Source organism: Saccharopolyspora sp. NFXS83, assembly GCF_026241095.1.
Classification (GTDB): Bacteria; Actinomycetota; Actinomycetes; order Mycobacteriales; family Pseudonocardiaceae; genus Saccharopolyspora_C.
In genome coordinates, this window is the sequence record NZ_JAPFGB010000021.1 from 56,648 (window position 1) to 97,962 (window position 41,315).

Annotated in this window: 31 protein-coding genes and 1 tRNA gene; 25 read left to right on the top strand and 7 right to left on the bottom strand. The window is 72.0% G+C overall.

Annotation, left to right across the window (positions count from 1 at the left end):
* The first annotated feature begins 86 nt into the window (after positions 1–86).
* The 4 genes from OOZ19_RS21725 (at position 87) to OOZ19_RS21740 (ending at position 2,188) form a co-directional block, all read left to right on the top strand.
* Positions 87–290: a DUF4244 domain-containing protein gene (locus OOZ19_RS21725; protein ID WP_266092012.1), complete on the top strand. Its 204-nt coding sequence runs from the start codon at positions 87–89 to the stop codon at positions 288–290.
* A gap of 107 nt (positions 291–397) precedes the next feature.
* Positions 398–757, top strand: a complete 360-nt coding sequence (locus OOZ19_RS21730; protein ID WP_266091987.1) for a TadE family type IV pilus minor pilin — start codon at positions 398–400, stop codon at positions 755–757.
* Positions 754–1,179 carry an Rv3654c family TadE-like protein gene (locus OOZ19_RS21735; protein ID WP_266091988.1) on the top strand — a complete coding sequence of 142 codons (426 nt, stop codon included), beginning with the start codon at positions 754–756 and terminating at the stop codon, positions 1,177–1,179. The genes OOZ19_RS21730 and OOZ19_RS21735 overlap by 4 nt, the downstream gene beginning before the upstream one ends.
* Positions 1,180–1,543: 364 nt before the next feature.
* Positions 1,544–2,188 (top strand): bifunctional DNA primase/polymerase, encoded by a 645-nt coding sequence (locus OOZ19_RS21740; RefSeq protein ID WP_266091989.1) that lies wholly within the window; start codon positions 1,544–1,546, stop codon positions 2,186–2,188.
* 134 nt (positions 2,189–2,322) lie between these two features.
* Here the strand turns inward: OOZ19_RS21740 and sftH are convergent, their stop codons facing one another.
* Positions 2,323–4,686 (bottom strand): DEAD/DEAH box helicase, encoded by a 2,364-nt coding sequence (gene sftH / locus OOZ19_RS21745; protein WP_266091990.1) that lies wholly within the window; start codon positions 4,684–4,686, stop codon positions 2,323–2,325.
* A gap of 599 nt (positions 4,687–5,285) precedes the next feature.
* Between sftH and OOZ19_RS21750 the strand changes: the two genes are divergently transcribed.
* The 5 genes from OOZ19_RS21750 (at position 5,286) to OOZ19_RS21770 (ending at position 13,802) form a co-directional block, all read left to right on the top strand.
* The gene (locus OOZ19_RS21750; protein WP_266092013.1) at positions 5,286–7,595 is read left to right on the top strand and encodes a sodium-translocating pyrophosphatase; all 2,310 of its coding nucleotides are present in this window, start codon (positions 5,286–5,288) and stop codon (positions 7,593–7,595) included.
* Positions 7,596–7,807: 212 nt separating this feature from the next.
* A complete protein-coding gene (locus OOZ19_RS21755; protein WP_266091991.1) occupies positions 7,808–8,503 on the top strand; it encodes a hypothetical protein in 696 nt (231 codons plus the stop codon).
* Between the two features lie 169 nt (positions 8,504–8,672).
* Positions 8,673–9,257, top strand: coding sequence for a hypothetical protein (locus OOZ19_RS21760; protein ID WP_266091992.1), 585 nt, complete (start codon positions 8,673–8,675; stop codon positions 9,255–9,257).
* Positions 9,258–9,447: 190 nt separating this feature from the next.
* The gene (gene topA / locus OOZ19_RS21765; RefSeq protein ID WP_323055167.1) at positions 9,448–12,402 is read left to right on the top strand and encodes a type I DNA topoisomerase; all 2,955 of its coding nucleotides are present in this window, start codon (positions 9,448–9,450) and stop codon (positions 12,400–12,402) included.
* A gap of 158 nt (positions 12,403–12,560) precedes the next feature.
* Positions 12,561–13,802, top strand: a complete 1,242-nt coding sequence (locus OOZ19_RS21770) for a DNA polymerase III subunit delta' (protein WP_266091993.1) — start codon at positions 12,561–12,563, stop codon at positions 13,800–13,802.
* Positions 13,803–13,886: 84 nt separating this feature from the next.
* On the opposite strand, the gene OOZ19_RS21775 is transcribed toward OOZ19_RS21770, so the two are convergent.
* The 3 genes from OOZ19_RS21775 to OOZ19_RS21785 all read right to left on the bottom strand — a co-directional run bounded on the left by OOZ19_RS21775 (position 13,887) and on the right by OOZ19_RS21785 (position 16,531).
* A complete protein-coding gene (locus OOZ19_RS21775; RefSeq protein ID WP_266091994.1) occupies positions 13,887–14,642 on the bottom strand; it encodes a hypothetical protein in 756 nt (251 codons plus the stop codon).
* Positions 14,643–14,808: 166 nt separating this feature from the next.
* On the bottom strand, positions 14,809–15,642 hold the full coding sequence (locus tag OOZ19_RS21780; RefSeq protein ID WP_266091995.1) for a DUF4231 domain-containing protein: 834 nt from the start codon (positions 15,640–15,642) through the stop codon (positions 14,809–14,811).
* An 815-nt stretch (positions 15,643–16,457) separates the two neighbouring features.
* Positions 16,458–16,531: transfer RNA gene (locus tag OOZ19_RS21785), tRNA-Thr, on the bottom strand.
* A 163-nt stretch (positions 16,532–16,694) separates the two neighbouring features.
* Between OOZ19_RS21785 and OOZ19_RS21790 the strand changes: the two genes are divergently transcribed.
* Positions 16,695–18,218, top strand: a complete 1,524-nt coding sequence (locus OOZ19_RS21790; RefSeq protein ID WP_266091996.1) for a hypothetical protein — start codon at positions 16,695–16,697, stop codon at positions 18,216–18,218.
* Between the two features lie 172 nt (positions 18,219–18,390).
* Here OOZ19_RS21790 and OOZ19_RS21795 read toward each other — a convergent pair whose 3' ends face one another.
* Positions 18,391–20,079, bottom strand: a complete 1,689-nt coding sequence (locus tag OOZ19_RS21795) for an L-lactate permease (RefSeq protein ID WP_266091997.1) — start codon at positions 20,077–20,079, stop codon at positions 18,391–18,393.
* Positions 20,080–20,248: 169 nt separating this feature from the next.
* Between OOZ19_RS21795 and kduI the strand changes: the two genes are divergently transcribed.
* Genes kduI through OOZ19_RS21810 form a run of 3 tightly spaced genes read left to right on the top strand, consistent with a single transcriptional unit; the run spans position 20,249 to position 22,592 of the window.
* Positions 20,249–21,070 (top strand): 5-dehydro-4-deoxy-D-glucuronate isomerase, encoded by an 822-nt coding sequence (gene kduI, locus OOZ19_RS21800; protein WP_266091998.1) that lies wholly within the window; start codon positions 20,249–20,251, stop codon positions 21,068–21,070.
* A gap of 8 nt (positions 21,071–21,078) precedes the next feature.
* Positions 21,079–21,837, top strand: a complete 759-nt coding sequence (locus tag OOZ19_RS21805) for an SDR family oxidoreductase (RefSeq protein WP_266091999.1) — start codon at positions 21,079–21,081, stop codon at positions 21,835–21,837.
* A complete protein-coding gene (locus OOZ19_RS21810) occupies positions 21,834–22,592 on the top strand; it encodes an IclR family transcriptional regulator (protein WP_266092000.1) in 759 nt (252 codons plus the stop codon). Before OOZ19_RS21805 ends, OOZ19_RS21810 begins: the two co-directional genes overlap by 4 nt.
* A 157-nt stretch (positions 22,593–22,749) precedes the next feature.
* On the opposite strand, the gene OOZ19_RS21815 is transcribed toward OOZ19_RS21810, so the two are convergent.
* Positions 22,750–23,238 (bottom strand): inorganic diphosphatase, encoded by a 489-nt coding sequence (locus tag OOZ19_RS21815; protein ID WP_184483541.1) that lies wholly within the window; start codon positions 23,236–23,238, stop codon positions 22,750–22,752.
* A gap of 297 nt (positions 23,239–23,535) precedes the next feature.
* On the opposite strand from OOZ19_RS21815, the gene dacB reads away from it, so the two are divergent.
* The 9 genes from dacB (at position 23,536) to folK (ending at position 36,609) form a co-directional block, all read left to right on the top strand.
* Positions 23,536–28,548, top strand: coding sequence for a D-alanyl-D-alanine carboxypeptidase/D-alanyl-D-alanine endopeptidase (gene dacB / locus OOZ19_RS21820; protein ID WP_266092001.1), 5,013 nt, complete (start codon positions 23,536–23,538; stop codon positions 28,546–28,548).
* A gap of 79 nt (positions 28,549–28,627) precedes the next feature.
* On the top strand, positions 28,628–29,719 hold the full coding sequence (locus OOZ19_RS21825; protein WP_416309478.1) for an Rv3626c family coenzyme F420 biosynthesis-associated protein: 1,092 nt from the start codon (positions 28,628–28,630) through the stop codon (positions 29,717–29,719).
* A gap of 145 nt (positions 29,720–29,864) precedes the next feature.
* Positions 29,865–30,842 carry a tRNA lysidine(34) synthetase TilS gene (gene tilS, locus OOZ19_RS21830; protein ID WP_266092015.1) on the top strand — a complete coding sequence of 326 codons (978 nt, stop codon included), beginning with the start codon at positions 29,865–29,867 and terminating at the stop codon, positions 30,840–30,842.
* 34 nt (positions 30,843–30,876) lie between these two features.
* Complete coding sequence (gene hpt, locus OOZ19_RS21835) at positions 30,877–31,434, top strand: hypoxanthine phosphoribosyltransferase (protein ID WP_184483535.1); 558 nt, start codon at positions 30,877–30,879, stop codon at positions 31,432–31,434.
* 216 nt (positions 31,435–31,650) lie between these two features.
* Positions 31,651–34,155, top strand: coding sequence for an ATP-dependent zinc metalloprotease FtsH (gene ftsH, locus OOZ19_RS21840; protein WP_266092003.1), 2,505 nt, complete (start codon positions 31,651–31,653; stop codon positions 34,153–34,155).
* 100 nt (positions 34,156–34,255) lie between these two features.
* A complete protein-coding gene (gene folE, locus OOZ19_RS21845) occupies positions 34,256–34,891 on the top strand; it encodes a GTP cyclohydrolase I FolE (protein WP_266092016.1) in 636 nt (211 codons plus the stop codon).
* On the top strand, positions 34,891–35,736 hold the full coding sequence (gene folP / locus OOZ19_RS21850; protein ID WP_266092004.1) for a dihydropteroate synthase: 846 nt from the start codon (positions 34,891–34,893) through the stop codon (positions 35,734–35,736). Before folE ends, folP begins: the two co-directional genes overlap by 1 nt.
* A complete protein-coding gene (gene folB / locus OOZ19_RS21855; protein WP_266092005.1) occupies positions 35,729–36,106 on the top strand; it encodes a dihydroneopterin aldolase in 378 nt (125 codons plus the stop codon). Before folP ends, folB begins: the two co-directional genes overlap by 8 nt.
* An 8-nt stretch (positions 36,107–36,114) precedes the next feature.
* A complete protein-coding gene (gene folK / locus OOZ19_RS21860) occupies positions 36,115–36,609 on the top strand; it encodes a 2-amino-4-hydroxy-6-hydroxymethyldihydropteridine diphosphokinase (RefSeq protein WP_266092006.1) in 495 nt (164 codons plus the stop codon).
* Positions 36,610–36,719: 110 nt separating this feature from the next.
* Here the strand turns inward: folK and OOZ19_RS21865 are convergent, their stop codons facing one another.
* On the bottom strand, positions 36,720–37,667 hold the full coding sequence (locus OOZ19_RS21865) for a helix-turn-helix domain-containing protein (RefSeq protein ID WP_266092007.1): 948 nt from the start codon (positions 37,665–37,667) through the stop codon (positions 36,720–36,722).
* 132 nt (positions 37,668–37,799) lie between these two features.
* Here OOZ19_RS21865 and OOZ19_RS21870 point away from each other — a divergent pair, with 132 nt between their 5' ends.
* The 3 genes from OOZ19_RS21870 to OOZ19_RS21880 all read left to right on the top strand — a co-directional run.
* Positions 37,800–38,261, top strand: coding sequence for a DUF3180 domain-containing protein (locus OOZ19_RS21870; protein ID WP_266092008.1), 462 nt, complete (start codon positions 37,800–37,802; stop codon positions 38,259–38,261).
* 367 nt (positions 38,262–38,628) lie between these two features.
* Positions 38,629–39,732 carry a DUF6779 domain-containing protein gene (locus OOZ19_RS21875; protein ID WP_266092009.1) on the top strand — a complete coding sequence of 368 codons (1,104 nt, stop codon included), beginning with the start codon at positions 38,629–38,631 and terminating at the stop codon, positions 39,730–39,732.
* Between the two features lie 76 nt (positions 39,733–39,808).
* A partial coding sequence (locus tag OOZ19_RS21880) for a PrsW family glutamic-type intramembrane protease (protein WP_266092010.1) occupies positions 39,809–41,315 on the top strand: 1,507 nt, incomplete at its 3' end.

Consider the following 41,315-nt stretch of genomic DNA (forward strand, 5'->3'; position numbering starts at 1 on the left):
GACGAAAGGAGATGACCATGGCCATTCGATCGGCCGAGTCGACGGTGGGGACGATCCGCGCGTGCGGCGGCGGGCCGCTGTCCTGGGTGGCGTTCGGCAACGAGCTCGCCCGACGGCGCTGGCGGGCGCTGCTGCGTGGCGACGGTGGGATGAGCACGGCCGAATACGCGATCGGGACCGTCGCCGCAGCCGCGTTCGCCGGATTGCTCTACACCGTGGTGACCGGGGATTCCGTGACCGCGGCGCTCACCTCGCTCGTCGAGCGCGCACTGCAGAGCGGTGTCGAGTGAGCGCCCCGCCGACCTCACCCCGAAGCTCGCGCGGTCCGACGGCCGTCCCTGATCACCCCGCCGGAACGGTCCGCGGATCAGCGGCGGTCGCTCGGGACGGTGGTGCGGTGACCGTCGAAGCGGCGCTGGGCATCGGTGCGGTGGTCGCGGTGTTCCTGCTCGCGGTGTCCGCGATGAGCGCGTTGCTGGGCCAGTTGCGCTGCATCGACGCCTCCGTCGAAGCCGCCCGGCTGGCTGCGCGGGGCGACCGGGCCGGAGCTCGCGCCGCGGTGGCGCGACTCGCCCCGGCGGGCACGACGCTGACGATCTCCATCGGGACCGAGCTGGCCACGGCGGAGGTCACGGCGCCGCCCGGCACAGGACTGCTTCCGGAGAGCTGGCGCCGCAGCCGCGCCTCGGCGGTCGTCGAACCGGGGGTGGAGGTGCCCGGGAGCGTGGAACCGGGGCGGCCGGAGGCGGTGCCGTGAGCAGCGGTGCGGCGGGCGCGATTCGGCACGCGCCCGCCGTCCACCGCCGGGACGAGCGGACCGAACGGCGAGAGCGCCGGGAGTGCGGGGTCGCCACCGTGGTCGCGGCGGTGCTCACCATCGGGCTGGTCGTGATCGCAGGTTTCGGTCTGGCGCTCGGATCAGCCATGCTGGCACGGCATCGGGCCGAAGGAGCCGCGGATCTCGCGGCGCTCGGGGCGGCGGCGCGTGCTCCGCGAGGTCCGGCGTCGGCGTGCTCGGCGGCGGGTGAGGTCGCCGACGCGATGCGGGTGCGGCTGCTCGACTGCGCGCTCGACGGGCCGGACGCCCGGATCGTGGTCGAAACCCGCGTGCCGGTCGGGCTGGGGGCGCTATCAGCGCAGGTCACGGCGCGATCGAGGGCGGGTCCGGTACGCCGCTGACGGTCGCGGGACGGCGCTGAGCGGTCACGCTTCCCGGTCCAGCGACCGATGATCGCGAGCGAGCGGCCGGGAACCGACACTCCGGCATATCAGCGCCCCTCTCGGCACCCGCACGCTCGTCGCCGCTGAGCGACCGGTCGTCGACATGGGGGGTGTACGGGGGTGGGGGGGATGACGTTGATTGATGGTGCGGAAGCGAGCAGGAGATCCCGACATCGTGGTCGGTCTCAGGTGCAGTCGCGGGGCAGTGACCCACCGGTGCGAAAGCATCCGCCACGTCAGGTGAGGAGAGGTAATGGACTGGTCAGCGGACAGGCGGCCCAGTGCTTCCGGAGCGAACGCTTCCGGAGGGGCCGGTGTTGCTGTGGAGGCCAGTGTCTCCGGATGGGCGAGCGCCTTCCGGATCGAGTTGCGGGTGCAGGCCATCGAGCTGGCATCCCGCGGCTGGTCGGTGCTGCCCGGCACGTACCCGACCGGATACGAGGCGGGTGTTCCCGTCTGGTCCGGTTCCGAGGCTGCGCGGCCGAGCGGATCGACCCACCCCGTTCCCGTCCACGCGGACTGGCAGGAGCGGCTCGGCGCCGACGTGCGCCAGGTCGCGAACTGGTGGTCCGACGAGCCGTACAGCCTGCTCGTCGCCACCGGTGAGCAGGTCGAAGCGCTGGAAACCGGCCCCGAGCTGGGTAGGCGCGCCGCGCGGGCACTGCGCTCGCTGGGCGTTCCGGTCCCGATCGTGGCCACCCCCGACGCCCGCTGGTACTTCCTCGCCGCCGGTGGATCCGCTACCGCGGCGTGCCCCGAGCTCGTGGCGGCGGGAGCAGTCCGCAGGCACAGCACCGGCAGCTGGCTGCCGGTTCCCCCGAGCACTTTCCACCACGGTGTCGTGCACTGGCGGGTCAAGCCGGAGGTCTGCGGGTGGCGGCTGCCGTCGCCCGAGATCATCGGTGACGCCCTGCGCATCGGTGCGGACGCCGTCCCAGACGTGGCAGAACTCGTCGTGGCGGGTTAATTCCCGCGACGACCGCGAACCGAGTCGCAAGGCACTGGACGCCCGACCCGTCCAGGGGCACCCCCGATAGGGGCCGGCGGCGGGAGCGAGTGGGACCGGCGAACCCCCTCGCTCACCCGATCCGCCGTCGGCCCTCAGCCCTGCCCGGCGACTCCCCCGTGCGCGGTCGAGAGCACGTCGAGAACAGCCACCGCCCCCGCCTTGTCCAATGGTTCGTTGCCGTTCCCGCACTTCGGCGATTGAACACAGGACGGGCAACCCGCCGGGCAGTCGCAGGAGACGATCGCCTCCCGCGTCGCGGCCAACCAGGGGAACAACGCGGCGAAGCCGCGGTCGGCGAAGCCGGCTCCTCCTGGGTGACCGTCGTGCACGAACACCGTGGCTTGGCCCGTGTGTTCGTGCAGGGCAGTGGAGACGCCACCGATGTCCCACCGGTCACAGGTCGCGAACAGCGGCAGCAGGCCGATCGCCGCGTGCTCGGCGGCGTGCAGCGCGCCGGGGATGCGCGCCGGGTCCAGCCCGGCGCCCCCCGGCGCGCTGTCGGTCAACAACTCGTCGGAGATCGTGTACCAGACCGCGCGGGTCACCAGCTTGCGCGCGGGAAGCTCCAGCGGAACCTGGTCGAGGACTTGGCCGGACGGCAGCGTGCGGAGGTAGCCGACGACCTGCGAGGTGACCTCGACGTCGCCGAGGCAGACCGTCACCCCCGGCGCCGGACGCCGCTCCTGCACCGTGGTGAGCACCGAGATGTCCACCAGATCGCGCGGCGAGGTCGTCCAGTCCGGGTTCTCCCCGTGCACCAGCGCCAGCCCGTCGTCCAGGTCGAGCTCGTCGACCACGAACGACTGCCCTTGGTGCAGGTACACCGCTCCGGGATGCACCGTCGCGCACGCCGACTCCGGGTCGACGGTGCCGAGCATCCGCCCGGAGTCGCCTTCGACCACGGCGATCTGCTGACCGCCGGACCCGCGCAGCTCCACCTCCCGGTGCGGCCGTTCCCGCGAGGTCCAGTACCAGCCGTGCGGTCGGCGCCGCAGCACGCCCGCGTCGGTCAGCGCCTCGGTCGCGGTGCGCGCGGGGGCGCCGCCGAAGACCTCGAACGCCGCCTCGTCCAGCGGTAACTCCGCCGCCGCGCACGCCAGGTGCGGTTCGAGGACGTAAGGGTTGGCCGGGTCCAGCACCGTCGACTCCACCGGCCGATCCAGCACGGCGGGCGGGTGGTGCACCAGGTAGGTGTCCAGCGGATCGTCGCGGGCCACGAAGATGACCAGCGCATCGTCGCCGTCCCGCCCGGCCCGGCCTGCCTGCTGCCAGAACGAGGCGAGCGTGCCCGGATAACCGGCGACTACCACCGCGTCGAGCCCCGCGATGTCCACGCCGAGCTCCAGCGCGTTCGTCGCGGCGACCGCGAGCAGCTCCCCGGTCAGCAGCGACCGCTCCAGCTTCCGCCGGTCCTCCGGGAGGTACCCGCCCCGGTAGGCGGCGACCTTGTCCACCAGCTCGTCGTCCACTTCGGCCAGCGCGCGCCTCGCCGCCAGCGCGGCCAGTTCGGTACCGCGCCGGGACCGGATGAACGCCAGCGTGCGGGCGCCCTCGACGACCAGCTCGGTCAAGATCCGGGCCGTCTCCGCGCCCGCCGACCGCCGCACCGGGGCGTCGTTCTCGCCCGCGACGTGCTCCAACAGCGGCGGTTCCCACAGCACGACGGTCCGGGCGCCGCGTGGCGATCCGTCCTCGGTGACCGCCCGGCACGCGCTGCCGATCAGCCGCTCCCCGAGCGACGCCGGATCGGACACCGTCGCGGAGGCGAGCACGAACACCGGATCCGCCCCGTAGTACCGGGCGATCCGCCGCAACCGCCGCAGCAGCAGCGCCACGTGCGAGCCGAACACGCCCCGGTAGGTGTGGCATTCGTCGATGACCACGTACGCGAGGTTCCGGAAGAACCGAGCCCAGCGGGAATGCCGGGCGAGCACCCCGTGGTGCAGCATGTCCGGGTTCGTGAACACCCAGCGCGCGTGGGCCCGCACCCAGTCCCGCTCAACGCGCGGGGTGTCGCCGTCGTAGGAGGCGGCGCGGATCCCGTCCACGCCGAGTTCGGTGATGGTCCGGAGCTGATCGGCGCCCAGCGCCTTCGTCGGAGACAGGTAGAGCGCGGTGGCCCTCGTGTCGGTGAGCAGCCGGGACAGCACCGGCAGCTGGTAGACCATCGATTTGCCGGAGGCGGTGCCGGTCGCGACCACCAGGTGCTCGCCGGCCCACGCCGCTTCGGCGCCGTCGGCCTGGTGCGTCCAGGGGCGCTCGGCACCGCGGGCGCGCAGCGCGCCGATCAGCTCGTCCGGAGCCCAACCGGGCCAGTCCGCGTGCCGCGCGGGGCGGTCGGGGAGCTGTTCGACGTGCCGCAGCGGTGACTCGTCCGCGGGCACTCCGGCCAGCACCCGGTCCAGCAGCCGCTTCCCGCTGCTCGTCCTGCCCGCGTTCCGGTGCGCCGAGTTCACACCGTCGAGCGTCGCACAACGCTGTTCCCGCACGGCACGCGCTCGGTGCGGAGCGCGCTCGATGATCTCGTTCGGGTGGACACGGCCGCCGAGGCACTGGCATTGGGCTCGTGCGGGGGCCGTTCGGGTGTGAGGTGGCCATCGGACGCGCAGAGCCCGCCCGTGCGCGCGGACGGGCTCCGCGCTGATCGCTCGCTCCGGAACCGCCGAAGAGGCGACACGCCGAATCGATCCGGCCAGCGACACGCGATACACGAAGTAACCCGTTCGGTCCACATAGAAGTGTGGCTGAACGGGTGATCAAGTCCAAACTGGATCGATTCGCAGATAACAAAGCAGCACGTCGTGGAGAGGCGCGTATCACATCGTGAAGTAAGACACGTCAGGCCTGAATAGACTTCGCGGCCACGACAACGCTCGCGGACGGCTCCTGGCGGACCGCGCCGCGGGCGAGGCCGTACCGAGCGTCGGAGTGGACGCACCACCGCCCCTCCGGCGTGCCACCGAGCCACACCCGAGGAGGACGGATGTCCCTGCTGTCCCCGGTCCAGCCCGGCTGGGTCGCCCAGGGCACTGCACCACCGAGCTCGACGCACCGGATGGACCTCGCTCAGAACGCCCCCGGCGCACTCGAACTCAGCGGCTCCGACTACGCCATCGTCGGCGTGGTCATGATCATCGCTTTGGCGGCGCTCGCCTTCGGCTACGTGCTGATCAAGGAGGTGCTGGCGGCCGGCCAGGGTTCGGCCAAGATGCAGCAGATCTCGCAGGCGGTGCAGGAAGGTGCCGCCGCGTACCTCAACCGGCAGTTCCGGACGCTGAGCGGCTTCGCCGTGATCGTGTTCCTGGTGCTGTTCGTACTACCCGCCAACAGCACCGGCGAACGCATCGGGCGTTCGATCTTCTTCCTGTTCGGCGCGGCGTTCTCCGCGGCCATCGGCTACCTCGGCATGTGGTTGTCCACCCGCGCGAACGTGCGGGTCGCGGCGGCGTCCAACGATCCCGGCGAGGGCCGGGAGAAGGCGATGCGCGTCGCGTTCCGCACCGGTGGCGTCGTCGGCATGACGACGGTCGGCCTCGGTCTGTTCGGCGCATCCCTGGTGGTGCTGGTCTACGCCGGTGAGGCGCCCAGGGTGCTGGAGGGCTTCGGCTTCGGCGCCGCGCTACTCGCGATGTTCATGCGAGTCGGCGGCGGCATCTTCACCAAGGCGGCCGACGTGGGCGCCGACCTCGTCGGCAAGGTCGAGCAGGACATCCCGGAGGACGATCCGCGCAACGCGGCGACCATCGCCGACAACGTGGGCGACAACGTCGGGGACTGCGCGGGGATGGCGGCCGACCTGTTCGAGTCCTACGCGGTGACCCTGGTGGCCTCGCTGATCCTGGGCACCGCCGCGTTCGGGTTGAAGGGCCTGCTGTTCCCGCTGATCGTGCCCGCGATCGGCGTGGTCACCGCGGTGATAGGCGTGTACATCACGAAGGCGAAGGCGACGGAGAGCGCGCTGACCGCGATCAACCGGTCCTTCTTCATCTCGGCCGGGATCTCGGCGGTGCTGTGCGCCGCGGCGGCGCTGCTGTACCTGCCGTCCTCGTTCTCGGCCCTGACCGGCGTGTCCGAGGAGGTCCGCGCCAGCTCCGGGAGCCCGGCGCTGATCGCGCTCGTGGCGGTGCTCATCGGCATCCTGCTCGCCGCGGTGATCCTGAAGCTGACCGGCTACTTCACCGCCACCGAGCACCGCCCGGTGCAGGACGTCGGCAAGTCCTCGATGACCGGTGCGGCCACGGTGATCCTCACCGGCCTGTCGGTCGGTTTCGAGTCCGCCGTCTACACGGCGCTGGTGATCGGGGTCGCCGTGTTCGGCGCCTTCCTGCTCTCCAGCACGCTGACGGTCGCGTTGTTCGCGATCGCGCTGGCCGGGTGCGGTCTGCTGACCACGGTCGGCGTGATCGTCGCGATGGACACCTTCGGTCCGGTGGCCGACAACGCGCAGGGCATCGCGGAGATGTCCGGCGAGTTCGAGGGCGACGGCGCGAAGATCCTGACCGAGCTGGACGCGGTCGGGAACACGACGAAGGCCATCACCAAGGGCATCGCCATCGCCACGGCGGTGCTGGCGGCGACCGCGCTGTTCGGCTCCTACCAGGACGCGATCACGCAGGCCGCCCGCGAGGTCGGTGCGGAGATCACGGCGGCCTCCTACCAGGTGTTCGCGCCGAACATCCTGGTCGGCATCCTGATCGGGGCGTCGGTGGTGTTCCTGTTCTCCGGCTTGGCTATCAACGCCGTGTCCCGGGCCGCGGGCGCCGTGGTCTACGAGGTTCGGCGGCAGTTCAAGCAGAACCCGGGGATCATGGACGGTTCGACCCGGCCGGAGTACCACCGCGTCGTCGACATCTGCACCCGCGATTCGCTGCGCGAACTGGCGACGCCGGGCCTGCTGGCGGTGCTGGCGCCGATCGCGGTGGGCTTCGGCCTCGGGGTCGGGCCGCTGGCCGGGTACCTGGCCGGTGCGATCGCCACGGGCACCCTGATGGCGGTCTTCCTGGCCAACTCCGGCGGTGCCTGGGACAACTCGAAGAAGCTGGTCGAGGACGGGCATCACGGTGGCAAGGGGTCCGATGCGCACGCGGCGACGGTCATCGGTGACACCGTCGGCGACCCGTTCAAGGACACCGCCGGTCCGGCGATCAACCCGCTGCTGAAGGTGATGAACCTGGTGTCGGTGCTGATCGCGCCGGCGGTGGTCACGCTGACCGTGGGCGATTCGGCCTCGGTCCCGGTGCGGATCACCATCGCGGTCCTGGCGACCGCAGTGATCGTGGGCGCCATCGTGGTGTCCAAGCGCCGCAGCACGGCGATCTCGGATGCTCCCGCGGACGACGACAAGATCGTCAACGGCGCGGCCTAGGCGCGAGCCTGCCAATGGGGCGCCCGGCGAATCGCCGGGCGCCCCATTTCGGTTCCCGCGACCGTTTTCCCGCATTCCGGAAAATTCTGCGGAATACGAATTCATCCCGGTTACGCAGCACGAACGGGAGCCGGAGGGCCCCCGGTTCGGGACGTGGCCCCGCGGATGCGGGACAGTCGGGGAGCACGGTGAAACAACCTGAGGGAATGCGCATGAATATCCGTTCGACGTCCGTCGCGGTGCTCGCCGCCGTCCCGCTGGCGCTGGCCGGCTGCTCCAACGAGCAGCCGCAGCAGCCCGCCCAGCAGCCCCCGTCGCAGCAGGAGCAACAGCAGCAGCAGCAGCAGCCCCAGGGGGCGCAGGCCGGTGCGGACGGAGTGGCCTGGACCGGCAAGCTGTGCGGTCTCGTCGGTGGTTTCTCCGCGTCGCAGCAGCAGGCGCCGCAGGTGGACAAGACCAACACCGACACCTTCAAGACCACGTCGGTCGCGCAGATGACCGCCGCGCACGACGCCGCGGACAAGACGGTGACCGGCCTGGAGCAGATCGGCCCTTCGCCCATCGAGGGCGCCGACCAGGTGGCGGGCACCTTCAAGGACGGGTTCACCCAGGTGCGCGACATCCTGACGACGGCGAAGGGCAAGGCCGAGCAGGTCGACACCTCGAACCAGCAGGCGTTCACCGCCGGGATGACCGGGGTGCAGGACGAGCTGAAGAAGGGCCAGCAGCTCGACTTCAGCGCCCAGTTCGCCGAGTTCTCCAAGAACCAGCAGCTCAACGATGCCGCCATGAAGGCTCCGGAGTGCCAGGAGCTGACGAAGTCGGCGGTCGAGCAGCAGCAGATGCAGCAACAGCAGATGCAGCAGCAACAACAGCAGCAACAGCCCCAGCAGCAGCCTCCGGGCTGATCGGCCGGGCGGTGCGGGGCCAGTGCTGAGCACCGGTGATCCGCTCCGGCCGGGTGCCGGTCGAGCGGTGGACGTCGAGTTCCGGAGATCGCCCGGACGAGGTCGATCGATCGCTCGACCGGGCGGAGGCCCTGGTCAAGCTCGAACGGACGTTCTACGATCACGGATCGTGGACCAGCTGTCCTTCTACTCCGCCGAGGCTCGCCACCCTCGGGTGGCCGATCTCGCGGGGTTGCTGTGCGGCCCGGGACAAGCGGTCGGTTTCGGGCGGGGCACCGCCGCCCGGTTGTCCGCCGTCGTCGACGACGACTGGCGGGCCCGGTCGCTGGTGCGCGCCTGCGGTGAGCGCGGGGTGGCCGCCGAGCTCGGTCGTTCGGAGGAGGGGCACCCGCTGGTCCGCACCGCGTTCCGCTCCGACCTGACCGGCCTCGCCGGGCAGTGGCTGCGCGGGGCGGTGAAATCGGTGCCCGCCGACTTCGCCCCGGACGGCGCCGCGCTGCGGCTGTGGGCGCTGACCGCCGGCCGGCCGGTGCCGGGGGGCTACCTGCTGGGGTTGGACCCGCACGCCCCGGAGACGTACGAGCCGCTGGCGGCAGCGCTGGCCAAGGCCGGACTGCCCGCGCGGTGCATGGGGCCGCGAGCGGGCGGGCCGGCGTTGCGGGTCACCGGCAGGCGGCGGATCGAACGCCTCGCCGAACTCGTCGGCCCGACACCCGATGGTGCGATCGAGCGAACGTGGCCGCTGGTGTCCTGAGGATCACGCCACAGGTCACGGCAGGTCACGCAACGGAACACGAGCGCTACCCGATACGTTCGTACGGGACGGAAGACGCGAGTGCAGGCGTGTTGTGTGCCACGCTGTGCGTCCCTGGGTGCGGTACCCGGGACGGCATGCGGTGCACACTGGCGGATCGGACGCCTCCGCGAGAAGAGAGCAGGTAAGCGTGGCTGGGTCGACACGGGCGAAGCAGAGCGGCGACAACGGCCGGGCTTCGGGGTCCTCCGGTGGGGCGGACTCCGGACGTCGGCGGTTGGTCATCGTCGAGTCCCCGGCCAAGGCTCGCAAGATCGCCTCCTACCTGGGGTCGAACTTCGTGGTGGAGTCGTCCCGCGGCCACATCCGGGACCTCCCCCGCGGCGCGGCCGACGTGCCCGCCAAGTACAAGGGCCAGTCCTGGGCGCGGCTGGGCGTGGACGTCGAGAACGACTTCGAACCGCTGTACCTGGTCACCGCGGACAAGAAGTCCACGGTCAGCGAGCTCAAGGACGCCCTCAAGGACGTCGACGAGCTCTACCTCGCCACGGACGGCGACCGCGAGGGCGAAGCGATCGCCTGGCACCTGATGGAGACGCTGAAGCCGAAGGTGCCGGTGCGCCGGATGGTGTTCCACGAGATCACCGAATCGGCCATCCAGGCCGCCGCCGCGAACCCGCGCGATCTGGACCAGGACTTGGTCGATGCGCAGGAGACCCGCCGCATCCTGGACCGGCTGTACGGCTACGAAGTCAGCCCGGTGCTGTGGAAGAAGGTCATGCCGAAGCTCTCGGCGGGCCGCGTGCAGTCCGTGGCGACCCGGATCGTGGTGGAGCGGGAGCGGGAGCGCATCAAGTTCGTGCCCGCCTCGTACTGGGACATCTCGGCCACCATGGACGCGGGCTCCGCCGCCGAGCCGCCGCGGTTCGGCGCGCGGCTGGTCACGGTGAACGGCGCGAAGGTCGCCACCGGCCGGGACTTCGGCCCGGACGGGCAGCTCAAGAACGCCGATGCCCGGCCGCTCGACGAGCAGGAGGCCCGGCGCCTCGCGGACGCGTTGACCGATGCCCGGCTCAGCGTCTCCAGCGTCGAGGAGAAGCCGTACACCCGGAAGCCGTACGCGCCGTTCATGACCTCCACGCTGCAGCAGGAGGCGAGCCGGAAGCTGCGCTACTCGGCGGACCGCACGATGCGCACGGCGCAGCGGCTGTACGAGAACGGGTACATCACCTACATGCGTACCGACTCGACGACGCTGTCGGAGACGGCGATCAGCGCGGCGCGCAACCAGGCCCGGGAGCTCTACGGCGACAGCCACCTGTCCCCGCAGCCCCGCCAGTACAACCGCAAGGTCAAGAACGCCCAGGAGGCGCACGAGGCGATCCGTCCGGCGGGGGAGAGCTTCCGCACGCCGGGCCAGGTCGCCAAGGAGCTCGACACCGACGGCTACAAGCTCTACGAGCTGATCTGGCAGCGCACCATCGCCTCGCAGATGGCGGACGCGAAGGGCACCACGCTGTCGGTGCGCATCACCGGCACCGCCAGCAGCGGTGAGGAGTGCACGTTCGCCGCGTCCGGCCGCACCATCACCTTCGCCGGGTTCCTCAAGGCCTACGTCGAGTCGGTGGACTCCGAGGCGGGCGGTGTCGCCGACGACGCCGAGTCGCGGTTGCCGCAGCTCACGAAGGACCAGCCGATCACCGCCGCCGAGCTGGAACCGGACGGGCACAGCACGAACCCGCCCGCCCGCTACACCGAGGCGAGCCTGGTGAAGGCGCTGGAGGAGTTGGGCATCGGCCGTCCCTCCACCTACGCGTCGATCATCAGCACCGTGCAGGAGCGCGGCTACGTGTGGAAGAAGGGTTCCGCGCTGGTCCCGTCCTGGGTGGCGTTCGCCGTGGTCGGTCTGATGGAGCAGCACTTCGGCAGGCTGGTGGACTACGACTTCACCGCCGCGCTGGAGGACGAGCTGGACCGCATCGCGGAGGGACGCCAGCAGCGCACGAAGTGGCTGTCCGGCTTCTACTTCGGCGGCGAGGTCGGCCCGGGCGACTCGATCGGCCGCGCCGGGGGCTTGAAGAAGCTGGTCGGCTCCAGCGTCGAGCAGATCGACGCGCGCGAGGTGAACTCGATCCCGATGTTCACCGACGACGAGGGCCGCACGGTCTACGTCCGGGTGGGCCGATACGGGCCGTACCTGGAGCGCCCGTTGAGCTCGGAGGAGTCGCAGCGGGCGAACCTGCCCGACGACCTGCCGCCGGACGAGCTCAGCTCCGAGGTCGCGGAGAAGCTGTTCGCCACGCCGATGGAGGGCCGCAGCCTGGGCACCGACCCGGAGTCGGGCCACGAGGTGATGGCGAAGGAAGGCCGGTTCGGCCCGTACGTCACGGAGATCCTCCCGGAGGGCGACAAGTCGAAGCCGCGCACCGGCAGCCTGCTGAAGTCGATGTCGCTGGACACGGTGACGATCGACGACGCGTTGAAGCTGCTGTCGCTGCCGCGCGTGGTGGGCAAGGACCCGGAGTCGGGCGAGGAGATCACCGCCCAGAACGGCCGCTACGGGCCGTACCTGAAGCGGGGCACCGATTCGCGGTCGCTGGAGACCGAGGACCAGATCTTCACGATCACGGTGGACGAGGCGCTGAAGATCTACGCGCAGCCCAAGCAGCGCGGTCGCCGCGCCGCCGCGCCGCCGCTGCGGGAGCTCGGCGACGAGCCGGACACCGGCAAGCCGCTGGTGATCAAGGACGGGCGCTTCGGTCCGTACGTCACCGATGGCGAGACGAACGCATCGCTGCGCAAGGGCGATGACGTCGAGTCGCTGACGATGGACCGGGCGGTGGAGCTGATCGCGGAGCGGCGGGCGAAGGCCCCGGCGAAGAAGAAGGCCCCCGCGAAGTCGAGCGCGAAGAGCACGACGTCGAAGTCGACGAAGAGCACGGGCACGAAGACCGCGTCCAAGGCCTCGGGCACGAAGAGCACCGGCACGAAGTCGGCGTCGAAGTCCTCCACGACCAAGAGCTCGGCGTCGAAGTCGACCGCCTCCAAGTCCACGGCGTCGAAGTCGGCGAAGAGCCCGTCGTCGCGTGCGAGCGGTTCCCGCTCCTCGTCGACCCGCAGCACCTCGTCCACCGGCGGGGCCTGAGCCGAGCCCCGTTCCGACCGCGTGCTGAGCTACGCCACGGCCTCCGCTCCGATCGCCGCCCGAGGGCGCCGGGAGCGGACGAGCCGGGTCGCGACCCGCTGATCTCGTGTCGGTGCGGCCTCGTACAGTGCGAGTCGACGATGCCCGGAGGTGACGTGATGACGCAGTCCCCTGACCCGGTCGAAGGCACCGTGCCACCGGCCACCGGGGTGTGGGCGGACATCGTCGGCCAGCCCGCCGCCGTGCGCACGCTGTTCGCCGCGGCGCAGGCGGCGCACCTGCAGGTGCGCGGTGAGCCCGCGCCCGCCGGAGTCATGACGCACGCGTGGCTGTTCACCGGCCCGCCCGGCTCGGGACGATCGGTGGCCGCCCGCGCGTTCGCCGCCGCGTTGCAGTGCACGGAGGCGGACACCATGCCGGGCTGCGGCCGGTGCTCGGCCTGCCGCACCGTCATGTCGGGCACGCACGCCGACGTCCGAGTGGTCGTGCCGGAGGGTTTGACGATCTCGGTGCGCGAGATGCGCGCCCTGGTGCAGGCCGCTGCGCGGCGCCCCACCACCGGCCAGTGGCGGGTGGTGCTGATCGAGGATTCGGACCGCCTCACCGAGGGCGCGGCGAACGCGCTGCTCAAGGCGGTGGAGGAACCGCCCGACCGGACGGTCTTCCTGCTGTGCGCGCCTTCTGATCACCCGGAGGACGTGTCCGTGACGATCCGGTCGCGGTGCCGGGCGATGCAGCTGCGCACACCGCTCGCCGCGTCGATCGCCGAGGTCCTGCGGGAACGCGACGACGTCGACGACGAGATGGCGCAGTGGGCCGCGGCGGTGTGCGGTGGGCACATCGGGCGGGCGCGGCGGCTGGCGACGGACCCGGCTGCGCGCGAGCGGCGGGACAAGGTGCTGAGCATTCCGGCCGGTCTGCGCCGGTTCTCCGACGTGTTCACGGCGGCGAGCGGCCTGGTGAAGTCCTCGGAGTCGGAGGCGGTCGCGGCGAACGAGGACCGCAACGAGGCGGAGAAGGACGAACTGCGCACCGCGATGGGTGCGGGCGGCACCGGCAAGGGCACCGCGTCGGCGACCCGTGGCGCGAACGCCGCCCTGAAGGAGCTGGAGAAGCGGCAGAAGTCCCGCGCCACCCGCTCGCAGCGGGACGCGCTGGACCTCGCGCTGGTCGACCTGGCCGGTTTCTACCGCGACGTGCTGGTGTCCCGGTCGGGTTCGGGGGCGCCGTTGAACCACCCGGACTACGCCTCGGACGTGTCGAGGGCCGCGGCGCAGTGGACTTCGGAGTCGGCGCTGCGGCGGCTGGAGGCGGTGCTGGAATGCCGCACCGCGCTCACCCGGAACGTGAAGCCGATCATCGCGGTGGAAGCGATGGTCGCGACCCTTCACCACGGCTGAGCGGGCTCGTCCGACCGGTCCGGAACGGGAAAGGCCCCCGCACTCTCCTCCCAGAGCGCGGGGGCCGTGGCTGTTTCGGGCGACTCAGGCGTCGCCGTTCGTGGAGCCGTTCTGCGGCAGCCCGGCGAGCCCGGCGAGAGGGGTGCCGGTGAGGCCGTCGGCCAGCGGCTTGCCGATCGCGCCGCCGGCGTTGCTCAGGTCGAGCAGGCCGCCCTTGGGGGTGCCCGCGGTCGTCGGCTTGGTGGTGGGGGTGTTGACGGCGGACGAGGTGCCGCCGGGCTTCCCGTCGGCACCGTCCTGGCCGCCGGTGCCGGCGGCGCCGGGCTGGCCGTTCTCGGCGGAGACGTTGTTGTTGGCGTTGAGCTGCTCCGGCGGGATCTGGTTGATCAGATCGAGCATGGCGTTGCCGGTGGTGTCGACGAAGTCGGTGATGCCGCGCGTGGCGGGGGCCTGGGTGACGCCGTCGATCGGCGTGGCACCGGCGCGCGCCTTCGAGGCGGGGATGACGCCGCCGAGCGGGATGGTGGCGCCCTGCGTGTTGACCGGGTGGGTGTGGGCCTGGGTCAGGTCGTGCAGCGTGTCGCCGATGATGTTGCTCTCGCCGGTGCGGCCGGAGGCCTCGCCGGCTTGTTCGGCCAGTGCCTGCGGTGCGCGCACCACGTCGCCGACGGTGCGCTGCACGCCGTGCAGGGTTCCGGCGCCGTGGAAGGCGGTCTGCGCGATTCCGTTGTCCACGGGCAGTTCGGCCGGGAACTGCGGGGCTGCCTGGGCGGTACCGGAGAAACCGACGGCACCGGCGCCCGCCAGCACTGCGGCGACCGTGGTGAGGCTGCGTTTCATCGCCTTGCTCCTCTCTGCACAGGCGCTCACCTGTGCGCCAGAGGTCGCAGCGTACGGAGCCGTGACCGGCCACTAATCAGCGATCACGACAGCCGTGGATTGTCGACTGGCAGTGTGCGGAGTGACCGGTGGACGACACGTTCGTGTGAGTGGGGCGATCTTGGAATTACTGTCCGACGACGGAAGTGACGTCGACGGACTGGTTGAGGTGCTGCTGGCGCTTGGCTTGTTCTTCGCGCAACGACTCGACCGTGTCGGCGAATTCGGCGTACGCGTCGCTCTCGTCGTCGAACCGGCTGTAGCGCCCGGCCCGTAATTCGACCGAATGGTATTCGCGTTCCAGCACATCGGCGGTCTGCTGCAGGCTCGCGGCGCGTTCCCGGTACTTCGAGTAGCCGCCGAACGCCGCCGCGACCGCCACCAGCAGGCTCATGGCCACCGCGGCCCAGCGCGCGCCGACGACGGCGGCGGACGCCGCGGTGACGGTGGCGCTGATGATGGACCCGGCGATGACCACCGTCTGCAGCAGCTGGTCCTTCCAGCGGTGGCTGCCGGCTTCGGTGCGGTACCGCTCGATCACGTCCGGCAGGTCCGCCCGGTAGCGCTTGCGCATGCCGAGCAGGTCGCCCGCGTTCCACTCGTCGAGCTGGTGTTCGCGATGCGCTCGCTCGAACTCGCGCAGCTCCGCGGCGACCGAGCGCACCGCGAAGTGGTGGCGGTACGCGGTGCGCGCCGAGACCGCGACCGAGCCGACGGGGATCGCCACCGCCGCCACCGATACCGCTATCGGGGGTGTGAGCAGCACGATCCCGGAGATCGAGAGCCCGGTGAGGGCCGCGTTCCCCGGATAGGCCCAGATCAGTAGAAGTCGTTGCAGCAGTCGCGCTCGGTAGAGCTGTTCGGACAGCTCGCTGATTCGGCGCTCCCAGTCCTGCGGTTGGGTTTCCCCGGCGATGACCCCGCCCCCAATGATGCCCGTGCCCGCGTCCCAACGCTCCATCACATCGATCCTTCCGGCGTCACTGTGATCGAAGTAGTTCCCCAAGTACGACGACAATCGACTGGTCGGGTGATAGCTGATTGGGCTGTTCGGCCTACACCCTGTTACGCCTTGTGATCACCGCAGGTCGACCGCGAGGCATCTTCGTCGAAACCTGCCAGTGATAACAGTCGATGGCGCAAGTGCTCAGTCGCCGCGACTACTCGCCCCGGATCGGGGTTCTCCACTGTGGCAGCGCGTCCGTTCGGCTCAATCACGTGGGCCACGATCAGCCCAGCACTCCCTCTGCTATAGGGGCGTCCGGAGTGCGGTGAGCCGGGTGGCGAGACGGCATGTCCGGTGGGGGCGGTGGTGCCGGGCGTGGGTGTGAACGGCTCGCCCGAGGGGGCGGTATTCGTCGGTTCGGTCCTCTGGTCCGATGTGCGAACGGTGTCGGAAATCGCTTTCGGAATGCGGAGATGGCCTGGCCGGATGGCGGAGTCCGAAATGCGGGAACAATGTGGTCTCCCGCTGGTTCCGAGGTGTCGGAAGATTCGTGCCCGAGCGGCGTTGCAGCAGTTCAGTTCGGTGCTTCGGTGCCGTTCCGGGAATTGCTGGATGATTGCTCGCGCAGCGGTGGAAGGCTGGTCGAGGATGAGTGCTTTCGGTGAATTCCCGAGAGGTGTCGGGCGCGCTTCGGATTCTCCGAAATCGGCGCGACCTGGCGGGTGGATGTTGTCCGGCTGGGCCCGGTGGCGAGCGGCTCACGCCGCCGATGCGGGTGCCGAACGAGAAAGACCGCAGGTCACCGGAGTGAACCTGCGGTCTTCTCAGTGAGCCGCCTAAGGGAATCGAACCCTTGACCTACGCATTACGAGTGCGTCGCTCTGGCCGACTGAGCTAAGGCGGCGTTGCGGGGACGAGTGTAGCGGGTCCGGTGGAGCCGTTCGGCGGAGGGGTTGCCGGTCGGCGGTGTCACCGGTTGCGGCGAAGATCAGCGTCACCTGGACGGGGGGTCGTCGTTGATATGTGCGGTGACGCTCGTCACCGATGTGCCGATGGAGGGCATACGGATGCGATCAGTTCGACCGCTGCGTCGTTTCACCGCGGTGACGACGGTGTCGCTGGCCGTCGCAGGGTTGGGGATGCCCGCCGCGTTCGCGCAGACCACCCCGGTGCCGACGCCGGTGGACCCGGACCAGCCGCCCGCGTTGGAGGTGCCGGTGCAGCCGGGGCCGATCTCCGCGGAGGTGGGCACCGGGGTCGGCGTGGTGCGGGTGCTGCCGGGAACGGTGCCGGGGGAGAGCATCTTCGACGATCCGGCCTACGAGGACGCGTTGCGCAAGCAGTCGCTGATCGAGCTCGGCCTGGGGTTGGCGAAGTCGAAGGCCGACTCCGGCGCGTACCTGGCGCACGAGCGGGCGGTCGCCGAGGCCGCGCCGTTCGGTGCCGCGATCGGCGGGTATTCGCCGCAGGTTCCGGGCTTGTCGGTGACGCAGACGGCGGTGCCGGATCACGCGGAGCCGACGGTGACCGGGGTGCGACCGCCCGCGTCGCCCGCTGACGCGCTGGTGAAGCTCGGTCTGCTGGAGGGGAGCGCGCACGCGCGTTGGGACGACCGGCTCGGTCCGTGCGTGTCGCCGATCTCGGAGGCGAGCAGTTCGCTGGGGAGCCTGTCCGCGGTGAACGTGCTCCCCGCGTTGCCGGACACACCGCAGCAGGTGTCCGAACTGCTGCCCGCGGAGCGGCAGGGCGCCCTGGGGGCGGAGGCTGAGCTCGCCGGGGAGATGCCGGGGTCGCTCGCGCGGCTGGGCGGGCTGCTTTCCGGTGGTGCGCCGACGGAATCGGGCATGGGGTCGTTGCTGAACGTGCCGGACGCGGTGCGCGCGCAGTCCCGCATCGAACTCGTCGACGTGCCCGGTTCCGAGGGCAAGGCGGTGCGGGCGACGTCGGCGATGCAGCTGGCGAGCGTGCGGCTGCTGTCGGGCACCCCGCAGGAGCTGCGGGTGGACGTGGTGAGCGAGCCGAAGTTGACGGTCACCGCCACCGGCGACCCCGAGACGTCCACTGTGGACTACCAGGCTCCGGTGCTGCGGGTGACGCAGGGCGGCCGGGAGCTCGTGGTGATCGACGCGGCGAACCCGACGGCGGACCTGCCGATCGGGCTGCCGGGTGCGCCCGGCGAACTGCCTGTCGTGGGGCCCGCGCTCAACGATCGCGTGCTCGACATCGGCGTGCTGCGGCTGAGCATCGGTGAACTCACCCAGGAGGCGCAGGGCACCGAAGTGCGGGCGGGCGCGCGGTTGTTCGACCTGAAGCTGCTGCCCGGTACCGCGCTCGGCATGCCCGACGCGGCGCTGGCCCACGTGACCTTCGGCGAGCAGACGGCTCGGGCGGGAGCGCCGGAAGGCGGCGTGGTGTGCGAGGTGCCCGCGCAGCAGCAGCCCGCACCGGCGACGCCCGCGCAGGGCGCCGCCGCTCCGCCGCTGGCGAAGACGAGCGGCGCGTACTACACGATTCCGCTGTTCTGGACCGGAACCGGTCTGCTGCTGCTCGGCGCCGTGCTCGTCGCCGCGGTGCCGCGCCGCCAGCAGTGATCCGGCGAGATCACCGCGCAGCGGCGATGATCTGCGGCGAGCGGTGGTGTCGTCCCCCTACCCCGAATTGGGGGAGGACGCCGCCGCTCCGGCAGGGTGGAGCGCGGAGTGAACGGACCGTTCGTCCGATCCGGTCGGACGAACGGTCCGTTCACTCCCATCAGGCTCGTGCTCAGGGGAGCATCCAGCTCAGCACCGGGGTCGATTGCAGGTAGACCAGGGCGCACATGAGGAGCAGGAGCAGCAGGCTCCAGCCGAAGACGCGGCGGAACAGCTCGCCTTCGCGCCCGACCAGCCCCACCGCCGCGGTGCCGATCGCGAGGTTCTGCGGTGAGATCATCTTCGCCATCACGCCGCCGGAGGAGTTCGCCGCGCCCAGCAGCACCGGGTCCGCGCCGATCTGTTCGGCCGCGGTGGTCTGCAGGCCGCCGAACAGCGCGTTCGCGCCCGCGTCGGTGCCGGTGATGGTGACGCCGAACCAGCCCACGACGGGTGAGAGGAACGCGAAGAACGCCCCGGTGCCCGCGAGCCAGACGCCGAGCGTGGTGATCTGCCCGGACAGGTTCATCACGTAGGACAGCGCGAACACGGCGAGGATCGCGAGGATGGCCCAGCCGAACTGCCGCAGCGTCCGGCCGTAGACGAGCACCGCGTCCTTCGGCCGCACCCGCAGGAACGGCAGCGCCAGCAGGCCGGACAGCAGCAGCAGGGTCCCGGTGGCGGAGCCGATGGCGAACTCGTACTCGGTGTCGACGGGTGTGCCCGCGGCCGTGAGCACGGTGAGGCCGGGCCAGTCGAAGCTCCAGGTCAGCGTTTTCAGCGGTGCTTTCACGGAGTCGAACTGGGCGAGCGCGAAGACCAGCACGATGATCGCGTAGGGGGCGAAGGCGCGCAGCGTCTCGGCGCGGGAATCCGTTGCGGTCGCGGAGGTTCCGGCCTCGGGGCGGGTGGTCGTAGCGAGCGCCGGCGGCTCGGCGGGAGCGGCTGGAGCGCCGGTCGCGTCTCCTTCCCGGTCGTCGGCGAGCAGTGCCGCCGTGACCGGCTCACCGGGGCGCCACACCCGCAGCAGCAACAGGATCGCGCCGGCGGACACGATCGCCGCCACGATGTCCGCGAGCTGGTACGACAGGTAGTTCGACGTGAGGAATTGCGCCACGGCGAAGGAGATTCCGCCGACGAGCGCGGCGGGCCACGCCTGCCGCACCCCGCGGCGCCCGTCTGCGACGAGCAGCAGCACGAGCGGAACGGCGACGGCGAGCACCGAGACCTGACGTCCGGCGACCGCGCCGAATTCCGCGGCGGGCAGGCCGGTGACCTCGCCGAGCACGGTGATCGGGTTGCCCATGCCGCCGAACGCGACGGGCGCGGTGTCGGCGACCAGCGCCAGCGCGGCGGCCTTGAGCGGGGAGACGCCGAGCGCGATGAGCATGACCGAGCAGATCGCGACCGGTCCGCCGCCGCCGGCGAGCGCTTCGAGCAGCGCGCCGAAGCAGAAGGCGATGACGATGGACTGCACCCGGATGTCCTCGCCGAGCGTGCCGAACGCCCGGCGCAGCACCGCGAAGTGTCCACTGCGCACGGTCAGGTTGTAGATCCAGATGGCGTTGAAGGTGAGCCAGAGGATGAGCAGCAGGCTCTGCGCCATGCCGTACAGCCCGGCGTCGAGCGCGAGCAGCGGCGGCATGTCGTAGCCCGCGACGGCGACGACCAGCGCCACGCCGAGGGTCGCCAGCCCGGCCCAGTGCGCCTTCCAGCGCAGCCCGCCGAGCAGGAACAGCAGCGTGACCAGGGGTAGCAGCGCGAGCAGCGCGGACAGCAGCAGGGAGCCGGTGGGATCGGGGCTCTGGTGGTAGGGCGGCACGGTGACCTCCACAGACCCGCCGAACGGCGGGTTGTTCCGAAAAGCAGAACGGGGTTCCATATTCGGTGACGGCCATGGTGACCCCGATCACCGCCGACTGGCTATCGGCCGCCCGGCCCAATTCCCGGCGAACGGCCGGTCCGCCCGGTCCCGAACTAGGAGGCTCCGCATGGAGAACCGGCACGCCACGCACCCCGACCAGGTGCGCGGCTTCGACACCGACGCGCTGCGGGCCCACTACCTGGTGCCCGACCTGTTCGTCCCCGGCGAGATCCGCACCGTGCACTCGCACCAGGACCGGGTGGTGCTCGGCGGTGCCACCCCCGAACCGGGGCAGGTGCTGGAGCTGACCGCGGAACCCGCGCTGCGCGGCGAATTCTTCTGCGAGCGCCGAGAGCTCGGCGTGATCGCGCTCGGTGGGCCGGGCGCCGTCATCGCCGACGGCACCGAGCACCGGCTGGAGCACCGCGACTGCGCGTACATCGGCGCCGGCACCCGCGAGGTGGCGTTCCGCGGCGACGGCACGCGGTTCTACCTGGTCTCCGCCCCCGCGCGCACGGCGCATCCGATGCGGGTCGCGCGGCACGCCGACACCGAACCCGCGCGGCTCGGCGCGCAGGCCACCGCGAACGTGCGCGAGCTGCGCAAGTACGTGCACCCGGCGGGAATCACCTCGGACCAGCTGGTCATGGGCGTCACCGAACTCGCCGAGGGCAGCGTCTGGAACACCATGCCCGCCCACACCCACGACCGGCGCACCGAGTGCTACCTGTACTTCGACCTGCCCGCCGAGCACCGGGTGCTGCACCTGCTGGGCGAGCCCGGCGAGACCCGGCACCTGGTGGTGGGCGACGAGCAGGCGGTGATCTCGCCCAGCTGGTCCGTCCACAGTGGAGCTGGCACGCACCGGTACGGTTTCGTGTGGGCGATGGCCGGGGAGAACCAGTCGTTCGACGACATGGACCACGTGGCCGTCGCGGAACTGCGGTAGGGGTGGGCATGAGCGCTGAACTGTTCTCGCTGCGCGGGCGGACCGCGCTGGTCACCGGTGCGCGCACCGGGATCGGCCGGGCGATCGCCCTCGGGCTCGCCGGGGCCGGTGCCGATCTGCTGCTGCTGGGGCGCGACGGCACCCTCGACGAGGTGACCGGGCAGGTGCGGCAGCGCGGCGCCGAGGCCGAGGCCGTCGGCGTCGACCTCGCGGATCCCGCCGGAGCCGAGGAGCGGCTGCGCGCCGTGTTCGCCGAGCGGCGGATCGACGTGCTGGTCAACAACGCGGGGATCATCCACCGGGAACCCGCCGCCGAAGTGTCCTACGCGGACTGGCGGCGAGTGCTCGACGTGGACCTCGACGCGGTGTTCCTGCTCAGCAGGCTCGCCGGGGAGCGGATGCTCGCCCGCGGACACGGAAAGATCATCAACATCGCCTCGCTGCTGTCGTTCCAAGGCGGCGTCCGGGTCCCCGCCTACGCGGCGGCCAAGCACGCGGTCACCGGGCTCACCAAAGCCCTCGCCAACGAGTGGGCGCCGAGCGGAGTGCAGGTCAACGCCATCGCGCCCGGCTACATCCGGACCAACCAGACCGCCGTGCTGCAGGCCGACGAGGAGCGCGAGGCGGACCTCCGCGTGCGCATCCCCGCCGGGCGTTGGGGCGAACCCGACGACCTCGTCGGGGCGGCGGTGTTCCTGGCCTCGGACGCGTCGAACTACGTCAACGGGCACGTCCTCGTCGTCGACGGTGGTTGGATGGCTCGGTGACCAGCACCACCGAAGGGCCGGGCGCGGTCCGCAAGGCGCTGCGCGTGCTCGAAGCGCTCGCCGACCACGGCCGCGTCACCGAGCTCGCCGCCGCCACCGGCCTGCCCAAGTCGACCGTGCACCGGCTGCTGCAAGTGCTGGTGGAGACCGGTTTCGCGCACAGCGACGACACCGGCTACCGCACCGGGGACCGGGTGCTCGCGTTGGCGGGCAAGGTGCTCTACCGCTTCGATCCGGCCGCGCAGGCCGACCCGGCGCTGGTGCGGCTGCGCGACGACACCGGCTGCACCGTGCACTTCGCGATGCGCTTCGGCGGTGACCTGCTGTACGTGCACAAGGTCGAGCCGGACAAGCCGTACCGGATGGGCTCGCGGATCGGGATGCACCTGCCGTGGCACACCAGCGCCATCGGCAAGGCGGTGCTGGCGGAACTGCCCGCCGACGCCGTCCGGGAGCTCGCCGGTGCCGGTGAGCTGCCCGCGCGCACCACGAACTCGCTGACCACCCAGCGCGAGCTGCACGCGCAGCTCGACGAGGTGCGGGCCGCCGGGTACGCGCTCGACGACGGCGAGAACGAGCTCGGCGTGCGCTGCACCGGTGCCTGCGTGCGGGACCACTCCGGCGCCGTGGTGGGCGGGGTCAGCGTCTCGACGCTCGCGCTGGAGCACGACATGAGCCGGTTGCGGGAGTTCGGCGACCGGGTGCGGGCCGCCGCCGCCGAGGTGTCCACCGCGCTGGGGCACCAGACCCGCTGACCTGAGCACGACGAAGGCCCTCCCCGATCCGGGGAGGGCCTTCGGTGCTGAGGGCCTTGCAGGGTGCTCTCTCGGTCGGCGTCCTGCCAGTGCCGAAGCCGCTGAGGTGTTCCGCCACCCGGGCCCCTGCGCAGTCCGTTCAGAGAACGGGCTGCGCTCAGTGGCCCTGTTCCTTGGCGCGCTCGTAGGAGCGCTTGATCTCGGCCTCGGCCTCGGTGCGGCCGACCCAGGTGGCGCCTTCGACGCTCTTGCCGGGCTCCAGGTCCTTGTACACCTCGAAGAAGTGCTGGATCTCCAGCCGGTAGAACTCCGCCAGGTGGTGGATGTCGCGCAGGTGCTCCTGGCGCGGGTCGTCCGACGGGACGCAGATGACCTTGTCGTCCCCGCCCTTCTCGTCGCGCATCCGGAACATGCCGACCGCGCGCGCGGTGATCAAGCATCCCGGGAAGGTGGGTTCCTGCACCAGCACCAGCGCGTCCAGCGGGTCGCCGTCCTCGCCGAGGGTGTCCTCGACGAAGCCGTAGTCGGCGGGGTACTGGGTGGCGGTGAACAACGTCCGGTCCAGCCGGATCCGGCCGGATTTGTGGTCCACCTCGTACTTGTTCCGGTTCCCCTTGGGGATCTCGATGGTGACGTCGAAGTCCACGCGGTTCCTCACTCGTTCTCGCCAGCTTGCTCGTCGAGACTGTGCCCGACCGTCCGGCCGCCGTTGCCAGGCCGGTCCCGCATCCCGGTCCCGTACATCGCCAGTGTCCTGACCTGCGATGATTTCGTCGTTCACCGCACGGCGTCACCCGAGGCCGAGCCGCAGGCTCACACGTCGGAGTGGCCGCCCGTGATGCGGCACGACCACGTCTAGTGTGGACCACGGCCGCGCGCCGAGCCCCACCGCAGTGCGGCAGCTCGCATCTGGCAATCTTGCGAACCGTCGAGGAGGAAGCCCGTGCCCGAACCCCACAGCCTCAGGGGTGAGGTGTCCGAGCCCGACGCCACCGAGCAGCCCGCCACGGAAGAGGCCGCCTCAACGGCAGGTTCGCAGGGCGATGAGCAGGGGCGGAGCGCGGACGCAGAGCATCCCGAGCGGGATCGCGCGCGTGCCGAAGAGCAGCCCTGGCCGACGGAGCGCGAAGCGGCGAAGTCCGCGGACGACGATCCCGGCTTTCCGGTCGAGGACCAGGAGAAGGCCGTGGAGTCGGCGGCGGGTGCTTCCGCCGGGGGCGAGCGGAACGAGTCGGCCTCCTCCGGCGATGAACAGCCGGTGAACGCTGAAGCAGCCGGTACCGGGACCACGTCGACCGGCGGGAACACCGAGAAGGCGCCGGCGCGGGCCTCGCTCACGGGCACCGTCCGGATCGACCAGGGCGAGGAATCCGGTCGAGCGGACGGCGGCCGGGACTCCGAGCAGTCGTCTTCGGAGCAGGCGGACGAGACCGCGGCGGAACGGCTGAATTCCGCGGACGAAGCGCGGACAGGGGATTCCGCAGGTGCTGAGACCGGGGCGGACGGTTCCGCGGACGGTGGCTCCGGCGCCGCGGAGTCCGAGTCCGATGATTCCGCCAGTGGTGCCGAGCGGGCCGATTCATCCGGCGATTCCGATGCGAGCGGTGCCGGTTCCGGCGAATCGAGAACCAGTGGTTCCGCCGCCGGTGAGTCCGAGGCGACTGGTTCCGCGACCGGAGGCATCCGGGCGGACGCGCCTTCGGCGGACGACCAGGCTGAGGGCGGCGCGGAGACCGGGGCCCTCGACGCTGGTGCGGGTGCGCTCGGCGAGGGCCGCGGCAGCACGTCCGGGCAGCTTCCCGAACCCGAGGAACAGCGATCGGACGAGAGCGCCGTCGAGGGCGGGACCGGTTCCGAGGAGCCGGCGGGACAGCGCGCGGACTCGGGTGCGGACGACGACGCCGCGCAGGCGCAGGACGCGGAGGACGCGCCGGGCGAGGAATCCGCTGAGCAGGGCTCGGCGGACGAGGATGGACCGAGCGACGATTCGTCGGCCTCGGGCACGGCCTCGGCCTCGGGCACGGACACGGCGAAGGGCGCCGGGCCGAGCACCGGGTCGACGGTGCGGGGCACCCTCGACGAGGACGTGGCGAGCACGTCGGGCACCGGTCAGGGGGCTCGCGCGGTGGGCTTCGTCGGCTCGGTCGAGCCGAACGCCGGGCGGCAGGCCGCCGCGCACGACTTCTCCGGCTGGCAGACCCCGGGGTCCCGGGTCACGGGGATGATCTCGGGCGCGGAGACCGCGGACGTCCGCAACTCGGCAGAGCAGGACACCGGTGGTTCGCGGGACGACTCGGAGACTTCCGGCGCCACCGATTCCTCCGAATCCGAGTCGCCTGATTCCGCTGCCGGTGAGCCGGAGTCCTCGGACTCGGCGGCCGGTGATGTCGGGACTTCCGAATCGGAGCCCTCGGACACGACCATCGATGACTCCGGGACTTCGGAGTCGGAGAGTTCGGAATCCGCCGCGTCGGACTCGGGCACGACCAGCTCGGACGAGGCGTCGTCCACTTCCGGCCAGGACGCGGAGTCCCCTTCCGGAGCGGAACCGGACTCCGCCCAAGACGGCACCCGAACCGAGGCGACCGGTTCACCGGCGCGAGCGGACCGCCCCGCCGAGGCGGACGCCGAGCCGACGCCAGCGGATCCGGACGAGACCGGATCCGGCGCGGGGCCCGCGACCACCGGCGACTCCGAGGACGCGAGCTCCACGACCACCTCCGGCCAGGAGGAATCCGGCCGGACGCACGACGATCAGCGCTCGACGACCTCGTCGGAGCGTGCTCCCCGGGACGACTCGCGCAGGCAGGAAGCGGCCGAGCAGGACGGATCGACCGCATCCGAACCGGCGGAGCAGGAGCCGGACCAGGGCGGCTCGGAACGGCCCGGCAGCTCCGGCCGAGCGAGCTGGGTCGGGGCGGGCGCCTGGCCCGAGACCCCGGCGACCGAGACTCCAGCGGCCGAGGCCACCGCGACGGAGACCACGGCGGCCGAGACCACGGCGGCCGAGACTCGAACATCCGAGACCGCAGCGCCCGAGACCGCAGCGCCCGAGACCGCCGAGCAGGCTCCCGCTGACGGGACCGGCGCACCGGAACCACTCGACGACGCCGAGGTCACCGGCCCGCAGCCTGCGGTGTCGACCGAGGACGTCGAGGTCACGGGGCCGCAGCAGCCGGTTCCGGAGGCCGAACCGGAAGAGCCCGAGACCGGCGCCTCCGCCGCGGACACCGCGACGGCATCGCAGGCCGAGCCGACCGACGACGTCGAATCCACCGGCCCGCAGCGAGCGGTGCCCGCCGACGAGCCCCGGAGCACCGGCGACTCCCGGACCGAACCGGCCGCCGAGCCCGAGCCGCGAAGCGCCGCGGGACCCGCGACCGAACGCCTCGACCGGCGGGCGATCGCGGAGCAAGCGGTCACCGAGCGCCGCGACGACGCCGACGCGCAGGACGCGGCACCCACCGCCGGCCACGAGGACGCCGACGCGGCGACCGGCCGCCCGGACACCACCGCCGAGGCGGCTCAGGACGCGCCCGCCGAAGTCGGCGCCGACCGCGACGCGACCGCCGACGTCGACGACCGCCGGGACGCTGACGCCGAGGAGTCGAGGGACGCCACCGCGGACGTCGCGACCGGCCGCTTCGGCACCGTCACCGACGCGACAGCCCGAGTCGACCTGCGACGCGACGACCAGCGCGAGGACGCGTCGCGAGACCGCCCGGCGCGGGACACCGCTGCCGAGGCCGGCCGCGCCGGCCGCGACGAGTGGCCCACCGCCGAGCAGGCCCGCGTCGAAGCGGAACCCGAGGAACCCGAGACCGACGGCGACGACTCCGCGTTCACCGCGGACGCCGCGGCGTCGCCGCCCTCGTCCACCGACTCCCGGCCGCGCGTCGAGCCGCCGCCCGCCGTGGACTCCGCTTTCACGGCGGACGCGGGCACTCCGATCGGCCCCGCGCCAGCGGAGCAGACCCAGCAGTTCCGGCGGATCGAGGACACCCAGCGGTTCAGCCTCGCCGACCTCGAACAGGAGACCCGGCGCCGCGAGCAGGCGGACCAGCCGAAGGACTCCCGCCGGACCGACGGCCGCCCGGAATCGCCGCAGGCGTTCCGCGAAGGCGACGGTCCCGCCACCGACGACCGGCCCCGCCCGCAGACCTCCGGCGACGGCAGGCCGCAGCGACCGCAGGCGTTCGACCCGGGCCCGCCGACCACGCGGATCCCGATCGTGCCGCCGCCGCAGCCCGCGCGGCCCCCGGTGCCGGGGCCGTCGGACGCGGAGCGGACGCAGCAGTTCCGCCGCCCCGACTTCAGCGGCCCGCCCCCGGCGCAGCAAGGCCAGCAGTCCGCCCAGGCCAGGCCCGCGCCACCCCGGCCAGCCCCGGCGCCGCCGCAGCAGCAGAGCCCGCCGCGGCCTGCGCAGCCGCAGGACTTCGCCGCGCCCGCTTCCTTCCAGCAGCAGCCGCACCAGGACGCGCACCGGGCGACGCCGCAGCGCATCGAGCCGCAGGCCGAACCCGAGCAGGACCACGACGAGCACGATCACCAGGACGAGCGGCCGGCCGCTCCCGAGCCGCGCCGCAAGCGGGCGACGGTGCTGCTGGCGGCGCTGACCGTGGTCGTGCTCGGAGCGGGGCTCGCGGTGGGGGTGCCCGCGCTGGTCAGCGGGCTCAGCGCCGCGCGGCTCGCCGACGCTCCCGCGCCGGTGCGGCTGGCCCCGTCGATCCGCCCGGTGGGCGCGAGCGCGCCCGAACCTGGCAGGTCCGGGCTGGAGGCCGCCGTGAGCGGTCCGCTGGCGAACTCCGAGCTCGCCCCCGTCACGGGCGCCGTGGTCGACGTGCAGTCCGGGCGCACCCTGTGGGAACGCGAGCAGAACCGGCCGATGATGCCCGCCTCCACCGGCAAGCTGCTCACGATGAGCGCGGCGATGCTGGAGCTCGACCACGACGCGCGGTTCACCACCAAGGTGGTGCGCGGGTCCGCGCCCGGCAGCGTGGTGCTCGTCGGCGGCGGCGACCCGACCCTCACGACGCTGCCCGCGGGCGAGGAGTCGGTGTACCCGGGGGCGGCGCGCTTCGACGACCTCGCCGAGCAGGTGCGGGCCGCGACGGGCGGCCAGGTCACGTCCATCGAGGTCGACACCAGCCGCTACCGGGGCGATCCGATCGCGCCCGGCTGGCTGCCCGCGGACATCCCGGCCGGGATCATGGCGCCGATGGAGGCCGTGATGGCCGACGGCGGTCGCGAGGACCCGACCGACGACTACGGCACGCGCACCCTCTCACCGGCGTCGAAGGCGGGGGAGGAGCTGGCCTCCCGGCTCGGCGTGCCCTCCTCGGCCGTCTCGGCCGGAACGGCGCCGAAGAACGCGCAGGCGCTGGGGTCCGTCGACTCGCCGACCATGCGCAAGCTGATGGAGACCACGCTGATCCACTCGGACAACGTGCTCGCCGAAGCGCTGGCCCGCGAGGTCGCGATCAAGACCGGCAACGAGCCGTCCTTCGCCGGATCGGTGAAGGCCGTGCGCGAGGTGCTGCAGCGCAACGGCGTCGACCTCACCGGCGTGCAGATGTCCGACGGCAGCGGCCTGTCCACCCAGGACCGGATCCCGGCGAAGGTGCTGGCGGACTTGATGGCCACGGCCACCGCACCCGAGCGCGACGGCGGGCTCTCGCCGCGGAGCTCGAAGCTGCGCGCGCTGCTGACCGGACTGCCCGTCGCGGGCGGCTCGGGCAGCCTCGCCGACCGCTACGGCGACGGTGACGGGCGCGGCTGGGTCCGGGCGAAGACGGGCACGCTGGACGGGGCGAACAGCCTCTCCGGCACGATCCTCACCCAGGACGGCAGGCTGCTCGTGTTCGCGCTGATGTCCAACAGCACGGCCCCGGCCGACTCGGTCCGGCCCGCCCTCGACGAGGTCGCGGGCGCGATCCAGCAGTGCGGGTGCAGCTGACCGGACGCGGCGCCGCAGCGGTGTCGCGGCCCAGCTCACCCGGAGTACGGTCGGTTTTGTGACTTCGCGATCCGCCACGCTGCCGCCCCGACCGCACAGCCGGGACGGAGCGCAGCGGACGCTCGATTGGGACCTCGCCGCGGCCACCGCGGGCCGGTTGATGCAGAGCGGTCCCGACGTCTCCCGCACGGAGGCGGCGCACGCGGTGCGCGAGCTCCGCAGGGCCAGCGTCGCCGCCGAGACCCACGTGCGGGAGCTGACCGGCCTCGGCCTGGACCTGCCGGTGCTCGAAGGCGACGTGGTGGACCGCACCGAGTGGGTGCGGGCAGCGGCGCACGGGCTCTCCGAGCTCACCGGGATCGCGCTGAACTCCCGTTCCACCGGCAGCGGCAGCGATCTACTCGGCGGGCTCGGGGTGCGCGGCGCGGGCGTGCAGGCGGGGCTGGTGCTGTCGTACCTGGGCACCAAGGTCCTCGGGCAGTACGACCCGTTCCTGCCCAGCGATCAGGGCGCCCGGCCGGGGCGGCTGCTGCTGGTGGCGCCGAACATCGTCGCGGCCCGCCAGGCGCTGGACGTGCCCGCGGACGACTTCACCATGTGGGTGTGCCTGCACGAGTCGACGCACCGGTTGCAGTTCAACGCGGTGCCGTGGCTGCGGGACCACTTCGCCGACAGCCTCGGGATGCTGCTGTCCGACCTCGACTCCTCGCCCGGTGAGCTGCTGAGCAGGCTGCCCAACGTGGTGCGCGGGGTGCGGGCGGGGCCCGACGCCCAGTCCAGTCCCGGCGTGCTCGGCCTGGTGGAGCTGCTGCAAGGCCCCCGGCAGCGCGCCGCGCTCGATCGGATCTTGGCGCTGTCGACCTTGCTGGAAGGCCATGCCGATCACGTGATGGACGCGGTGGGCCCGGAGGTGGTGCCCAGCGTGGCCACCATCCGCCGCCGGTTCACCGAACGCCGCCAAGGCGGCGGCCTGCTGGACCGGCTGCTGCGCAGCGTGCTCGGCGTGGACGCGAAGATGCGCCAGTACGCGCAGGGCGCGGCGTTCACCCGGCACGTGGTGCGGGAGGTCGGGATGGACGGGTTCAACGCGGTGTGGACCTCGCCCGAGCACTTGCCGACCCGCGCCGAGACCACCGACCCCGCCGCCTGGCTGCGCCGCGTCCACGGGTGAGCGCCCCGCTCGGCTCGGCGAGGTCGGGCGACCGCCGCGCGGACCGAGCGCCCGCCGCCGGCGCGTGCTCGCCGGGGACCACAATGGGGCGGTGACCTCCGCTTCTGATCGTCGCGCGCCCGGAGCCGTCGAGGCGGGACCCGCGATGCTCGAAGTGCGTTCCGCGGTCCGGGGTTTCCTCGCCGCCACCGCCGAGGCGCGGGAGGCGCCGCTCGTGGTGGCCTGCTCGGGCGGCGCGGATTCCCTCGCGCTCGCCGCCGCCACCGCCCACCTGGCGCGCAAGCAGGAGCTGCGCGTCTGCGCTCGCGTCGTCGACCACGGCCTGCAGGACGGCTCCGCCGAGGTCGCCGCGCGTGCCGCCGACCAGCTCGGGCGGCTCGGGTTCGCCGATGTGGAAGTGCTCGCGGCGCGGGTGACCGGCCACGGCGGCCCGGAAGCGGCGGCGCGGCGAGCCCGGTACGCCGAGCTCGACCGGGCCCGGCCCGCCGGGGCGGCCGTGCTGCTCGGGCACACCCTCGACGACCAGGCGGAGACGGTGCTGCTCGGCCTCGGCCGCGGCTCCGGTGCCCGCTCCATCGCGGGCATGCGCCCGTGGGACCGGCCGTGGGCGCGCCCGCTGCTGGGCGTCTCGCGGGACACGACGGTGCGGGCCTGCGCCGAGGTCGGCCTGCGGCCGTGGCAGGACCCACACAACGGCGAGAGCCGGTTCACCCGTGTGCGGTTGCGCACAGAGGTCCTCCCGCTGCTGGAGGACGTGCTGCAGGGCGGTGTCGCGAGCGCGCTGGCCCGCACGGCGCGTCAGCTGCGGGAGGACGCCGACGCCCTCGACGAGGTCGCCGGGGCCGTTCGCGCGCAGGTGGAACGGGGTGCGGAGCTGGACGCGGCGGCCTTGGCGGCGCACCCGCCAGCGGTGCGCCGCAGGGTGCTGCGCGGGTGGTTGCTGGAGCGCGGGATCGCCGAGCTCTCCGACGCCCACCTCCGCGCGGCGGACGCGCTGGCCGGTGCGTGGCGCGGTCAGGGCCCGCGTGCGCTGCCGGGCGGCTTTGTGCTGCGCCGGACGCATGGCAGGCTTCAGGTGGAACGTGGTGGACGGGCAACCGCCGGGCCGGTGAGCGGCGGGTGAACGTGCATCCAACAGCGAGAGGGGAAGCCGGTCCGTGTACGACGGCGACATCGCTTCAGTGCTCATCACCGAGCAGCAGATCCAGGACAAGACGGCCGAGTTGGCCAAGCAGGTCGCCGAGGACTTCCAGGACGCCAGAGGCGGCGACCTGCTGCTGGTGGGCGTGCTCAAGGGCGCGGTCATGTTCATGACCGACCTCGCCAGGGAGCTGCCGCGGCCGACCCAGCTCGAGTTCATGGCGGTGAGCTCGTACGGCTCGTCGACCTCGTCGTCCGGAGTGGTGCGGATCCTCAAGGACCTGGATCGGGACATCGCGGGCAGGCACGTGCTGATCGTCGAGGACATCATCGACTCCGGTCTGACGCTGTCCTGGTTGCTGAAGAACCTGGCTTCGCGCAACCCCGCCTCGCTGGAGGTGTGCACGCTGCTGCGCAAGCCGGACGCCGTGCAGGTGGACGTGCCCGTCCGGTACGTCGGGTTCGACATCCCGAATGAGTTCGTCGTCGGCTACGGGCTCGACTACGCGGAGCGCTACCGTGATCTGCCCTACATCGGCACCCTCGATCCGAAGGTGTACACCTCCGGCCGGTGAGGAGCGTGCCTGCTGGGAGCAGGTGTGGGAAAGGTCCGGTTCCGCTCGGGGGTAGGCTTGTCGACCTGCACAACGCTCGGCGTGGTGGCGCGCTCGCGGCGGCCGGTACGCTGGTTCGAGGGGGTTGACGGCGGCGACGGTTCGTGCGCCGTTCACCGGTGCCGTTGCCCGAAGTGAAGTCAGGGAGGGTCGAGGCCGACCGCCGGCCGCAAGTGAATGGACCTCAAGCGCCTGCTCCGTAACCCGCTGCTTTGGATCCTGGCGGTGTTAGCGCTGATAATGAGCCTCAGCGTGCTCTTCGATGAGACCAAGGCTTATCAGCAGGTCTCGACCTCCGAAGCTCTCCGGCAGATTTCCGAGGGCAAGGTAGCCGAGGCGACCATCCAGGACAAAGAGCAACGAGTCCTGCTGAACCTGAAACAGGGTCAGAGCTTCGCCAACAGCAACCAGCTGATGGCGCAGTACCCTGCCGGTGCCACTGATGCGGTGGTCAACGACATCCGGCAGGCGAACGTCGACAAGTGGAACACCGAGGTCACCCAGGACTCGTTCTGGACGCAGATGTTGATCTATCTGCTGCCGATCGGCCTGCTGGTGCTGCTGCTCATGTGGATGATGAACAACGTCCAGGGCGGCGGGAACCGGGTGATGAACTTCGGCAAGTCCAAGGCGAAGCAGCTCACCAAGGACATGCCCAAGACGTTGTTCAACGACGTCGCCGGTGCCGATGAGGCCGTCGAGGAACTGCACGAGATCAAGGACTTCCTGCAGAACCCCGGCCGCTACCAGGCGCTGGGCGCGAAGATCCCGAAGGGCGTGCTGCTCTACGGCCCGCCCGGTACGGGCAAGACGCTGCTGGCCCGCGCGGTCGCCGGTGAGGCCGGCGTCCCGTTCTACTCGATCTCCGGTTCGGACTTCGTGGAGATGTTCGTCGGTGTCGGCGCCTCCCGCGTCCGCGACCTGTTCGAGCAGGCCAAGCAGAACGCGCCCTGCATCATCTTCGTCGACGAGATCGACGCGGTGGGCCGCCAGCGCGGTGCCGGCCTCGGCGGCGGGCACGACGAGCGCGAGCAGACGCTGAACCAGCTGCTGGTCGAGATGGACGGGTTCGACTCGCGCGGCGGCATCATCCTGATCGCCGCGACGAACCGCCCGGACATCCTGGACCCGGCGCTGCTGCGCCCGGGCCGCTTCGACCGGCAGATCCCCGTCTCGGCGCCGGACCTGCGCGGTCGCAAGGCGATCCTGGGCGTGCACTCCAAGGGCAAGCCGTTGGCGCAGGACGCCGACATGGACGGCTTGGCCAAGCGGACCGTCGGGTTCTCCGGCGCGGACCTGGAGAACGTGGTCAACGAGGCCGCGCTGCTCACCGCCCGCGAGAATGGCCAATTGATCACGGGTGCGGCTCTGGAAGAGTCGGTGGACCGCGTGATCGGCGGCCCGCGCCGCAAGAGCAAGATCATTTCGGAGCGGGACAAGAAGATCACCGCGTATCACGAGGGCGGGCACGCGCTGGCCGCCTGGGCGATGCCGGACGTCGACCCGGTCTACAAGCTCACGATCTTGCCGCGCGGTCGCACCGGTGGGCACGCGCTCGTCGTCCCCGAGGACGACAAGGACATGATGACCCGCTCGGAGATGATCGGGCGCCTGGTGTTCGCGCTCGGCGGCCGTTCCGCGGAGGAGCTCGTGTTCCACGAGCCCACCACCGGTGCCTCCAGCGACATCGAGCAGGCCACCAAGATCGCCCGCGCGATGGTCACCGAGTACGGCATGACCGCTCGGCTCGGCGCCGTCAAGTACGGCAAGGAGGAGGGCGACCCGTTCCTGGGCCGCTCCGCCGGGCAGCAGACGAACTACTCGCTCGAGGTCGCGCACGAGATCGACGAAGAGGTGCGCAAGCTCATCGAGGCCGCGCACACCGAGGCGTGGGAGGTGCTCAACACCTACCGCGACGTGCTCGACGATCTCGTGATGGAGGTCCTGGAGAAGGAGACGCTGGTCCGCAAGGACCTGGAGCGGATCTTCGCCAGGGTCGAGAAGCGGCCCCGGATCACGGCGTTCAACGACTTCGGCGGGCGCACCCCGTCGGAGAAGCCGCCGATCAAGACTCCGGGCGAGCTGGCCATCGAACGCGGCGAGCCGTGGCCCCCGCCCGCGCCCGAACCGGCGCAGGCACCGCAGGCCCCGGCTCCCGGTCCGAACGGTCCGGTGCCCGCGGGCGCCGTCCCGGCGGGCCAGTACAACCAGGGCCAGCAGCCGCAGGGCGGGCCGGGCACGGTGCAGTTCCCGCACCCGCAGGGGCAGCAGCAGGCTCCGCAGGGCCAGTACCCGCAGCAGGGCCAGCAGTACCCGCAGGGCCAGCAGCAGTACGGCCAGCCGCAGGGCCAGTACGGCCAGCCGCAAGCCGTGCCGCCGAACTACGGCGCCCCGCCCGGCTGGACGCCGGCGACGGCGCCGGGCGGTGCCGGTCAGCAGCCGTACCAGCAGTGGGTCCCGTCCTGGGAGCGGTCGCAGCAGCAGCCTGCGGAGCAGAACCCCGCGGCCGGTGCGCAGCAGGTCCCGCAAGCGGGCACCGCGGCACCGAGCACGCCGCAGTCGGGGCAGGACGCGGGCGGCGCCGAACAGCAGTCCGGCGCCCAGCAGCCCGACGCGCAGCAGCCCCAGCAGGCTCCGGAGTCGGAGCAGCGGGGAGAGGACAAGGGCGAAGGCGGGCGCTGACCGCCTCGCGCCGAGAGCGACAAGACCGAGAAGGGGCACCGTCGCACGTCGACGGTGCCCCTTCTCGGTTCGGTGTGAGCCGGTGGAGGAGCGACACGTGATCAGCAATCTCGGTGGGCAGTCCGGGCGGGACGATTCCCGGCCGGGCGATACCGGTTTCGATCGACCGGCTTTCGACCAGGAACGAGCGGCGGCGGCGGTCCGCGAACTGCTGCTCGCGGCAGGTGAGGACCCGGACCGGGAAGGTCTGCGGGACACGCCCGCCCGGGTGGCCCGCGCCTACCAGGAGTTGTTCGCCGGGCTCTACACCGACCCGGACGAGGTGCTCGACCGCACCTTCGACGAGGCGCACGAAGAGCTGGTGCTGGTCCGCGACATCCCGATGTACTCCCAGTGCGAGCACCACCTGCTGCCGTTCCACGGCGTGGCGCACATCGGCTACATCCCGAACGAGAAGGGCCGGGTCACCGGCCTGTCGAAGCTGGCGCGGCTGGTGGACCTCTACGCCAAGCGCCCGCAGGTCCAGGAGCGGCTGACTTCGCAGGTCGCCGATGCCCTGGCGCGGAAGCTGGAGCCGCGCGGCGTGATCGTCGTCGTCGACGCCGAGCACCTGTGCATGGGGATGCGCGGGGTTCGCAAGGCGGGTTCGACCACGACGACCTCCGCGGTGCGCGGTATCTTCCGCAGCTCCGCCTCCTCCCGGGCCGAGGCGCTGTCGTTGATCAGGGGGTCGTGATGAGCGTGCTGCTTCCCCGGCCCGGCCGCTGCGCGGTGATGGGCGTGCTGAACGTGACGCCCGATTCGTTCTCCGACGGTGGCCGCTACCTGGACCGCAAGGCCGCGGTGGCGCACGGCGTCGACATGTTCGAGGCGGGCGCGGACATCATCGACGTGGGCGGTGAGTCGACGCGGCCGGGTGCGGACCGGGTGCTGGCCGAGATCGAGATCGAGCGGGTGCTGCCGGTGGTGGCGGAACTGGTCGACTCCGGGGTGCCGGTCAGCGTGGACACCACGCGCGCCGAGGTCGCCGCGGCCACGGCCGGAGCGGGCGCCTCGGTGATCAACGACGTGTCCGGCGGGCTGGCCGACCCGGACATGGCGCGGGTCGCCGCGGACACCGGGCTGCCGTGGGTGCTGATGCACTGGCGCGGTCACAGCCGCGACATGAACTCCCTGGCCGAGTACGGCGACGTGGTCGCCGACGTGCGCTCGGAGCTGCTGGCCCAGGTCGACGTGGCGTTGCGGGCGGGCGTCCGGGAGGACGCGATCGTGCTCGATCCCGGCTTGGGCTTCGCGAAGACGGGGGAGCACGACTGGGCGCTGCTGAACCGGCTGGGCGAGTTCGTCGGACTGGGCTTCCCGGTGCTGGTGGGCGCCTCGCGGAAGCGGTTCCTCGGCAGGCTGCTGGCCGATGACGACGGCGTTCCGCGCGCCCCGGCCGGCCGGGAGACGGCGACGGCGGTGGTCTCGGCGCTGGCTGCGGACCGCGGCGCGTGGGCGGTGCGGGTGCACGACGTGCGCAGTTCGCTGGACGCGGTCGCGGTGACCGCGGCGTGGAACACCGGAGGAACCGTTGGCTGACCGGATCACGTTGACCGGGTTGCGGGTGCGCGGCAACCACGGGGTCTTCGAGCACGAGAAGCGCGACGGCCAGGAGTTCCTGGTCGACATCACGGTGTGGGTGGACCTCGCCGGTGCCGCCGCCGCCGACGACTTGGCGCAGACGCTGCACTACGGCGAGCTGGCGCAGCGCGCGGCGGACGTCGTGGGCGGGCCCTCGCGGGACCTGATCGAGACGGTGGCGGCGGAGATCGCCGACGACATCATGACCGATCAGCGCGCCCACGCCGCCGAGGTCACGATCCACAAGCCGTCCGCGCCGATCCCGCTGACGTTCGCGGACGTCGCGGTCACCATGCGCCGGTCCCGGCGCGCGGCGCGGAACGGCTGAGCGCGCCGATGAGCAGGGCGGTGCTGTCGCTGGGGTCGAACCTGGGCGACCGGCTGGCGCACTTGCGGTCCGCGGTGGACGGGTTCGGCGACGCGGTCGTGGCGGTCTCCCCGGTCTACGAGACGGCGCCGTGGGGCGTCACCGACCAGCCGGACTTCCTCAACGCGGTGCTCGTCGTGGCGTCCGCCGAGGTGGACGAGTGGGGCTGGTTGCGCCGTGGCCAGGAGCTGGAGCGAGCGGCGGAGCGGGTGCGGGAGCGCCGCTGGGGCCCGCGCACGCTCGACGTGGACGTGGTCACCGTGGACGGCGTGCGCAGCGAGGACGCGGAGCTGCTGCTGCCGCATCCCGGCACGCCCGCGCGGGCGACGGTGCTGATCCCGTGGTCGGTGGTGGAGCCGGACGCGGTGCTGCCGGGCCACGGCCCGGTCGGCGACCTGATCCGGGCTCTGCCCGCCGCGGAACTGGATGCCGTGCACCGGCGCGACGACCTGCACCTGGGGTGAGATGCCTCCTCCGCTCGGCCTGCGGGCGGAGGAGGCGGTGACCTCACGGGCGGCAGCCGCCGGAGGACCGGGCCGCTGAGGCGATCACCCTGATCCGCGCGTGCCGCGGATCAGGGCAGGGTGGACCGCACGGCGTCGGCGATCCAGTGCGTCTGCCGCTCGGTGGTGGGGTGCGGCGGCCACTCGTTGATGACCGCCAGCAGCTCCCAGTACCGGGACATCCGCTCGTCGTAGGGCGCGCCGAAGTGGTCCGCGAGCTCGGTGCGCGCGGCCGGGCCGTCGATCACGCCCTGCTGGCGGGCCCAGAGGCCGGAGCAGCGCTCGGCCAGGTCCCGCCCGCGCTCGGAGTCCGGGGCGTGCCCGGCTTCCCGCGCCTGCTGGATCTCGTCGAACAGCGCCCACCAGAGCGCGGCCTCGTCCTTCGTCTGCACCGGCATGGCGTGCTCATCGCCTCGCTGCGCGGACTGCTCCTCCCACAGCCGCCGGACGGCGGCGCGGAAGTCGGCGTCGCCGACGAGTTCGGCGAGTTCGATCCACGCCTCCACCTGTTCGGTGCTCGGGTCGTCCGGCAGCTCCGGTTTCGCGGACCGCATCCAGGCCGCGAACTCCTGGTTCACCTCCAGGCCGCCGATGGTCTCGTCCCAGAATTCGTCGATGATCCGGTTGCGCTCCGCGTCGGACATGGTCGCCAGCTTGTGCATGAGTTTCACCTCTTCGGTCGATCGGTTCAGGTGCACGACCGCCCGCAGCACCGCGCGGCGGGTTCGCAGCAGCCGCATCTGGTCCTCCAGCAGGTCCAGTTGCGCTTCGGCGAGCCGCCGCACCGTGGTCTCCTCGGCGAGGACTCGGCGCACTTCGTCGAGCCCGGCTCCGAGCTCGCGCAAGGTGCGCACCAGTTCCAGCCGCGCCATCGCCTTCACGTCGTAGAGCCGGTAGCCGGAGTGCGTGCGGTCGGTGGGCGGCACGACGCCGCTGTCGGAGTAGAACCGGATGGTCTTCACGCTCAGCCCGGTGCGCCGGGAGAGCTCTCCGATGGTGTAGCGCTGCGTGTCGTCCACGAGTGAGACCTTCGGCCTTCCAGTCGGGGGAGACTCAAGCCCTTTTCGCGCGCGGTTCGTCGGCCGGTGCCTTGCCGTCCGGTTCTCGCGAAGTGCGATGCTGGAATCGTGGCACCTCGGCAGCAGGATCGGATGACGTTCACGCAGGCGCGGCAGTTGGTCGTGGCAGCCTTGATCGCGGCGGCCTTGGCGTACGTCGGTGCCCGCTTGGCCTACGGCGCGCTGCCCCGGTTGCCCGCGCCCGCGGGCGCGACGCTGCTGCTGATCGCGGTGGTCGACGTGCTGCTGGCGCTGACCTTGCGCCCCCGCATCCAGCGCAAGCCCGGCACGGAACCGGTCGACGCCCTGCCCGCGGCCCGCGCGGTCGCGCTGGCGAAGGCGTCCTCGATGGCGGGCGCGATCATGTCCGGGGTGTGGATCGGGCTGCTCGGCCACCTGCTCCCGATCCAGGGCTCGGTCCAGGCCGCGCGGGAGGACATGACGGCGTCCCTGATCGGCCTGATCAGCGCAGCGGCCTTGATCGCCGCAGGCCTCTGGCTCGAACACTGCCTCCGCAACCCCGACGACCCGGAAGAGCCCTACGACGAGGACTGACCCCTTCGCCGCCCGCCCCCGCGAAGCGGACAACCACCCCCGACGAACCCGAACCAAGCTCTGCCTTGCGGCCGAAGACCGTGCCGTGCGGCGTAGCCGTGCGTTGGGCGGCGAAGCCACGCCTGCCTTGCGGCCGGAGGCCGTGCCTGTATGTGCGAAGCACATAGCCCACGTCGGGAAGGTGACCACCCGCGGGTTCTCAGTCGGTCTCTCGCGAGGACGGCTTTTTCCCTCGTGGCGGAGCCACTAGGGAAAAAGATCCCGCAGCGAGAAGACCGACTGAGGTTCCGCCACCCGACCCCCAAAGCAAAACGAGCCCAACCATCCTGCGGATCTCGATCCGGTAAAGGCCGGGTACCGTGGGGGCATGCCCGCCCCTGGCCGTTCCGCAGCCGCTGACCAGCGTCCGTCGGTGTTATGGGTCGGCGCCTTGGTCCTCGCCGCCGCCGCGACCGCGATCCTGGTGTTGAGCAACGATTCCCGCGTGCTCAAGCTGGGTCTGGTGGCCGCGTTGTGGGCCGCGTTGCTGGGCGCGTTCGGCGTCGCGAAGCTGCGGGGGAAGGCGTCCGAGGCGGCTGAGCGGGAGGCGGAGCGCCAGCGGGTCTACGAGATCGAACTGGAGCGGGAGATCGCCGCTCGCCGCGAGTTCGAGGCGACCGCCGAGGCGGAGGCGCGCCGCACGGCGGCGGCGGAGTCCGACGCCGAGATCCAGGCGTTGAAAGCGGAATTGCGGGCGCTGCGGGAGAACTTGGAGAAGATGCTCGGCGGGGACGTGCTGTTCGAGCGCGTCGCGCTGCGGGCGGAGTCCACTCGGGTGCGTTCTTTGCCGGAGCGTCCCGCGACGGGCGAGCAGCCGCGGTTCTCCTCCGGTGACACGGGCGCGCAGCCGCGGATCATCCAGCAGACCGATGGTCGTGGCAGGCAGTTGCCGGCCGGTTACCAGGGGCAGGTCGAGCATCCGGAGCCGCACGAGCAGCCGCCGCACCGGACTCCGGTGGAGCAGCCGTCGCGACCGTCGAAACCGCGCAAGTCCAGGCCGCAGCAGGGAAGGCCCGCTCCGCGGCAGGCGGCCGATGCGCGCAAGCAGCGCCCGGCGCAGTCCGGGACCCAGGGCGCGTGGCCGGAGTCCACTTCGGACAGGTTGCGCCCGGTCCAGCCCGAGCAGGCGGCGCCGGTGGCGCACCCTGCGCCTGCCGGATCTCCGCCGGAGCAACCCCGCCCCGAACAGCCCCAGGTCGCCCGGCCGCCGGCGAGCCCGGAGCCCGCCGCGCCGCAGCCCGCCCAGCAGGCCACCCCGGCTCAGCGGCCCGAACCCGAGGCGACCGACGATTCCGCCGAGCGCCGCACCCCGACTCGGCAGGTCGAGGCGGGCGCGCACACCGAGGGCACGTCGGTCGTCGACCTGCTCGCCGCCTACGGCGATTCCGGCGCGCCACCCGAGTCGAAGCGCCGCCGCCGACGCCGCGGCTGAGCCGCCAGGAGCGGTCGCCGGGTGATCCTGCCCCAGGCGGTGTGGGGGCGAAGTGTCGCGTTCTAGGGTTTCGGGCGTGTCCACACCTGATCTCCCCGGTTCTGTGCCCGACCTCTCCGGCGCGCGCAGGTTGCAGGCCCGCAAGCACTCCGCGGTCGGCTGGCCGGTGGCCGGGCTGCTGCTGCTCGGCGTCATCGGCTTGGTCATGGTGGGTGTCGCGACCTCCAGGGTGGGGGTGCTGCCCGCGCTGGTGGGCGCGCTGGCAGCGCTGATCCCGGTCGGCGTGGTGTTCGCCGCGATCGTGTGGATCGACCGCTGGGAACCGGAGCCGCCGATGCTGATGCTCGGCGCGTTCCTGTGGGGCGCGGGCGGGGCGACCGGCTGTTCGCTGCTGCTCAACGGCTCGGTGATCGGTTTGGGCGAGCTGCTGTTCGGAACCAGCGAGCACGTCTTCTTCGAGCGGGCCGTGATGGCGCCGCTGGTGGAGGAGGCCGCGAAGGCGCTGTTCGTGGTGTCGCTGTGGTTCTGGCGGCGTTCGGAGTTCAACGGCCTCGTCGACGGCATCGTCTACGCGGGCTTGACCGCGGCGGGTTTCGCGTTCACCGAGAACATCCTGTACTTCGGCAAGGCCTTCTCCGAAGGCGGCTGGGGCAGCGCCACCGGCGGTGTCGTCGCGGTGTTCATCCTGCGCGGGGTCCTGGCGCCGTTCTCGCACCCGCTGTTCACCTCGATGGTGGGCATCGGGATCGGGTTGGCTTCGCGCACGACGGACACCACGAAGCGCCTGCTGTGGCCTGCGGCCGGGTTCGTGCTGGCGGTGGTGCTGCACGCCGCGTGGAACGCGTCGACGCTGCTGGGCGGCACGGGCTTCCTCAACGTGTACTTCCTGATCATGCTGCCGATCTTCGCGGGCACCGGGTGGCTGGTGGTCTGGCAGCGCAAGCGCGAGCAGCGGATCGTCGCCGACCAGCTCCCGGTGCTGCAGCGCGCCGGGCTGATCCCGCGCAGCGAGGTGGAGATGCTGGCGTCGCTCGCCGGCCGCCAGGGCTGGTTGCGCAAGGTGCGCCAGAGCGCCGGGCCGGAACCGGCGAAGGCCGTGCGGGACTACCAGATCGCGGTGACGGAGCTGGCGTTCCTGCAGCACCGGGCCGCGGAGGGGCGCACGACGAGCGCGGTGCGGCGAGCCCGCCGGGAGCAGCTGATCGAGGAGCTGAAGGCGGCCCGCCGCTCGGCCGTGGGTTCGCAGGAGGCGTTCCAGACCGCGCGGGTGAAGATCCACGAGCTGACCCAGAGCGTCCGCCGCCCCGGTTCCCGCCCGCAGCGCCCCGTCCAGCCGCAGAGCGCTCAGCCCCAGGCCGAGCGCCCGCAACCCGGCGGTGCCCGCGCGGAGGCCTCCCGCCCCGACCTCGCCCCGCAGCCCGACCCACGACGCCAGGCCGCACCCAAGCAACCCGCGCCCAGGCAGTCCCCGCAGCAGCAGGCACGCCCCGCGTCCGGACACCGCCCTCCGCACCCGCAGCAGCCGACCCCCCAACAGGCGCCCCAGCAACCGAACCAGCCCACCCCGCGCCGCTCCCCGCAAC

What these genes read in the sequence shown, in the direction of transcription:
- OOZ19_RS21750 (WP_266092013.1), top strand. Translation starts at nt 5,286, where the DNA reads ATGGACCTCGCTCAGAACGCCCCCGGCGCACTCGAACTCAGCGGCTCC.
- OOZ19_RS21755 (WP_266091991.1), top strand. Translation starts at nt 7,808, where the DNA reads ATGAATATCCGTTCGACGTCCGTCGCGGTGCTCGCCGCCGTCCCGCTG.
- OOZ19_RS21770 (WP_266091993.1), top strand. Translation starts at nt 12,561, where the DNA reads ATGACGCAGTCCCCTGACCCGGTCGAAGGCACCGTGCCACCGGCCACC.
- OOZ19_RS21775 (WP_266091994.1), bottom strand. Translation starts at nt 14,642, where the DNA reads ATGAAACGCAGCCTCACCACGGTCGCCGCAGTGCTGGCGGGCGCCGGT.
- OOZ19_RS21780 (WP_266091995.1), bottom strand. Translation starts at nt 15,642, where the DNA reads ATGGAGCGTTGGGACGCGGGCACGGGCATCATTGGGGGCGGGGTCATC.
- OOZ19_RS21790 (WP_266091996.1), top strand. Translation starts at nt 16,695, where the DNA reads ATGCGATCAGTTCGACCGCTGCGTCGTTTCACCGCGGTGACGACGGTG.
- kduI (WP_266091998.1), top strand. Translation starts at nt 20,249, where the DNA reads ATGGAGAACCGGCACGCCACGCACCCCGACCAGGTGCGCGGCTTCGAC.
- OOZ19_RS21805 (WP_266091999.1), top strand. Translation starts at nt 21,079, where the DNA reads ATGAGCGCTGAACTGTTCTCGCTGCGCGGGCGGACCGCGCTGGTCACC.
- tilS (WP_266092015.1), top strand. Translation starts at nt 29,865, where the DNA reads ATGCTCGAAGTGCGTTCCGCGGTCCGGGGTTTCCTCGCCGCCACCGCC.
- ftsH (WP_266092003.1), top strand. Translation starts at nt 31,651, where the DNA reads ATGGACCTCAAGCGCCTGCTCCGTAACCCGCTGCTTTGGATCCTGGCG.
- folP (WP_266092004.1), top strand. Translation starts at nt 34,891, where the DNA reads ATGAGCGTGCTGCTTCCCCGGCCCGGCCGCTGCGCGGTGATGGGCGTG.
- folK (WP_266092006.1), top strand. Translation starts at nt 36,115, where the DNA reads ATGAGCAGGGCGGTGCTGTCGCTGGGGTCGAACCTGGGCGACCGGCTG.
- OOZ19_RS21870 (WP_266092008.1), top strand. Translation starts at nt 37,800, where the DNA reads ATGACGTTCACGCAGGCGCGGCAGTTGGTCGTGGCAGCCTTGATCGCG.
- OOZ19_RS21875 (WP_266092009.1), top strand. Translation starts at nt 38,629, where the DNA reads ATGCCCGCCCCTGGCCGTTCCGCAGCCGCTGACCAGCGTCCGTCGGTG.